The sequence below is a fragment of the Plantibacter sp. RU18 genome (assembly GCF_050613355.1).
Lineage (GTDB): Bacteria > Actinomycetota > Actinomycetes > Actinomycetales > Microbacteriaceae > Plantibacter.
In genome coordinates, this window is record NZ_CP159618.1 from 2,662,717 (window position 1) to 2,719,161 (window position 56,445).

A 56,445-nucleotide genomic window follows, 5' to 3' on the forward strand; every position below is an offset into this window, starting at 1 on the left:
GTGGAGCAGTGCTCCACCGGCCCATCGCGTGCTCGGGACTAGCCCTGGTGAGCGGCCTGCAGCTCGAGCGTGATGGTCACGTCGTTGCCGAGCAGCACACCACCGGTCTCGAGAGCGGCGTTGTAGGTGAGACCGAAGTCTTCACGGTTGACCTTCGCCGTCGCAGTCGCGCCGAACTTGTAGTTGCCGTACGGGTCGGTGGCGAAGCCGCCGAACTCGACCGTGAAGGTGACGGGCTTCGTCACGCCCTTGATCGTCAGTTCACCGTCGACGAGGTAGTCGTCGCCCTTGACGCGAGCGCCGGTCGAACGGAAGTCGATGGTCGGGAAGGACTCGGCGTCGAAGAAGTCACCGGTGCGCAGGTGACCGTCGCGGTCGGCCTGGTTGGTGTTGATCGAAGCGACCTCGGCGGAGGCCGTGACCGTCGCTTCGAGGGGGTTCTCCGGCGTCACGAACGTCGCGTTGAAGCGCTCGAACTTGCCCTTGACCTTCGAGACCATGATGTGGCGGATGCTGAAGGCGACCTCGCTGTGCGTGGGGTCGATCTCCCAGGTGCCAACCTTGTAGCCGGGAATCGTCAGGGTGTCGGTCATGCGGTACTCCTTGCGTCGGGGTGACGCACTCGCGCCACTTCTATGCAAACGCAAGGAGATGGATCCTATTCCCGGGTCGACGAGAAATTCTCGCATCGAGTTCAGCGGGACAACGGAGCCATGGCGGGCAGGGCAGCCCGTACCCGGAGGAGATGCTCCGCCTGCTCCGCGATGAGGCCTTCCGGAATGCGCCCGGAGCGCACTGCCGCCGCGATGTCCGCGACGAGGACTGCCGGATCGACGCCTGTGGACGAAGGGTCTGTTCCGAGGACGTACAGCAGCATGGAGTTGCCGGCCAACACCGCCCGGATCGCGTTCTCGGACGGGTCCTGATACTCCGGCAGACCGGTGTGCTGCAACATCAGCATGTCGTCGGTGATGGTGATACCGGTGAAGCCGAGGTCGTCTCGCAGTCGTTCATGCCATGCCGCGGAGAGCGTGGCCGGCGACTGGTCGACGGCTGAATAGACAAGGTGCCCGAACATGACGACCTCTGCGCCGGCGGCGATCCCGGCGGCGAACGGCAGCGCATCGCTCGCCGCCCATTCCTCGGCGCTGATCGCGGTGGTCGGCACGGTCGAGTGCGAGTCGCCAGGTGCCTGCCCGTGGCCAGGGAAGTGCTTGAGTGTGCTCAGCACCGCGCCCCGTTCACCGGTCACGGCGGCCGCGACGCGCTCGGCAGCATCTGCGGGCGTCGTCCCGAGTGCGCGTTCGTAGATGAACGAGGAGGGGTCGGCGGTCTCGTCGGCGACGATCCCGAAGTTGACGGAGCAGCCGGCTGCGGCCAACATGGCTGCGCGACCCGCGAAGGCCGTTTGGGTCGCTACCGGCGGTTCGTGCTTCAAGGTGTCGGCAGCGGCGAAGACGTCCTCGTCGATACGCTGGACCTCGCCGCCCTCCTGATCGATGCCGATCAGCAGGGGTAGTGATGGATCAGGGCTGAGCGCGCTCGTCACTGCCGGGAGCCCTGCGAGGCCCGGGACGTTGTCGCCCATGAGGATGAATCCGCCCGGTTCATACTGTTCGACGAACGCCCTGAGCGTGCCGGCGTCGGTACCCGGAACATGGAGCATGAGCATCGAGGCGATGCGTTGTTCGAGCGTCATCCCCGCCAGCTCCGCAGCCACCCGCTGCTCGAGCGCGGTGGGTCGAGCTGGCGACGAGGATTGACTGCGTGCTGCCGGAGCAGGCGGACCGGTGCAGGCGGTGAGAACGAGCAGGGATGCCGCCACGACCGACGCCGCGACGGCCAGGATCCCTCGTCTGACGGCCAGCACCGGGCGATTCTATCCGTGCACCCTCCGAGCGAGCTGACTCGGCGGGTACGGTGTGGCAGGAGTGACGAATGTGACATCGGCGGCTACACTGGCCTGCGTGACTGCCGGGATGGACGCATGCGCACGCCGCTGAACCACCTCTCGCTCCGGGCGAGGGGCGTGAGGCGAGCCGCCGCTCTCGGCGCCGCGATCCTCATCGCCGTCTCGCTCGCCAGCCCCGCATCCGCCGCGGTGCCCGCTTCGTTCCGAACGGCGGACTACCCGAGCTGGGACGACGTGCAGGCTGCGAAGGCCAGCGAGGCGAGCACTCAGGCGGAAGCCGACCGGATCGTCGCCCTGCTCGACGGGCTTCGAGACGCCTCTGCCGAGGCGGGCGACGAGGCGGTGCGCCAAGGCGCTGCCGCAGGCGAGGCCAAAGCCGCGTTCGACGCCCAGGCGGCGGTCGCCGACACGATCAGCGCGCAGGCGACGAAGGCCGCGACGGATGCCGCCTCGAGCAAGCGGCAGGCGGGTGCTGTGATCGCGCAGATGACCCGCACCGGTGGCGTCGATCCCACGCTGTCCCTCGTCCTCTCCGGAGCCGATGACGACGACCTCCTCTCCAAGCTCAGCGCGATCAGCAAGCTGAGCGAGACATCGGCCGAGAGCTATGAGTCGGCCACCGCATCGAGCAACACCGCAGCAGCGCTCGCCGAGCAGGCCACGACCGCTGAGGCGGAACGGGAACGGCTTTCTGCTGCAGCCGACGCCAGCTACCAGACGGCGCAGGCGGCCAGCGACGCTGCCGATGCCGCCGTGGCGGAGCAGCAGGTCAACCGCGACCGCCTGTACCAGCAGCTCGCCTCGCTCAAGAACACGACTGCGGCGATCGAGCAGGCCTATAAGCAGAGCCAGGAGGCCATCGCCGCCGAGGAGCAGCGCCGCAATGAGGCGTCGGGCGGGGAAGGCTCCACGAGTGCGCCACCGCCCGACCTCACCGCGGATCCCGCAGGGGCGAAGGCCTACGCGCAGTCCGCGATCGGCGCCTATGGGTGGGGCGGCGGCGAGTTCCAATGCCTCCTGCAACTCTGGACGCGCGAATCCAGCTGGCGTGTGAACGCATACAACGCCTCCAGCGGCGCCTACGGCATCCCCCAGTCGCTGCCCGGCAGCAAGATGGCGAGCTCGGGCGACGATTGGCGCACCAACGCAGCGACCCAGATCAACTGGGGTCTGAACTACATCGACGACCGGTACGGCTCCCCGTGCGGAGCCTGGGCGCACTCTGAAGCGGTCAACTGGTACTGATCGCGATCAGGGTCGTGCCGGCGACCGCGAGTTCGACCGCGAGCAGCACCGCCGCCGCGATGATCACACGGAACAACGCCCGGCCGGGCGGACGGGTCGCGACGAGCACGAGCCCCCAGACGACGAGGCAGAAGACGCCGGCCGCACCGGCTGCCCCGATGATCGGTGGGGTCGTCGGTGCACCGACGAACACCCCACTCTGACCGAGCAGCGCGATGAGGCCCGCCAGCCCGAGGCAGACGAAGGCGAGCCGACCCGCCCGACGGACGCCGAGTCGATGCGGCAGGCCGCGGATCCCCGTCCGCAGATCGTCGTCCAGGTCGGGCAGTGCGTTCGTGAAGTGCACAGCGACGCCGAACAGCGCCCCGACGACCAGCGTCCATGCGGCGGGCGGTACGGGAGGCTCCGCCGCATACGTGACGACGGCCGGCAATGCCCCGAACCCGATCATGAAGGGCACGACCGACACGACCGTCGCCTTGAGCCGGATGTTGTACGCCCATCCGCAGACCACGAACACCAGGTGCGCGGCTGCCGACGCCGGGCCGAGCATCAGCGACAGCGGCACGCTCGCGACCAGCGCGACGAGGGCGGCGGCCCGGACCGTCGCGACAGCGATGGTTCCGTTGGCGAGCGGCTTGTCGTCCCTCGCCGAGAGCCGATCGCGCCTGGCGTCCAGCCAGTCGTTCGACCATCCGATCGACAACTGGCCGACCAGCACCACCGTCGCAAGCAGGACCAGTCTGCCCGGCGAGAGACCCACGGCCGCACCGAGGATGATCGCGAGCACGGTGACGGCGACACTCGGTCCGGGATGGGACGAGGCGAACAGGTGCCGCGTCGAAGAGAACACGGTTTTAGCATAGGGTGGCACCGCTCGAGGCCGCGCATCGCGGCATGTCCACCGCAGGGCGGTCAACCGCGGGCGCTTCGCCGAACGACAGCAGTACACTGCACGACATGACCGTCTCAGTGAGGTCGATCGGCACAGCCGTTCCACCGACCATCCTCCGCCAGGACGAGATCCGGGACGTGTTCCGTGATCAGCCGGATCGCTCCCGGTTGGCGCAGCGGCTCATCGGTGCAGCCTTCGATGGATCGGCGATCGAAACGCGCCACACGGTCATCGATGAGTTCGACGGCGTCGACACGTCCCTCGCAGCGGTCTACTACGACGCCGATCGACGACTCGTGCTCGCGCCACCGACCGGTGCCCGGAACGACACCTACATCGAGCACGCCCCGCCGCTCCTGCTGGAGGCCGCACGTCGGGCACTCGACGCCGCCCCCGGCATCACGGCTGCCGACGTGACCCATGTCGTGACCGCGTCCTGCACCGGGTTCTTCGCCCCGGGGCCGGAGTATGTGCTCGTGCGGGACCTCGGACTCCCGGCCACCACCGAGCGCTACCATCTCGGATTCCAGGGGTGTTTCGCCGCGTTCCCGGCGCTGCGGGCTGCACAGGCGTTCTGCGATGCCAGACCGGACGCGGTCGTCCTGGTGGTGTGCGTTGAGCTCTGCTCGATCCATCTTCGATCCTCCGACGACCCCGACGTCATCCTCGCCTCCTCGGTCTTCGCCGATGGCGCCGCTGCCGCCGTCGTGTCGGCACGACCCGGTGACCCGGCGGCTCCCGTCCTCGAGTTCGACGGGTGGTCCACCGCCCTTGTCCCCGATGGCGAGTCGGACATGGCCTGGACCATCGGCGATCACGGGTTCGAGATGGTCCTGAGTGCGGCCGTACCGAAGCTCATCGGAGAGCACCTCGAGTCGGCTCTCGAGCCGCTGCTCGCCACGGTCGACGGCGACGTGTCGCTCGATGCGATCGATCGATGGGCAGTCCATCCAGGTGGTCGGAGCATCCTGGACAAGGTGCAACAGCGTCTGGGTCTGAGCGACGACCTCCTCGAGCCGTCGCGGGCCGTGCTCCGCGAACAGGGCAACATGTCGAGCGCCACGGTGTTGTTCATCCTCCAGCGACTCCTCGAGGGCGCGTCACCCGGCACCGACGAACGGATCTGTGCCCTCGCCTTCGGGCCAGGGTTGACGATCGAGAGCGCCCTCCTCAGGCTCAGCGGGGGTCGGTGATGGCGGTCCTCCCCGACCTCACCACACGCGCGACTGACCTGTCGGAACTGATGGACGACCCGGACTGCGACCCGGCGCTCCTCGCCGCGACCTATGCACGGTTCGGCGGCGTCAACCGTCTCGTCTCGGGATGGCGGGGCATCTACCGGAGCCGCATCAGACCGATGCTCGATCCGGTGCAGCCGACGACGATCCTCGACATCGGCTTCGGCGGCGGTGACGTCCCGCTCGCCATTGCACGGTGGGCGCAGTCCGACGGGCTGTCCGTCAGGATCACGGCGATCGACCCGGACGAGCGGTCGCTCGCCTTCGTCCGACGGGCGACGTCCGACGGCCAGGTCACGTTCCGACGAGCACACAGCAGCGAACTGGTCGCGGGCGGTGAGCGTTTCGACGTCGTGCTCTCCAACCATGTGCTCCACCACCTCGATGCGCAGACCCTCGCCTCGTTACTGGCTGACAGTACCGCTCTGGCGGGCAGCCAGGTCCTGCACAACGATCTCGAGCGCAGCGCTCTCGCCTATGCGGCCTACGGCGTCGCCACCTGGCCGGGGAGGCGGAGTTCGTTCCTCCACATCGATGGGCTCCGTTCGATCCGACGCAGCTATCGGAGCGACGAACTCCAGGCTCTGACACCCCCAGGGTGGACGGTCGAACGGCGCTTCCCGATGCGACTGCTCCTCTCGCGGGCAGGTGCGCCTCCCGCCGGTGCAAGCGATGCCTGACGTGCTGATCGTCGGGGGTGGTCCGGTCGGGCTCGTCGTGGCCCTGCTGCTCGCCCGGGACGGGATCGATGTCGAGGTCTGGGAGGGGCGGTCGGACCCTCCGTCCGGCACGCGCGCGATCGGCGTGCACCCGCCCTCGCTCGACCTGTTCGACGGGCTCGGCGTCCTCGGCCCGTTCCTCGAGCATGCTGTTCGGATCGGTCGCGGCGAGGCCTGGAACGGCGGACGACGTCTCGGTACGGTCCTGTTCGATGACCGCCCGTTCGACCATCCGTTCATCGCTGCGCTCGAGCAGTGGCGCACCGAGCAGCTCCTGCGCGCCCGGCTCCACGCGGTGCTCCCGGGAGCGCTCCGGACCGGGATCCACTGCACGACGCTCCTCGCCGGACCCGACGGTGTCCAGGCCACTGGCACCGGCGGTCCGGGTGCGGTCAGTACGCGTGCAGCCATGGTCGTCGTCGCATCGGGCGGCCGGACGTCGTTCGACGCACCGCCGGCGATGGGGCGGGTACGCCAGTACCGTGACGGTTATCTCATGGGCGACGTCCTCGACCAGAGCGATGCGGGCGCGGTCGCCCGTGTCTTCCTCCACCGGCACGGTGTCGTCGAGTCGTTCCCGCTACCGGCAGGGAAGCGTCGGTACGTCGTCCACACCGGTCTCTCGAACCTGATATCAGAGCCGACGGCCGACGATCTCGCGGCACTCGTCTCCGAACGCACCGGCGACTCGCTGGATCCCACGACGAACTCGATGCTGAGCGCCTTCGTCGTCAGACGGCGCCAGCGACGCTCTCTCGTCGCGGGAAGGATCGTCCACGTCGGCGACGCCGCGCACGAGATCAGTCCGATCGGCGGACAGGGCATGAACCTCGGTTGGGCGGACGCTCGCGCCTTCGCGCCCGGCATCGTGCGGGCGGTCCGATCCGGCGCGCCGGACGCGGCCCGGTTGACCGCGGTGTCCGATCGGCAGCTGTCGCTGGCGCGGCGCGCGGCGCGTCAGGCGGAGCTGAACATGGCGCTCGGTCGGCCGCACGGCTCCGCCGTCGGGTCGTTGCGTGACCTCGGTCTGCGCACGGTCCTGCGCTCCCCCGTGATGCCCGTCCTCGCGGACGCCTACACCATGCGCTGGGCGCGTTAAGCGTCCGCCCGCTCGTCGAACTCCAGGTCACGCGGCCGGAGATCCTGAGGTCGGGCAAGCTTCACCTGCTCTGGCGCGAGTCCCCTCGTCAGCTGCCGGAGTCGTGCCACTGCGTCCGCGCTCTCAGGTTCCGCGAAGGAGACGACCGCGGGAGTGAGCAGCGTCTGACTCGACGCTCCGGCGAGGAACTCAAGTCGGGTCGGGACGCCGTCGGCGGTCAGTGCCGGAAGCGCGACGATCCCCGCTGCCCCTGCCGAGGCCAGTGCCTGCAGGTATTCGAGGAATGCCGCTCCGAGGACGTCCGCGACGTAATACGTCTCCCCAGCCACCCGCAACCGTCTCATGAGACCATGCTTCGCTCGTCCGCCCGGTCCGACAAGGGGGTTGCGGGGCGCCGATCCCTGCTCAGTGACCGCTGTGGCTTCGTCCGACCGGCTCCGCGGGTCGGCGGATCAGGAAGGACGCCACGATCGCGAGCAGTGACAGGGCTGCACCACAGACGAAAGCGGCCTGCACCCCCGCCGCTGCTGCGTCCAGTGGGCTGCTTCCCGCGGCGACACGAGCCGCAGCCGTCGTCGACATCATCGTGATGAACAGCGCAGTGCCGGCAGCACCCGCGAGCTGTTGCACCGTACCGACGATCGCGCTGCCGTGCGGGTACAGCTCGGTTCGGAGCGACCCGAGCGCGGACGTGAGCAACGGGGTGAACATGAAGGCGAGACCGGCACTCAACAGGACGTGCACGCCGATGATCATGCCGATGGGACTGCCGACGCCGAGCATCGTGAACATCCACAAGGAGGCGCTCACGGCGAACGCTCCGGGGATGACGAGCGGACGAGGACCGAAACGGTCGAAGAGCGACCCGACCAGAGGCGCCAGTGCGGCCATCGTCGCACCACCCGGCAGGAGGAGCAGTCCGGTCGTGAGGGTGTCGAGGCGGAGCACGTTCTGCAGATAGATCGGCAGGACGATCAGCGAGCCGAAGAGGGCCATCATGACGATCGCGACGAGGATGATCGAGACCGTGAAGGTGCGGTTCGCGAAGGTGCGCAGATCCATGAACGCCCGGTCCTCGCGCACCAGGACGAGCTGTCGCAGGACGAATCCGGCCAGTGCGAGGACGCCGACCCCCAACGGGATCCACACCGGCATCAGCGCGTGCCCCTCAGCGGATTCGCCGATGCTGCTCAATCCGAAGATCAGTCCTCCGAAGGCGAACGCTGACAGGACCAGGGAGAAGACGTCGAAGCGCACTCGTCGTGGTTCCGTCACGTTGCGGACGAGCACGGCGCCGAGGACGAGCGCGATCACCGCGATCGGCAGCACGATCCAGAACATCCAGCGCCAATCGAGCACGCTGAGGATGAGGCCGGAGACCGTCGGCCCGACGGCCGGTGCGACCGAGATGACGATCGAGATCGCCCCCATTGTCCGTCCGCGGGCTGCGACCGGGACGACGTTGAGCACCGTCGTCATCAGCAAGGGCATCATGATCGCGGTGCCGCTCGCCTGGACGACTCGGCCGAGCAGCAGCACACCGAAGCCTGGCGACAACGCGGCGATCAGCGTTCCCGCACTGAACAGGACCATCGCGGTGATGAACATCGTGCGGAGTGTGAACCGCTCGAGGAGGAATCCTGTCGCCGGGATGATGACGGCCATCGTCAGCATGAACCCGGTCGTGAGCCACTGGGCCGAACTGGCCGTGATGTCCAGATCCTGCATGAGGCGCGGAAGTGCGACGCTCATGATCGTCTCATTGAGGATGACGACGAATGCGGAGACCAGCAGCAACCCGATGAGGAGCTTCGATCCGGGTGGCAGGCGGTCCTCGTCAGTGGCGCTCGTCGGCACCGAACCAGTCGGGTTCGGCAGAGTCTCGGTCGTCATCGCGGTGTCATCCTCATCGTGGCCTGCGGTTGGTCGCGGGATGCTGTCGCGCCCCTCCTCAGAGGTCAAGCAGTACCGAGGCGGGCGTATTCCCTCGATATGTCGACACGTTACGCGGAGGGCGAAGGCGGTTCCCCTCGGCAGCGCCCCGGTGCCAGCATGGACCCATGACTGTTCCCACCATCACCCTCAACGACGGCCACACGATCCCCCAACTCGGCTTCGGCGTCTTCCTCGTCGACCCGAAGGAAGCAGAACGCATCGTCACGGATGCACTCGAGGTCGGATACCGCCACATCGACACCGCAGCCATCTACAAGAACGAGGAGGGTGTCGGCGCCGCTCTCGCGAAGTCGGGCATTCCTCGTGACGAGCTGTTCATCACCACGAAGCGCTGGAACGATCGCCACCAGAAGGCGTCGGCGCATGCCGCGATCGACGAGAGCCTCGACAAGCTCGGTCTCGACCACGTCGATCTGTACCTCACCCACTGGCCGACGCCGGGCAAGGACGACTACCTGGAGGCCTGGCTCGCACTGGAGGAGATCAAGGCTGCCGGGAAGACCCGTTCGATCGGTGTCTCCAACCACCAGGTCGAGCACCTCGAGAAGCTGCTCGCGAACTCCGCAACCGTGCCGGCCGTCAACCAGATCGAACTGCACCCCGCCTTCGCGCAGCGTGAGCTGCGCGCGTTCGGAGCCGAGCACGGCATCCACATCGAGTCCTGGGGCCCCTCGGACAGGGCAAGTATGACCTCTTCGGCGAGGAAGCTGTGTCCCGAGCGGCAACCGCCCACGGTGTGACACCGGCTCAGGTCGTCATCCGTTGGCACCTGCAGAACGGTCTGATCGTCTTCCCGAAGTCGAACTCCCGTGAACGCATCGCTCAGAACTTCGATGTCTTCGGCTTCGAACTGACTCCGGACGAGATCGCCGCTCTTGACGGCCTCGACACAGGGAAGCGTGTCGGCAGCCACCCGGACGAGGTCAACTGACCTCGCTGCAGAGCTGGAACGAGAGAATCCCCGCGGATCAGACGATCCGCGGGGATTCTCTCGGTTTGGTGGATCTGAGGGGACTCGAACCCCTGACCCCCTGCATGCCATGCAGGTGCGCTACCAGCTGCGCCACAGACCCATATTCATGTTCCTTCCGCCATCTGTTTCAGCGGAAGCAACTTGAATAGGTTACTACATCTCGAGAGCGGTTGTGACCACTTTCCCGGCCCCGGGACCGACGAATCGTCAGTTGGCCGGCTGCGGAGCCGCGGAGACCAGCGGGATGACGGGGCAGTCCTTCCACAGGCGCTCGAGCGAGTAGTACATCCGCTCCTCCTCGTGGAAGACGTGCACGACGACCTCGCCGAAGTCGAGCAGGATCCAACGACCCTCGGATTTTCCCTCGCGGCGCAGCGTCTTCACGCCGCTCTCGTTGAGGCGGCCTTCGATCTCGCCTGCGACGGCGACGACGTTGCGTTCGCTCCGGCCGGTGACGAGCAGGAAGGCATCGACGAACGGCAGCGGGCCGGAGACGTCCAGCGCGACGAGATCCTCGCCGCCCTTGGATTCGCCCGCGGTCGCCGCGAGCTGCACGGCGTCGAGCGTGGTGTCGGACAGGGTCATGTGTGTACTCCTCTGACGACCGCAGCGAGTGCGATCGGATGAAAGACGACGAGGCTAGAACGCTCCGCCGAGGAAACCGATGATGAGCACCGCGATGACACCCGCGGCGAGTACCGCCGCGGCGATCGCGAGGGTCATCAACAGCTTGTTGCTCTGATTGGTGGTGGCCGGGACGACGTCGCGCGTCGATCCGTGGCTGCTCACGGCTTTGCTCGCTGCGACGGGCGACGCCGCCGTGACGGAAGCCGGAAGCTCGTCGCCCTCGATGAGGCGGTCGATACCCGCCCCGTCGAAGTGATTGGGGTCCTGACCGGACGAGCCGAGCCCGCGCGGCAGATCGATGGTGCCGGTGATGAGGATCTCGCCCGTCGAGTTCGACGTCGCGCCGGCCTCGGCCTGAGCCGGGGCGACCGGGATGATGAGTGAACTCGTCGTGATCTGGCCCGTCGTGGCCATGCCGTTGCCCAGCAGATCCTCGAACGCGACACCGGTGTCTGCTTGAGAGGCCTTCTCCGCCTCGAGCGCGGCCACGAGCATCGAATCCCGGCCGAAACCCTTCGACAGCGTCGACGCCGGGTCCTCGGAGATGTCGTCGCGATCCGAGACGTCGAAGAGGGAACCGGTCGGGACGACCGTCTCGGCGACGGGTGCCTGCGGAACCGGCGCAGCGGTCTGCGCTGAGCGCGCCTTCTCGGCCCGCTCGGCTGCGGCGGCCTGCTCGGCCGCCTTCGCTGCGGCCCGATCAGATGCTGCGCGTTCCGCAGCCGCCTGCTGTGCAGCCTTGCGGTCGTCGGTTTCCTTGCGCTCGGCAGCCTGACGGTCCTTCGCCTGCTGACGGTCTGCTGCAGCCTTGGCGTCGGCCTCGGCTGCCGCAGCCTTCGCCGCTTGCTGCTTGGCAGCCTTGCTCTGCTTCTGAGACGGTGCGACGACCTGCTCAGCGGGACGTGGTGGGAGCGCGACCTGTGGAGCGGGGTCTTCGACCGGGGGCGCGACTGCCGCCGCGGGCGCGGGGATCTGTTCGATCGAACCGGTGCGCTCGAGCTCGCGCAACTGTCGACGGGTCAGTCCACCCGTCGACGACGGAGCCGGAGCGCCTGCCGCGGACGGAGGACGTGTGGACGAAGCCGCGGATGCGGGTGCAGCCGCGGACGGCTCGGGCCGCTGTGCAGTCGAGCTGTCCGGCGTGGGCTGCGGGATCTCGCCAGCGGCGACGGGTTCCGAGGTCGACGCGCGCCGTCGGCGCGAGGTCGTCTCGGGCGCTTCGTCCGTCGACGGAATCTGCTGCTGGCTCTCTCGGGCCTGACGCCTCGTCAGGGGCGCGTCCTCTGGCAACGCGGTCATGTGGCTTCACTCCGATACAGGTGGTGCTTGGTGATGTACTGCACGACACCGTCGGGAACCAGATACCAGACCGGAAAGCCTTTGCTCACCCGGCTCCGGCAATCCGTCGACGATATCGCTAGGGCCGGAACTTCCAACAAGCTTACGTCGTGCTGAGGCAATCCGGAAACGTTCAAATCGTGTCCCGGTCGACTCACAGCAACGAAGTGCGCCAGTTCCCACACCTCACGCACGTCTTTCCAGCTGAGGATCTGCGCGATGGCGTCCGCGCCGGTGATGAAGAACAGCTCCGCTTCCGGGCGCTTGCGATGCAGATCTCTGAGCGTGTCGATCGTGTACGTGGGTCCTGCGCGGTCGATGTCCACTCGACTCACGGTGAACCGCGGGTTCGCGGCCGTGGCGATGACCGTCATGAGGTATCGGTGCTCGCTGTCGCTGACGCCGGACTTCCGGTACGGCATTCCGGTCGGCACGAAGACGACCTCGTCGAGGTCGAAATGCTGGGCGACCTCTGAGGCCGCGACCAGGTGACCATGATGGATCGGATCGAACGTCCCACCCATGACCCCGATCCGTGGACGGCGCGTCGCCGGTTCGGCGACGGTCGCGCTCACGCCGGACAGCTTAGTGACCGTGCTCGCCGTGAGCGTCGTGCGCGCCGACCTTGTCACTGTGACGGTTGGCGACGTCTCGGTAGCTGAAGGTGACCGCACCGAGGATCGCGAAGAGGACGAGAGCGACCGCGCCGAACACCCAGGTGGGTGCGGCGAGTTCGACGGCATGCTCCGACTCGGCCAGAACGGTAGCAGCCAGTACGGACGCGGCAATCGACATGATCTCTCCTTCTGTAGGCGTCACCCGACGCCTGGACCAGTCTAGCGACTACCGGCGGGTGTGCCCCGAACCACGCACGAGCCACTTCGTACTCGTCAACTCGGGAAGTCCCATGGGGCCACGAGCATGGAGTTTCTGCGTCGAGATGCCGACCTCGGCACCGAACCCGAACTCCGCACCATCGGTGAAGCGCGTGGACGCGTTCACCATGACCACGGCGGAGTCGACCTCCGCCAGGAAGCGGTCGGCGTTGACGACGCTGTTCGTGATGATGGAGTCGGTGTGCCCGGTGGAGTACTCGTCGATGTGTTCGAGTGCCGCGTCGAGGTCGTCGACCACGCGAACGGACAGCTCGAGCGACATGTGCTCAGTCGCCCAATCGTCCTCGACCGCCGGAACCGAGTCCGGGAAGATCGCTCGCGCCCGCTCGTCCGCGTGGAGCAGGACCCCATGGTCGCGGAGATCCCCGAGCACTGCGGGCAGCAGGCGCTCGGCCGAGTCCGCGTGCACGAGGATCGTCTCAAGTGCGTTGCAGACCGACGGCCGTTGCACCTTGGCGTTGCGGACGATGTCGACAGCCCAATCGACATCGGCGGTCTCGTCGAGGAAGACGTGCACCACGCCGGCGCCCGTCTCGATCACGGGGACGGTCGAATCACGGATCACGGTCTCGATGAGCGCGGCGCTCCCCCGCGGGATCAGGACGTCGATCAGCCCACGCGCATGCATCAGTTGCTTCGCGCCGTCGCGCCCGAACGCGTCGATGGTCTGGATGGCGTCACCCGGGAGCCCGACCGATTCGAGGGCGTCCTGCAACAGCCCGACGAGCACTGCGTTGGACTGCGCGGCCGCGGAACCGCCACGGAGGACCACGGCGTTCCCACTCTTCACGGCCAGGGCGGCGATGTCCACGGTCACGTTGGGACGCGCCTCGTAGATCGCACCGACGACACCGAACGGTACCCGCACCTGCTCGAGTTTGACGCCGTCCGGCGTCGTGCTGCCGCGGACGACCTGCCCGACGGGGTCGACGATCGCGATGACGTCGCGAACCGCCTCGGCGAGGCCGTTGATCCGACCGTGGTCGAGGCGCAGGCGGTCCTGCAGGCCGGCACTCAGTCCGTTCTCGCGACCGTTCGCGAGATCCAGCGCGTTTGCTGCGATGATCGCGTCCGCACCGCTCACCACTGCATCGGCGATGGCCGCCAGCGCTCGATTCTTCTGCGCGGTGTTCGCCTGCGCGAGCACTCGAGAGGCGCGCTTCGCGGCGGCGAGCCGATCTGCGAGCGGGAGCACGGTGGAGAGGGAGTCCGACATGGGTCGATTCTACTGAGCACCGCCGGACCGTTTGCCCGCATGACGGACGCCGGGCTCAGGCCGACTGGAACCAGGTTCCGAGATGGTCGCCGTTCAGCGCTCCGGAGACATTGGCGGTCGAGGTCACGAGGACCGAGGTTCCGGCCTCTGCGGCCAGACGCGCAGCCGACACCTTCGTTCCCGCTCCACCAGTGCCGACGCCGGCGGAACCGATGTCGCCGAAGGTCACGCCGCTGAGGGCGTCACCGAACGGCACCTCCTCGATGCGCTCGGCGCCTGCCTCGTGAGGCGGCCGTGTGTACAGTGCGTCGACATCGCTCAGGAGGATGAGGACGTCGGCAGCCACGAGCACCGAGACGAGCGCGGCAAGTCGATCGTTGTCGCCGAAGCGGATCTCGTGCGTCGCGACCGTGTCGTTCTCGTTCACGATCGGCAGGATCCGCAGCCCGAGCAGCCGTTCCATCGCACGCTGGGCGTTGCTCCGGTGGCTCGGATTCTCGAGATCACCCGCCGTCAGGAGTACTTGGCCGGCGACGATCCCGAAGCGGTCGAGACTGTCCTGGTAGCGGTAGATGAGGACGTTCTGCCCGACTGCCGCTGCGGCCTGCTGCGTCGCCAGATCACTCGGGCGTGCGTCCAGGCGCAGGTAGGGCATACCGGTCGCGATCGCGCCGGAGGAGACCAGGATGACCTCCGTGCCGCGAGCGTGTGCGCTCGCCAGCGCCTCGACCAGCGCAGCGATCTGTCCGGCGTTGTCGCCGCTGATCGAGGAGGAACCGACCTTCACGACGATACGACGCGCCGTCGGGATACCGCTGCGCTGGGGGATGGTCACCGTTCGTCGTCCTCCGACACGCCACCCTCGGTCTGGGCGTCGGCCGGCACGGAGCCGACTTCGAAACCTTCGTCATCGTTCCAGAGACCGGCAGCGCGTTCGCGGAGCAGCTCCTCACGAGCGGCGGCCTTCGCATCCATGCGCTCGAAGTACTCGTCTCGGCGCTGGTTGCGTGTGGGACGGTGACTCGCGTCGAGACGCGGATCAGTTCCACGGGGCTGCGTGAGCAGCTCGGCGGTGCTGGTGAGTGTGGGCTCCCAGTCGAAGACCACTCCTCCCCCGGCCCCGATCATGACGGTCGCGCCAGCCACAGCACCGGCCTTGAACAGCGCCTCTTCGACACCGAGCTTCGCGAGGCGGTCGGCGAGGAAGCCGACGGCCTCCTCGTTGTTGAACTCCGTCTGCTGGACCCACCGCTCCGGCTTCGCGCCGAGGATGCGGTACAGGTTGCCGTAGGTGCCACCCTCGACGGTGACCGTGAACTTCGAGTCGTCGACGGCCTTCGGGCGGAGCACGATACGTGGCTTCGCCGCATCTGCAGCCGCAATGACCCGGCTCTCCTCGACGAGTTCGCCGAGCGCGAAGGACAGCTGACGCAGACCCTCGCGCGACACGGTCGATATCTCGAAGGCACGGTAACCGCGGGCTTCGAGGTCCTCGCGGAGGAACTCCGCGAGCTCGCGGGCCTCCGGGACGTCGATCTTGTTCAGTGCGATGAGCTGCGGTCGTTCGACAAGGGGCGTCTGACCCTCGGGGACAGGGTAGGCAGCGAGCTCAGCGAGGATGATGTCGAGGTCGCTGATCGGGTCACGACCCGGATCGAGCGTCGCGCAGTCGAGGACATGCAGGAGTGCCGAGCAGCGCTCGACGTGGCGGAGGAACTCGAGGCCGAGTCCCTTGCCCTCGCTCGCGCCCTCGATGAGGCCTGGCACGTCGGCGACGGTGTATCGGACGTCGCCGGCTTCGACGACACCGAGGTTCGGGTGAAGCGTCGTGAACGGGTAGTCGGCGATCTTCGGCTTCGCTGCGGACAATGCGGCGATCAGGCTCGACTTGCCGGCCGAGGGGTATCCCACGAGTGCGACGTCTGCCACGGTCTTGAGCTCGAGGAGGACGTCACCCTCCCAACCGAGCGTGCCGAGGAGCGCGAAGCCGGGCGCTTTGCGCTTCGTGGACGACAGAGCCGCGTTGCCGAGGCCGCCGAGGCCTCCAGGAGCGACGACGAACTCCATCCCGGGTTCGTCGAAGTCGATGAGTTCGTTGCCCTCGACGTCCTTGACGACGGTGCCGACGGGCACGGGGAGCACGAGCGTCTCGCCCTGGAACCCGTTGCGGTGGTCGCCCATGCCGAAGCCGCCGGTGTCGGAACTCCGGTGCGGTGAGCGGTGGTACCCGAGCAGCGTTGTGACCTGAGGGTCTGAGACGAGCATGATGTCGCCACCGTGTCCGCCGTTACCCCCATCAGGGCCGGCCAGCGGCTTGAACTTCTCGCGCTTCACGGAGACGCAGCCGTTGCCGCCGTTTCCCGCTCGCAGGTGCAGTGTGACCCGGTCGACGAATGTGACCATGGACGCTCAGCCCCTCTCTTGAATCATGTTGCTTCGGTTGTACGACAGCAGGGGGCGGGCCGAAGCCCGCCCCCTGCTGGAAAGATCGTTGGTGCTACTCTGCAGCAGCGACAATGTTGACGACCTTGCGGCCGCCCTTCTGGCCGAACTGCACGGAGCCGGCTTCGAGAGCGAACAGCGTGTCGTCGCCACCACGGCCGACGTTGGCGCCGGGGTGGAAGTGCGTTCCGCGCTGACGGACGAGGATCTCGCCCGCGAGGACGACCTGGCCGCCGAAGCGCTTCACACCGAGACGCTGTGCGTTGGAGTCACGACCGTTGCGAGTCGAACTCGCACCCTTCTTGTGTGCCATCTCTTCTTCTCCTCGATGCCTTACTTGATGCCGGTGATCTTGACGCGCGTGAGCTCCTGACGGTGCCCCTGACGCTTCTTGTAACCGGTCTTGTTCTTGAACTTCTGGATGACGATCTTCGGACCGCGGAGGTTTTCGAGCACCTCGGCCGTCACCGTGATCTTCGCGAGCGACTTCGCGTCGGAGATGATGTTCTCACCGTCGACGTGGAGCACCGCGGGAAGCTCGATGTTGCCATCCTTGTCGGCCTTGACCCGGTCCATCGTGACGATGGTTCCGATCTCGACCTTCTCCTGCCGTCCTCCGGCGCGCACAACTGCGTAAACCACTACGTACCCGTTCTTTGGGGAGCGAAACGCTCCGACTGACTGTTGCTGGAAGTTACTGCGCGGAAAGGTTCGAACACGTGGGACACCTTGATGGCAGAAAACCGTGGGTGTGGCATATAAAACTCAATGCACACCAACGGTCGAGTTTACTTCATCGTGTTGCCCAGGTCAAACCAGCGGGAACGATCCATCGAGATGGACCAGGTTCTTCGCGGCTCCCACACCGGGCGCACCAGGCAAGTGTACCCCGCGCTCCCCTGAACGATCACCGGGTGGGCGGCGCATCCCGGCGTTCCGGGAATCCGCGAGGACCGCTGATGGTTGGATGGGAGCATGACCGTGCTCATCGATCCCCCGCTGTAGCCGGCACACGGCACACTCTGGTCCCACGTGGTGAGCGACACCTCGCTCGAGGAGCTGCACGCCTTCGCGGGACGGACGGGCCTCCCCGAGCGGTCCTTCGACCTGGACCACTACGACGTGCCCGCCGACCGACACGCCTCGCTCGTGGCCGCCGGGGCCGTCGCGGTCACCGCCGGCGATCTCGTCCGCCGTCTCATCGCCAGCGGCCTGCGCATCACCGAACGCGAACGGCGCGCCTCCAGAGGAGACGCGCCGTCCTGACCGGTGCGTTGCCGGGTATTCGGCTATTCAGCCAGACGCTGCGCGCCGTCCGAACCGACGGCCTGCCCGCCCGCGAGTGACGCGGTCGACACACGACGACTGCGACCGCGCCCCTGACCCGGCTTCTTCGGCTCGGGCAATGCGTCCAGCACGGAGTCGAGCAGACGCTCGGGATCCACGACGGCGGAACGTCGCGGCTTCTCGGCGGCAGGTGCGATCGGCAGGTCGAGCAGCGACAGCGTCGGAGCGGCGGACTCTGCTGCAGGCTCGCGCGAACGGTCCTCTGCTGCACCTCGACGCGACTCGTCGCCGGCACGACGACGGGGCTCGCGCTTCTCGCGTCGGCTTCGTCGACCCTCATGCTGGTGCACAGCCGGCGCTTCGGAACGCTCGTCCTGCTGCCCGCCCTCAGACTCCTGCGAGCTCGGCTCGACAGCCGCTGCCTCGGCGGCGACGGCCTCAGCGGCCGCCTGCTCCTCATGGTGCAGCGTCCGGGCGGCGATCAACGCGAGGGCGTTCTTCGCGTCGTCGGTGATGCCGTGCGTCTGGCCGGGCTGCTTCTGCGGCGAGCTCGATGCACCGGAGGAGGCCTGCTGTGTGCCGGCAGACGCACCGCCCTTGCCCCCACGACGGCGCTGCTGCTCCGGCTGCGGGGTCTGCCGGTGCTTGACGACGGGATCGTGGTGCACGACGACTCCTCGACCCGCGCAGACCTCGCACGGCTCGCTGAACGTCTCGAGCAGGCCGAGGCCGAGCTTCTTGCGCGTCATCTGGACGAGACCCAAGGAGGTGACCTCGGCGACCTGGTGCTTCGTGCGGTCGCGGCTCAAACACTCGACGAGGCGCCGCAACACGAGGTCGCGGTTCGACTCGAGGACCATGTCGATGAAGTCGACGACGATGATGCCGCCGATGTCGCGCAGCCGGAGCTGACGCACGACCTCTTCAGCTGCCTCGAGGTTGTTCTTCGTGACGGTCTCCTCCAGGTTGCCGCCGGAGCCGACGAACTTTCCGGTGTTGACGTCGACCACGGTCATGGCCTCGGTCCGGTCGATGACGAGCGATCCGCCGGACGGCAGCCAGACCTTGCGATCGAGCGCCTTCTCGATCTGCTCGGCGATGCGGTACTCCACGAAGGAGTCGCCCGTGCCGTCATAGGCCTCCACGCGCTCCAAGAGGTCGGGTGCGACGCCGCGGAGGTAGCTCTGGATGTCCTGCAGGGCGTCCGAGCCCTGGATGACGAGCTTGTGGAAGTCTTCGTTGAAGACGTCGCGGATGATCTTGATGAGCAGGTCCGGCTCGCTGTGGAGCAGGGCAGGTGCCTGTACGGAGTCGATCTGACGGGAGATCTCAGCCCACTGCGACTTCAGCCGCGTGACGTCGAGCGTCAACTGCTCCTCGGTCGCGCCCTCGGCAGCGGTGCGGACGATGACACCGACGTTCTCCGGGAGCACCTCCTTGAGGATCTTCTTCAGGCGAGCACGCTCAGTGTCGGGGAGCTTCCGCGAGATACCGTTCATCGAGCCGTTCGGCACATAGACGAGGTACCGGCCCGGGAGCGAGACCTGGCTCGTGAGTCGGGCGCCCTTGTGGCCGACCGGGTCCTTCGTGACCTGCACCAGCACCTTGTCGCCGCCCTTGAGCGCGAGCTCGATGCGACGCGGCTGATTCCCCGTCTCGACGGAGTCCCAGTCGACCTCACCCGAGTAGAGGACTGCGTTGCGCCCGCGACCGATGTCGACGAACGCCGCCTCCATGCTCGGCAGGACGTTCTGCACGCGACCGAGGTACACGTTCCCGATGAGCGACGCCTCCTGGCTGCGCGCGACGTAGTGCTCCACGAGCACGCCGTCCTCGAGCACACCGATCTGGGTCTTGCCGTTCTTCGAGCGGACCACCATCACGCGGTCGACCGACTCACGGCGCGCGAGGAACTCGGCCTCGGTGACGACAGGGCGGCGGCGGCCGGCGTCACGGCCGTCGCGGCGTCGCTGCTTCTTCGCCTCGAGCCTCGTCGAACCGCGGACCTTCTGCGGCTCGGTGATGAGCTCCGGCTCACGGGGCGTCCGCACCTTCACGACGTTCCGGGTGTCGGCTCGCGGCTCGTTGCGCTCACCCTGTTCCGGGCCGTCCTCCCCGGCACGACGACGCGTGCGTCGTCGTGAGGAGCTGAGTTCCGCTTCCAGCGGCTCGTCCTCGCGGAGGACGACGGGTGGCAGATCCGGTGCCTGGAACAGCAGCAGGGTCGTCGGCGGACGCACCGCGGCGGCGGGAGCCGGCTCGGTGCTCGACTCGTCGGGCGCCTCTTCGGCGACGACGGCCGCCGATTCGGCTGCTCCGTCGGCCTCGGGCGTCAGCGCCTCGGTCTGCTGGTCGATCGGTTCGTGGTCGGTACCCGGCGTGGCCGGGTCCTCGGTGTGCTCATTCACCATTCCTGGTGTACTCCCCTATGCCGGGTCGGCGGCCGCGCCACCGTCCGGTTCTTCATCTCGTGCGGACCGCTGCGTGTGCAGCCGTTCGCAAATCCTGTGTGATCGCTGGCTCTCGGAGCTCTCACGATCGTGCCGGCACGTGCCGGCGGTTCCTGGGCTCTCATTGCCCAAACAAGCCTTCGTGTCGTGCGGTCGAGCGCGGCTCGGTGCACAACCCCTCGATTATCGCACGAACGCGGCCCGGTGGACCTGAGCGCGGTCGGCCCGGGCATGTCCGGGTCCACTCGCAGCACGGCGTGCGAGAATCGGGGCGTGTCAATACCGATCATCGATGCGCGCCCCAAGGGCCTCGCGATCTTCCTCATCCTCGCGGGCTCGATCGGGTGGTTCGCGGCGTTCGCGCTCACCCTCGACAAGTTCCAGCTCCTCGAGAACCCTGATGCGCAGCTCGGCTGCAACTTCAGCATCCTGGTGCAGTGCGGCCGCAACCTGGAGTCATGGCAGGGCTCGGTACTCGGCTTCCCGAACCCCATCCTCGGTCTCGCGGGATGGATCGCCCCGATCGCCGTCGGTGTCGCGATCCTCGCCGGCGCCCGTTTCGCGCGGTGGTTCTGGGTCGCCTTCAACATCGGGCTGCTCGGCGCGATCGGGTTCGTCATCTGGCTCATCTCCCAGAGCATCTTCGTGCTCGGAACGCTGTGCCCGTGGTGCATGGTCACCTGGTCCGTCACCATTCCGACATTCATCCTGGTGACGGCGTTCAGCTTGAAGAACGACGTGTTCCCCGCATCCCCCACCGTCCGCCGGATCGCGGGTGTGGTCACGTCCTGGATCGTCGTCGTGACCCTGGCGTGCTACCTCGTCGTCGCGATCATCGCGCAGTTGCGTCTCGACGTGCTGTCCTACCTGTGAAGGCGCTGCGGCCCGGCCTGGCCGGTCGGCCGGCACGACGAAGCCCGTCCCCGCGCAGCGCGGAGGACGGGCTTCGTGTGTTCAGGCGCTGCGACTCACGCGAACCAGAGCGCGAGCTCGCGCGAGGCTGATTCGGTGCTGTCCGAACCGTGCACGAGGTTCTGCTGGACCTTCAGTCCCCAGTCGCGACCGAAGTCGCCACGGATGGTCCCCGGGGCCGCCGTCGTCGGGTCGGTGGTTCCGGCGAGGACTCGGAAACCCTCGATGACGCGGTTGCCGGCGACACGGATCGCGACGACCGGGCCGCTCAGCATGAACTCGACGAGCGGCTCGTAGAACGGCTTGCCCTCGTGCTCCGCATAGTGCGCAGCGAGGAGCTCACGGTCGGGCTCGACCATGCGCAGGTCGACGAGGGAGTAGCCCTTCGCCTCGATCCGGCGGAGGATCTCGCCGGTCAGGTTGCGCGCGACGCCGTCGGGCTTCACGAGTACCAGGGTTTCTTCAACAGCCACGGTCAATCCTTCGTCTCTCGGTAGAACGCCTGCTGGCGCTCGATCTTGTCGCCTTGGACCATCGCATAGGTCCAGACGGCTGCCGCCATGCCACCGACGAGGAACATCATCGGCACGAGCAGACCGGTAGCCACGATAGCGGCTTGCACCGCCCAGCCCAGCCAATATCCCCAGCGGAATCGCAGGAGCGGGATCGTCGCGACGATGATGAGACAGAGGACTGCGCCGCCGATCAGCGCGACCGGGGCAGGCAGCGCTTTGAGTCCGAAGATCACCAGCGAACCGAGGAACATCACGATCAGCTCGAAGCCGAGGATGATCGATCCGAGGGTCTGCTTGATACTCCGCGGTGCGCGGGAACGCGCCATGCCGCTCATGCCGTCGCCTTCCACTCACGATCGTCGGCGATCTCCATCGCCTCACCGACGAGGGTGATGGACCCGGTGATGACGACGAGACGCCGCGGAGCCTCCTCGGCCCAGCGTCTCGCATCCTCCGCGGCCTCGTCCAGCGTCTCCGCGAAGCTCGACGCCGGGAGCTCCAGCGATGCCGCGAGGCGGCTGAGTTCTTCGGCGGGGATCGCACGCTCGGACTCGGACTGTGTGAAGAAGAACCCTGCTGCGGCCGGCGCGAGCGTCGTCAGGATGCCTGCCGCGTCCTTGTCCTGCAGGATGCCCACGACGAAGGCGACCTCGTCGACGTCGAAGTAGCTCCCGAGCGCCGCCACCAGCGACGCCGCCCCGTGTGGGTTGTGGGCCGCATCGACCAGGACGGTCGGATCGGTACCGACGAGCTGCAGGCGCCCCGGGGACGCGACCTCGGTGAGACCTTCCGCGAGGACGTCCTCGGCGAGAGGCTGCGTGCCACCACCCAGGAAGGCTTCGACTGCTGCGATCGCGAGCGTCGCGTTCCGACCCTGGTGGTCGCCGTAGAGCGGCAGGTACAACTCGGGATAGGTCCCGGCCCGGCCACGGACCGTGATGAGCTGACCCCCGACGGCCACCGAGTCCTGTTCGAGCGCGAACTCCGCCCCCTCGAATGCGATCGGGTCGGATACCGCAGCGGCAGCCTCGACGAGGGCGCGCTGAGCGGCGGGGTGCTGAGCGGCCGAGACCACTTGAGCACCCGGCTTGATGATGCCGGCCTTGGTCCGTGCGATCTCCTCGATCGTCGAGCCGAGGCGCTGCATGTGATCGAGGTCGATGGGAGCGAAGACGGCGACCTCGGCATCTGCGGCGTTGGTGGAGTCCCATGCACCGCCCATCCCGACCTCCACGACCGCGACGTCGACCGGTGCGTCACCGAAGCACGCGAAACCGAGGACGGTGAGTGCCTCGAAGAAGGTGAGCGCGGGCTCTCCCGCAGCCTCCAGTTCTGCGTCCACCATGGCCAGATACGGTCGGATGTCCTCCCAGTTACGGGCGACGGCCTCGTCCGACACACGTTCGCCGTCGATCCCGATCCGCTCGGTGAACCGGACCAGGTGCGGGCTGGTGAAGAGTCCCGTGCGGAGTCCGTGGGCTCGCAGGATGCTCTCGATCATGCGCGCTGTGCTGGTCTTGCCGTTGGTTCCGGCGATCTGGATGATCGAGAAGGAGGCCTCTGGGTTGCCCAGCAGTTCCAATGCGCGCTTGGTGGCGCCGAGCCTCGGCTGAGGCTGCGCCTCGCCGAGCCGCTCCAGCAGTTCCCGGTAGACGGCGTCTGCCGCTTCAGCGGTCGTCAGGTCATCGGACATCTGCGGTCTCCTCCGAACGGATGAGGGTGACGGTGAAGTCACCGGTGTTGCCGAACTTGCCGGCGGCGAACGACTGCGCGAAACCGGTCCCGGCGAGTGCCCCCAGTTCCCCGGTCCATCCGAGCGATGCCGCGAGGGTGTCACCGGCGATGTCGACGACACCGAGCGCGCTGCGCACGGCCTGCTCGTCGGCATCCTGGGCGAACGTGAGGTTGAGCGAGATGCGATCGTTGACCTGCAGGGCTGCGGCCTTGCGGGTGTCCTGGACTGCCCGGATGACGTCGCGGGCGAGCCCCTCTGCCTCGAGCTCAGGCGTGAGCGTCGTCTCGAGGAGGACGAACCCGCCCGAGGGCAGGAGCGCGAGCGCGACTCCGCCGTCGGCGTCCGACGATGCCTCCATGACGAGTTCGTACTCGCCGGCCACGAGCTCGATCCCCCCGGCCGTCACGACGCCGTCGACCTCGCTCCAGTCACCCGTGCGGGCACCGGCGATCGCCTGCTGCACGGTCTTGCCCAGACGGGGGCCTGCGGCCCTCGCGTTGACGGACAGTCGGGACGTGACGCCGAACTCCGTGGCGCTCGTGTCGGTGAGCTGCGCGAAGGACACCGCCTTGAGGTTGAGCTCCTCACGCAGGATCGCCTCGAACGGCGCGAGCGCGCTCGGGTCGGGCGTGACGACCGTGAGCTGCGCGAGCGGCAACCGCACGCGGAGACCGGCCTGCTTGCGCAGCGCGAGTGCGACCCCGGAGATCTCGCGGACGCGGTCCATCGCCACGACGAGCGCCGCGTCTTCGGGATACGCCTCGGCGAGGGGCCAGTCGGCGAGGTGCACGCTGCGCTCACCCGTCAGGCCCGTCCAGACCTGCTCGGTGATGAGCGGCAGCAGGGGCGCTGCGACGCGGGAGAACGTCTCGAGCACGGTGTACATGGTGTCGAACGCGTCGCGATCGAGCTCGCCGCCGTCGGTCGCCCAGAATCGGTCGCGCGAACGGCGCACGTACCAGTTGGTCAGCACGTCGGCGAAGTCGCGCAGCGACGCTGCGGCGAGCGTGGCGTCGAAGGCCTCGAGGTGGTCGGTGACCGTGACGATGAGCTCCCGGGTCTTCGCGAGGATGTACCGGTCGAGCACGTCCGTCGAGTCGGTGCGCCACACGGCGTCGTAGCCGCCGGGAACCGCGGTGTTGGCGTACAGCGAGAAGAAGTACCAGCTGTTCCAGAGTGGGAGCATCACCTGCCGGACGCCCTCGCGGATGCCCTCCTCCGTCACGACGAGGTTTCCGCCGCGGAGCACGGAGCTCGACATGAGGAACCAGCGCATGGCGTCGGATCCGTCGCGGTCGAACACCTCGTTGACGTCCGGGTAGTTCCGCAACGACTTCGACATCTTCTGGCCGTCGCTGCCGAGCACGATGCCGTGGCTCACGACGCTCGTGAACGCGGGACGGTCGAACAGTGCGGTCGACAAGACATGGAGCAGGTAGAACCAGCCGCGCGTCTGGCCGATGTACTCCACGATGAAGTCCGCCGGGCTGTGGGAGTCGAACCATTCACGGTTCTCGAACGGATAGTGCACCTGCGCGAACGGCATCGAACCGGAGTCGAACCAGACGTCGAGGACGTCGGTGATGCGGCGCATCGTCGACCGCCCGGTGGGATCGTCGGGGTTCGGGCGCGTCAGCTCGTCGATGTACGGGCGGTGCAGGTCCGTCGGGCGCACGCCGAAGTCGGCCTCGAGCTCGTCGAGCGAGCCGTAGACGTCGATGCGCGGATACGCGGGGTCGTCGCTCTTCCACACCGGGATGGGTGAGCCCCAGTACCGGTTGCGGCTGATCGACCAGTCGCGGGCCCCGGCGAGCCACTTGCCGAACTGACCGTCCTTGACGTTCTCCGGCACCCAGGTGATCTCCTGGTTCAGCTCCTCCATGCGGTCGCGGAACTCCGGTACCCGGACGAACCAGCTGGAGACCGCCTTGTAGATGAGGGGCTGCTTGCAGCGCCAGCAGTGCGGGTAGGAGTGCTCGTAGCTCGCCTGACGGAGCAATCGGCCCTGCGCCTTGAGCAACTGTGTGAGCGGCTTGTTCGCGTCGAAGACCTGCAGGCCGGCGACGTCGGCGACCTCGGGAAGGAACCGTCCGCCGTCGTCGACGGAGACGATCACCGGGATACCCGCGGCCTCGCAGACCTTCTGGTCCTCCTCGCCGTAGGCAGGAGCCTGGTGCACGACACCGGTGCCGTCCTCGGTCGACACGTAGTCGGCCACGAGGATCTGCCAGGCCTGCTGCGTGCCCCACTCCTCGGTGTCCGCGTAGTAGTCCCAGAGGCGGTCGTAGGAGACGCCGTCGAGCTCGCGGCCGAGCACCGTGCGCGAGACGGCGGCCGTCGCGTCGGCCGCCGAGTCGTAGCCGAGGTCCTTGGCGTAGTTGCCGAGCAGGGCCGACGCGATCAGGTACTCGCCGCCGAGGACCTCCGTCGCGGCGTGGGCGTCACCCTCCTCGCGGAGGACGGTCGCGTCCGGCGTGCCGTTCGGTCCGGCCGGGACGACGGCGTACACGATGTCGGGGCCGACGGCGAGAGCGGCGTTCGTCGGGAGGGTCCAGGGCGTCGTGGTCCAGGCGAGGGCTCGCACGGCGGTGAGGCCGAGGCTCTCGGCCTTCGGCCCGACGAGCGGGAAGGTCACGGTCACGGTCTGGTCCTGGCGCATGCGGTAGACGTCGTCGTCCATGCGCAGCTCGTGGTTCGACAGCGGCGTCTGGTCGCGCCAGCAGTACGGGAGCACGCGGTATCCCTCGTACGCGAGACCCTTGTCGTGGAGTTGCTTGAACGCCCAGATGACGGATTCCATGTAGGTGACGTCGAGCGTCTTGTAATCGTGCTCGAAGTCGACCCAGCGGGCCTGCCGCGTGACATAGGCCTGCCATTCCTCCGTGTACCGGAGCACCGAGTCTCGGGCGACCTGGTTGAAGGCGGCGAGTCCCATCTCGTCGATCTGACGCTTGTCGGTGATGCCGAGCTGCCGTTCAGCCTCGAGTTCCGCAGGGAGACCGTGCGTGTCCCAGCCGAACCGACGGTGCACCTGCTTGCCGCGCATGGTCTGGAAGCGCGGGAACAGGTCCTTCGCGTAGCCGGTGAGGAGGTGCCCGTAGTGCGGCAGACCGTTCGCGAACGGGGGGCCGTCGTAGAAGACCCACTCGGGTGCGCCCTCGCGCTGGTCGATCGACGCCTGGAACGTGTCGTCGGCGGCCCATCGCGCCAGAACGCCCTCTTCGATCGATGGGAAGCTCGGCGACGGTGTCACGCCGAACGCGGCGCCGTTCGACGCCGACTCGCCTGCCGTCGGTGCTGCGGTCGGTTCGTGGGACTTCGGGTAGCTCATCGTTCTCCTGGCAGGTCTCGTGGGTCCTGCGAGGACGCCGGCTCGGCCGACGCGGTACCACCCCGCTTGCGCCTCCACCCGGAGTCGCCGCTCTGCACCGGCTGTGACGGGCCTGCCCCGCTCGGTTCTACTTGACGGCCGCAGAGCGGCCGCTGTTCTTCCGAGGACTCCCCGGTGATGGCCGGATCGATGTCGCTCCTGCAATGGTACAGCTTGGAAGCGCGCCGGTGGCGCGAGGGACGACGGGGTTCAGCGCACGCCGTCTGCAGCCGCGAGGGCCCGGCCGTACCCGTCGACGACCGGTTCGATCGCACGGCGCAGATAGTCTCTGAGCTCGCCGCGCGTGACACCTGCGGCCGCCCACGCGCCGGCGCCCGCCACAACGGCTCCCGCAGTCGCTGCAGCCGCAGCCCGGATGGTCAACTCGTCGGCCTCCGCCGTGTGACGTGCGAGGAAGACGCGGAGCACCGCCTGCAATCGGAGGAGCCGTTCAAGGCCGGACGCCTGGAGTTCCCATGCCGTGTCCATCAGCTCGATCTGCGTCAGCGCCCAGGGCACGGCGCCGTTCGAGCGCTCCTCGGCCATGCCGAGGAGCGCCGAACCGAGCGCCGGCATCGCGGTGGCCGCATCCGTGGGCAGTCGTGGGACGCGTGCTGCGAGCGCCCGTTCGAGTCCGGCGAGCGCCGCGTCGACGTCGACCCAGAGGACGTCGCTCTTGGATCCGAAGTAGTTGAAGAAGGTGTTGCGACTGACGCCTGCCCTGCTGGCGATCTGGTCGACGGTGGTGCCCGGATACCCCTGCTCCAGGAAGAGCTCCGCCGCGGCCTCCTCCAGGATGCGCTGGGAGGATCGTCGAGGACGGCCGACGCCGTTGCGCGCTGCTGGACGTTCCACGTGCGTTCCTTCCGTCGTCAGCGAGCCTAGCCGTCGGCCGCCGCCCAGGGGGCGGGTGCCGTTCTCCAGCCTCTATGCTGGTTCTGAGACTGCGTCCAATAATTCGTGGGACGTGGTCGCCGGGCCTTCAGCACCCGGTCGGATCGCTCAATGGAGTCCCCTGTGCCTGCTTCCTCCCCTCTGCATCCTGTGCGCCCGGCGTCGTCCGGGCGACGATCGGCGCGGGTCGTCGCCGTCCTTGCACCCGCAGCACTGCTCCTCGCTGCGTGCTCCCCGGCTGCACCGACCGCGACGAGCACGCCGGTGACCGGCGGCACGCTCGTGTACGCGAGCGGCGACGCTGAGCCGGACTGCCTCGACCCGCACGTCGGCGGGAACTACCCGCAGGCCCTCCTCAGCTCCCAATACCTCGAGCCGCTCGTGTCGCGCGATGCCGACGGCGCGATCATCCCGTGGCTCGCTGAGTCGTGGACGACGTCCGAGGACGGACTGACGTGGGACTTCACCCTCCGCTCCGATGTGACGTTCACCGACGGCACGGCGTTCGACGCGGCGGCTGTCAAGGCGAACGTTGAACACCTGCAGAACCCCGAGACGAAGTCGTCGACGGGGTACCTCGCTGTCGGCAAGGTGGCCGCTGTCGAGGCGGTCGACGCCACGACGGCCCGGTTCACCCTGTCGACGCCGGACAGCGCGTTGCTCGAGTCGCTCTCCCAACCGTGGACGGCCATGGAGTCGCCGACCGGTCTCGCCCGCGGGCTCGACGCGAACTGCGAGGCTCCGGTGGGAACCGGTCCGTTCGTCGTCGATGAGTGGGTCAAGCAGGACCACGTGTCCCTCGTGCGGAACGACGCCTACGACTCCGCCCCAGCGGACTCGGCCCATGAGGGGCCCGCGTACCTCGACAGCATCACATGGCGTTTCATCCCCGACTCCGCGTCCCGGTTCGCCGCGCTCCAGAGCGGCGATGTCGACATCATCGACAACGCCCAGCCCGACACCATCGTTCAAGCGAAGGACTCGAAGACCATCGTCGACCTCGATGCGCCTCGCCCCGGCGCCTCGAACCGCATCGAGTTGAACGCGGGCCAGGCCCCCTTCGACGACGCAGGCGTCCGTGAGGCGTTCGTCCGTTCGACGGATGTCAATGCCGGCATCGAGTCGTTGTTCTTCGGCACTGCGAAGCGCTCGTACTCTCCACTCTCCAGCGCCGAGGCGACGGCGTACTCGGACGACAGTCTCTTCGGCTACGACCTCGACGCGGCCAACGAGCTGCTGGACGCAGCCGGCTGGACGACGAAGGATGCCGATGGTGTGCGGACGAAGGACGGCGTCCGCCTCACGGTGCGGTTCCCCGTGAGCACGAACCAATCGATCCCCGCCGAGCAGTCGCTCTTCGAGCAGATCCAGGCAGGTGCCGGTGAGGCCGGCTTCGACGTGCAGCTCGAACTGCTGGATCTGTCGAGCTGGTACGAGGCGCTCGGCACGAACGCCTATGAGGCTGTGAGCGCTCCCTACACGAAGGTCGGACCGGACGTGCTGCGAGTCCTCTACGACTCCGCAGGGATCGTCCCGGCGCCGAGCGGGTATTTCGCGAACCACGCCCAGCTGGACGACCCGGCGCTGGATGACATCCTCACCCAGGCGAGCGACACGCTCGACCCCGACGAGCGGGCGTTCCTGTACGAGCAGGCGCAGCAGATCATCCTCGACGGCTATTACATCCTTCCCCTGTACGACCAGCAGAACCACTTCCTGCTGAGCACCTCGCTGCAGGGCGTCCGCGCGCTGCCGACGGTGTCGACGCCGGTCTTCGCGGACGCCTGGCTCGTGGAGTGACGGCGGCCCGCCCGAGCACACTGGGCGGGCGCCGACTCCTCGGGAGGATCGGCGCCCGTCTGGCCGGCGCGGTCTTCGTACTCTGGGCGGTCGCGACCGTGACGTTCTTCGCCATCCGGTTGATCCCCGGCGATCCTGCTCAGGCGTACCTCGGCGGCCCGGGCTCGCAGGCTTCGACGGAAGCCCTCGAACGGGTCCGGGTCGAGTACGGACTCGACCAACCACTCCTGGTGCAGTACGCCTCCCAGTTAGGCCGTCTCGCGCAGGGTGATCTCGGGGTCTCAGCTTCGCAGCGCACTCCGGTGACCCAGATCCTCGGCGAGCAGCTCGGAGGGACGCTGCTGCTCGCCGTGCTCGCACTCATCGTGGCGTGGCTGCTCGCCCTCGGACTCACGATCTGGTCGACACGAGGCGGCCGGGTGTCCTCGGCCATCGGCTCGGGAGTCGAGCTCGTCGCCGCGTCGCTGCCGCAGTTCTGGCTGGGCACGGTCCTCATCTCCCTGTTCAGCACCTGGCTGGGCTGGTTGCCGCCGGTCAGCACCGGTGGCGCGGCAGGTCTCGTCCTCCCCGTGCTGACCCTCGCCATCCCCGTCGCCGGCTTCCTCGCCCAGGTCATGCGGGAGCCACTCCTCGATGCGCAGTCGGCGCCGTTCGCGGTCTCGGCCGCTGCCCGCGGCGAGACCAGGACGGGCATGCTCCTGCGACACGGTCTGCGGCATGCGTCGGTACCAGCCGTGAACCTCTCAGGCTGGGCGTTCGGCTATCTCATCAGCGGCGCGGTCGTCGTCGAGACGATCTTCGCCCGTCCTGGCCTCGGTCGGACGCTGCTGCAGGCGGTCACTGTGCGGGACGTCCCCGTCGTGACCGGCGTCGTCCTGGTCTCGGCTCTCGCGTATGTGATCGTGCTCCTCATCGCGGACGCCGCGGCCGAACTCCTCGATCCACGCGACAGTCGACGTCGGGTGACCTCATGAGCGGCCTCGCGATCACGCCGGCTTCCGAACGGAGCGGTGCCCGCATACCCACAGATCGGTGGCGCGTCGCGGGGTTCGGCATCCCGGAGGTCCTCGCCGGGCTCGTCGTGCTGCTCCTGCTCGGCTTCGCAGTCGCACCACAGTTGTTCGCGCCGCTGTCCCCGACCGCTGTGGATCCACGCATCGCGTTCTCCTCGCCGTCGATCCAGCATTGGTTCGGCACCGACGAATCAGGACGCGACATCTGGAGCCGCGTCGTGCACGGCGCGGCGACCTCGCTCCTCATCGGCACGGCCGCCACGGCGATCGGCCTCGCACTCGGAGCGATCCTCGCCACAGCGGCGGCCGTCGGCGGGCGCGTCGTCGACTTCGCCGTCGGTCGGGTGCTCGAAGTGCTCTTCGCGTTCCCCGGGCTGTTGCTCGCCCTCCTGGTGATCGTCATCGCCGGTCCCGGGCCGGTCACAGCGACGATCGCCGTCGGCCTGTCCACCGCGCCCGGCTACGCCCGCCTGATCCGCGGGCAGCTGATCCAGGTCAGATCCGCTGACTACGTGGAATCTGCGAGGGTCCTCGGTCACGGGCCGGCGCGGATCCTCGTCCGTCACATCCTGCCGAACGCGGTCGCGCCACTCTTCGTGCTCGCAACCCTCGGCATCGGGCAGGCCGTCGTCTGGGCGTCCGCACTCAGCTACCTCGGTCTCGGCGCGCAACCGCCAGCGCCCGAATGGGGCGCGATGCTCGCCGCCGCTCGAACCTACCTCGCCACCGCATGGTGGCTGACGGCGTTCCCCGGACTCATGATCGTGGCCACGGCGCTCTCCACGACCATCCTCGGGCGAGGCCTGCAACGACGCCTGCGGGAGGGCACCCGATGAGCGCTCAGCATCCGCTGCTCCGCGTCGACGGCCTGAGTGTCGGCTTCGGAGGCCCCGACCACGCCGTCCGGAACGTCTCGTTCGACGTCGAGCGCGGCACCTGCGTCGCGATCGTCGGTGAGTCCGGATCGGGTAAGAGCGTCACCGCCCGCACGCTGCTGGGTCTTGCGGGACCGACCGCCAACGTGACAGCGGAACGCCTCGAGTTCGACGGGACCGACCTCCGCCCCCTCGACGCCCGCGGCTGGCGCCGTCTGCGCGCGAGACGCATCGGACTCGTGCTGCAGGACGCGCTCGTCTCTCTGGACCCGCTCCGACCGATCGGGCGCGAGATCGACGACGCGCTCCGTCTCGGCACGTCACTCGGCCGTTCGGACCGGGCGGCCCGCGTCCTCCAGCTGCTCGAGGCGGTCGGTATGCCCGAGCCGGCGACCCGCGTGGGCCAGCGCTCCGGCGAACTGTCGGGCGGGTTGCGTCAGCGGGCGCTCATCGCCGCCGCGATCGCCCTCGACCCCGACCTCCTCATCGCCGATGAGCCGACGACCGCTTTGGACGTGACCGTCCAGGCCCGGATCCTCGGCCTGCTCGCCGACATCAAGCGTCGCGGTGCCGGGCTGCTCCTCATCAGTCACGACCTGGCCGTGGTCTCATCGATCGCCGACCACATCGTGGTCATGCAGGCGGGAGGGATCGTCGAACAGGGGACGGCCGCTCAGGTGCTCAGCGCGCCCCAGCATCCCTACACGCGTGCGCTGCTCGCTGCGGTGCCGACCGATAGCCCACGTGGCACACGGCTGAGCGTGCCGGACGCCGCCAGCGCACCGAGGAGCCCGTCGGCCGGCCCCGTGCGCTCCGGGCAGCGCACGGAACCACGGCCGGCACGCACACCGGCACTGGAGTTCCGTGACGTGGTCCGCACCTTCCGCGGCGCATCCGGCTCCGTTCCGGTCCGCGCGGTCGACGAGGTCACCCTCAGCCTGGCGCCCGGGACGACGCTCGGCATCGTCGGAGAATCCGGCTCGGGCAAGACCACGCTCGCGAGGATCGCGCTCGGCCTCACTGCACCGGAATCCGGTTCCGTGCTCCTCGACGGCGAACCGTGGTCCGGTGTCGCCGAACGCGATCGCCGTTCACGTCGGCACCGCTTGGGCTGGGTGTCGCAGGACCCGCTCAGCTCCTTCGACCCGCGGTGGCGCGTCGCGGCGATCATCGCCGACGCATTGCCGAAGCGCTCCGCATCGCGGCTCGCGGTGGCCGAGCTCCTGAGCGACGTCGGCCTCGACCCGTCGCTCGAACATGCGCGCCCCCGCACGCTCTCCGGCGGGCAACGACAACGCGTCGCCATCGCCCGCGCACTCGCCAGCCGTCCCTCCACGCTCATCCTCGACGAACCGGTGTCTGCTCTCGATGTGACGGTGCAGGCACGCATCCTCGACCTGCTCGACGCCCTGCAGGAACGGCACGGACTGAGCTACCTGCTGATCTCCCACGACCTCGGCGTCATCCGACACATGAGCGATGAGGTGGCCGTCATGCAGAACGGCCGCATCGTCGAGTACGGGCCGACCGAGCAGGTCTTCACCTCGCCCCGACACGCGTACACGGCCCGCCTCGCCGACGATGCTCCCCGCCTCGCCGATCGAGGCGCCGGCTCAGCGCCCGTCGGCTGAACCGGCGGCACTCAACTGGTCGATCACGCCCTGGATCGTCGGCGCGAGCGTGGCCGCATACACCCAGCTGAGATGGTTCGAGTCCCGGTACGCGAGCACGTCGCCGATCACCGGTGAACACTTGTCAGCCTCGCACAGGGCGTCGGTGAGGTCGAGCGGGCGCACGCGCGGGTCCTCGCTCGCGATGGCCGCATCGAACTGCGGATCCTCGGTGAGGGCATCCGTCCTGTCGCGTGCGCAGGCCGACGCCGGTTCGGCCTCGTCCCGGATGCAGGTGAGGACGTCCTCTCGCATGGTCGGCGTGTCGCGCAGCACGATGATGTGCTCGATCGACTCCGGGACGTCGGCCCAACGCGCGGCGTACGCATCGGCTGCAGCGTCCTGCCAGCGTCCACCGTCGTCGGCGGTGACAGGGTTGCGGGCTCGTGCTGCGACGACGATCGTGTCGATGCGTGGGTCGTCGGCGAGGAGCGCACGAGCATCTCGGTTCCATTCCACGCAGCCCGCGCGCATCTCGGCGAGCACCTCGGCGCTCAGTCCGGGTTCGGTCCGTTCAGCGTCGCTGAATGGACACGAACTCTTCGCGACCACGAGCAATCGCCAGCCGCCGGATGCAGCGGCGGCGGCGAAGGCCGGCAACCATTGTTCCGCGTGAGAGTCTCCGATGAGCGCGACCGTCCTCGTCGCCACATCCTCGTCGGCTCCATATGCGCAGACCTCGAACCCGCTTGCACGGATGCCTGTGATGCAGCGCTCAGGTGGCGCGTCGGCGAGCGACGGATCCGGGACGATCTCCACTGCCGTCGTGGGGCCCGTCGTCGACTGACCCGTGTGAGGATCGGCGTCCCCACCACCGACCACGTCATCGACTGGCACCTCTCTCGACTGACACGCGTTCGCATCGAGCAGCGCGGCAGCACCGAAACACGCCGGGGGCGCAGCGACCATCCGCTCGATCCGCTGTTGCTCGGCTGCCACCCGAGCCTCCGCGCGTGGCAGCCCGACGACCGACACCGCGAGCAGGAGCGCCATCACCCCAGCCGTCGCGCCCAGTATCGTCGCCGGGCGCATGCCCGCGGGAGCCCCGAAGCGGATCGGCGTCTCGATCCAGCGGGTGGTCGCCTCCGCGAGGGCAATGGTCACCGAGAGCATCACGAGCTGCTCGAACGCGGTCGCGGACCGCGACAGCACGAACCCGCCCAGTACGAGGACCGGCCAATGCCAGAGATAGACCGAATACGAACGGGCGCCGAGCCACTGGATGGGACGCATCGAGAGGGCCACGACGGGCGACGGTCCACGCGACGGAGCTGCGGCCCAGATGACCGCGAGCGTTCCCATCACCGGGACGGCAGCCGTCGCGCTGGGGAACGGTGTCGCCTCCGAGTAGGCGAAGGCGGCGAATCCGATCGCGCCGAGTCCGGTCCAGGCCACGGGAACCCGCACGGCGTCGGCGATCAGTGACCGCCCGGAGGAACCGGCGACCACCACGGCGAGCAGACCTCCTGCGGCGAACTCCCACGCCCTGGTCGTCGTCGCGAAATACGCCGGAGACGGGTCCTGCGCCGTGTGCACCACTGACCAGACCATCGACGCCAGGAACACGAGGGCGAGCGCGACCGCCGTGACGGCACGCAACGCCGTGGGTCTCCTCCCCCACTCGACCGGACGGCGCGCGACGAGCCGGGAGGCCACCCACGCGGCGGCGGCGATGAGCAGCGGCCACACCAGATAGAACTGCTCTTCGACCGAGAGCGACCAGTAGTGCTGCACCGGCGACGGCGACGCCTCCGCGGCGAGATAGTCGACGGAGGAACCCGCGAGAGCCCAGTTCTCGATGTAGAGCGCCGACCAGGCCGTCTCGCGCAGGAACCGCGGCAGGTCGCCGACGGGCGCCAGCACCCAGGAGGCGATCATGGTCGCGAGCAGCACGGTCAGCGCAGCTGGGAGGAGCCGCCGCGCTCGCCGCGCCCAGAACCGCCCGAGCCGGACCGAACCGGACGTCTCGACCTCGCGAAGGACGTGGGCGGTGATCAGGAACCCGGAGATCGCGAAGAACACGTCCACCCCGATGAACCCACCCGGCACGAGCTCCGGGCGCAGATGGAACAGCACCACGAGGGCGACCGCCACAGCGCGGAGGCCCTGGAGGTCGGCGCGGATCGCGCCCGACGTGGCTCGGGTCGGCACGGTCCGATGCTATCGGCGACGAGGCACTCTCGGTGGCTGGTCTGTGCGGGATGACGCCACATGCGCTGCGGTAGCATGGAACGTTCCCACACACTCAGGCACGCAGACACGGTGCCGCACATATCAGCAGGAGATCGCCCCATGACCGCTGCCAGCATCCCGGACAAGCCGGCCCTCGAAGGTCTCGAGCAGAAATGGGGCTCCTCCTGGGAGACCTCGGGGACGTACCGGTTCGATCGTGCGGGCGCGACGCGCGAGTGCATCTACTCGATCGACACCCCGCCGCCCACCGCCTCCGGATCGCTGCACATCGGTCACGTCTTCAGCTACACGCACACCGACGTCATTGCTCGTTACCAGCGCATGACCGGCAAGCGCGTCTTCTACCCCATGGGCTGGGACGACAACGGCCTGCCCACCGAGCGCCGCGTCCAGAACTACTACGGCGTGCGCTGCGACCCCACCCTCCCCTACGAGGCCGGCTTCACGCCGCCGTTCGAGGGCGGCGACAACAAGAGCACCAAGGCCGCCGACCAGATCCCGATCTCGCGTCGCAACTTCATCGAGCTGTGCGAGCGCCTCACCGTCGAGGACGAGCAGCAGTTCGAAGCCGTCTGGCGCGCGCTCGGCCTGTCGGTGGACTGGACCCAGACCTACCGCACGATCGGCGACGAGTCCATCACGGCGAGCCAGCTCGCCTTCCTCCGCAACCTCGATCGTGGCGAGGCGTACCAGGCCATGGCACCGACCCTGTGGGACGTCACGTTCCGCACCGCCGTCGCGCAGGCCGAACTCGAGGACAAGGACCAGCCGGGAACGTACCGCCGGCTCTCCTTCCACCGCCCGGACGGCGGGACGATCGAGATCGAGACCACCCGCCCCGAGTTGCTCCCCGCCTGCGTCGCCCTGGTCGCGCACCCGGACGACGAACGCTTCAAACCACTCTTCGGCACGACCGTCACGACCCCCGTCTTCGGCGTCGAGGTCCCCGTGCTTGCACACCACCTCGCTCAGCCGGACAAGGGTGCGGGCATCGCAATGGTCTGCACCTTCGGCGACATCACCGACATCGTCTGGTGGCGCGAGCTCGACCTCCCGAACCGGGCGATCCTCGGCTTCGACGGCCGTGTCATCTCCGAGGCCCCAGAGGCCATCACGACCGACGCCGGCCTCGAGGCGTACGCACAGCTCGCCGGCAAGACCGTGTTCAGCGCCAAGCAGACCGTCGTCGACCTCCTCGCGGCGTCCGGCGACCTCATCGGCGAGCCGAAGCAGATCACGCACCCGGTCAAGTTCTTCGAGAAGGGCGACAAGCCGCTCGAGATCGTCTCGACGCGCCAGTGGTACATCCGGAACGGCGCCCGCGACGAGCAGCTGAAGGGCCGACTCCTGGAGCTCGGTTCCGAGCTCCAGTGGCACCCCGAGTTCATGCGCGTCCGCTACGAGAACTGGGTGGGCGGTCTCTCCGGCGACTGGCTCATCTCACGTCAGCGCTTCTTCGGTGTGCCCATCCCCCTGTGGTACCCGCTCGACGGCGACGGCAACCCCGTCTACGACCAGCCGATCGCGCCGGACCACGCCGCCCTGCCCGTCGACCCGTCGAGTGATGCCGCCCCTGGCTACGAGGAAGCGCAGCGTGGTGTCGCCGGCGGCTTCATGGGTGAAGTCGACGTCATGGACACGTGGGCCACCTCGAGCCTCACGCCCCAGCTCGCCGGCGGCTGGGAGCGCGACCCCGAGCTCTGGGACCTGGTGTTCCCCTACTCCTTGCGCCCGCAGGGCCAGGACATCATCAGGACCTGGCTCTTCTCGACCATGCTCCGCAGCGTCCTCGAGTACGACGAGAAGCCCTGGGAGCACGCGGCGCTGTCCGGATTCATCGTCGACCCCGACCGCAAGAAGATGTCGAAGTCGAAGGGCAACGTCGTCACCCCGGCCGCCATGCTCGAGCAGCACGGGTCCGACGCCGTCCGCTACTGGGCGGCATCCAGCCGCCTCGGGACCGACGCAGCCTTCGACCCGCAGAACCCGACGCAGATCAAGATCGGCCGCCGACTGGCCATCAAGGTCCTCAACGCCTCGAAGTTCATCCTGGGCTTCGCCGGCAGTGCGGACGCACCCGTCACGGAGGCGGTGGACCTCGCAATGCTCAGCGTCCTTCGCAAGACGGTGACCGACGCGACGACCGCCCTTGCGGGCTACGACCACGCCCGCGCGCTGGAGGTCACCGAGGCGTTCTTCTGGACGTTCTGCGACGACTACCTCGAGCTCGTCAAGGAGCGCGCGTACGGTGAGGAGAGCCCGGCTCAGGCGTCGGCTGTCGCCGCGCTGCGGATCGCACTGTCGACGCTGCTGCGCCTGTTCGCACCGTTCATCCCGTTCGCCGCTGAAGAAGCCTGGTCCTGGACGCACAGCGGATCGGTTCACCAGTCGAGCTGGCCCACCGACGATGAGTTCGCGGGTGTCCCGACCGGCGAGCCGCAGGTCCTGCAGCTCGCAAGCGAGGCGCTCACCGGCATTCGTCGCGCGAAGACCGACGCGAAGGCCTCACAGAAGACGCAGGTCCAGTCCGCAGTGATCGCGGCCCCGGCCGAGTCTGTCGAGCTTCTCAGCCGAGTGGCCGCCGACCTCCGGGCAGTCGGCCGCATCGAGACGCTCGAATTCCAGACCGCCGAGCAACTCGTCGTCGGCTCCATCGCCTTCGCTCCGGCCGAGACCAACGAGGAGGCACGCGCATGAGCATCACCATCCGTCCCGCCGTCGAGGGCGACCTGTTCGCCTGGCACGCCCTGTACTCGGGCTACGGCGAGTTCTACGGCAACCCGCTGAGCGATCAGAAGGCGGTCCTCGTCTGGGGTTGGCTGAGCGATCCTGCCCACCCGTTGAACGCCCTCGTAGCCGAGGACGAGCAGGGCGGCCTCACAGGCATCGCCCACTACCGCATCTTCCCCCGAGCTCTCGCAGGCGGCACCGGCCTCTATCTCGACGATCTGTACGTCAGCGAGGACTCCCGAGCGGAGGGCGTCGGGACGGCTCTCATCGAGCGGTTGCGCGAACTCGCGGTCGAAGGCGGTCACGGCGTCGTCCGGTGGATCACCGCTGCTGACAATGAGCGCGCGCAGGCCGTCTACGACAAGCTCGCCACCCGCACGAGCTGGGTGACCTACGACCTGGAGCCGTAATGCAGCTCGGAACTCGCTGGACCGTCGGTGCCGAGGCTCCAACCGCAGTACCAGACAGTGTCCGGGCCGCGATCGCGGCGGAAGAGCGCGAGCTCACGGAGCAGGGTGTCGATGCCTCGACCTGGCGCTGGACCCTCACCTGGTTGGAGCGTCGTGCCGTCGTGGAGCTGGATGACGGCACGATCATCAGACAGACGCCCGACGACTCAGCCGAGCTGATCCGCCCCGAGACCGACGCCGACTGACCTGTCGCGCGGCGGTGATGTGGAGTGCGTGCAGCCATCCTCGTTAGGGTGAGGTATGGCAGCCACCACGAATCCATTCCTCACGCCGAGCACGCTCCCCTATCAGCTCCCGCCGTTCGGCGAGATCCGCGAGGAGCATTACCGGCCGGCCTTCGACGCTGGATTCGCCGAGCACCTGGCCGAGATCGCGGCGATCACCACCCAGTCGGAGGAGCCCACCTTCGAGAACACGCTGCTCCCGCTGGAGCGCAGCGGCGCGATCCTCTCCCGCGTCGCCGCGGTGTTCTTCAACCAGAGTTCGGCCGACAGCTCGGCCTTCACGAACCAGCTCGAAGAGGAGCTCGCCCCGCAGCTCGCAGCCCACGAGGACGCCATCCGGTTGGACCCGGCCCTGTACGAGCGTCTCTCCGCGGTGCACGGCCAGCTGGACGAGCTCCAGCTCTCAGCTGAAGACCGCTACCTTGTCGAGCGGGTGCACACCGAACACACGCTCGCCGGCGCGGCCCTCGACGCCGACCAGAAGCAAGCACTGTCCGATCTGAACCTCCGGCTGTCCACACTGACGACGCGCTTCGAGAAGCAGCTCCTCGCGGATACGAACGAACTCGCGCTCCATCTCACCGATCGCGCGGAGCTCGACGGACTGAGCGCCGGAGAGATCTCCGCGGCTGCGCAGGCCGCGTCCGAACGGGGGCTGGAGGGGTGGCTCATCACCCTCGTCCTCCCGACCGGACATCCTGCGCTCGCAGCGCTCACGGACCCCTCCGTCCGTGAGCGGATCATGACAGCGTCCCGAAGCCGTGGTGCACACGGCGGTCCCAACGACAACCGGGCCCTGGTCCTGGAGATCACCCGGCTGCGAGCAGAGCGCGCCGCACTGCTCGGCTTCCCTTCGCACGCTGCCGCCGTCACGGCCGATCAGACCGCTGGTACCCCGGAGGCGGTCGCCGAGCTCCTCACACGGCTCGCGGCCCCTGCCGCACGGAATGCCGAGCGCGAACAGCGCGAACTCGAACTCGTCACCGGCTCGGACCACATCGAGGCGTGGGACTGGGCGTACGCCACTGAGCAGGTGCGGGTCGAGCGCTTCGACGTCGACACCGCGGCCATGCGCCCCTACTTCGAGGCCGAGCGAGTCCTCCGGGACGGTGTCTTCAATGCCGCGACGAAGCTGTACGGCATCACGTTCATCGAGCGTGCCGATCTCCAGGGGTACCACCCGGACGTCCGGGTGTTCGAAGTGTTCAACGAGGATGGATCCGGTGTGGGGCTGTACCTGCTCGACCTGTACACCCGCGATACCAAGCGCGGAGGCGCGTGGATGAACGCGCTCATCTCCCAGAGCCGTCTCCTCGGCACTCCCACTGTGGTGGTCAACAACCTCAACGTGCCGAAACCGGCACCGGGCGAGGCGACGCTCCTGAGCTTCGACGAGGTCAACACCTTCTTCCACGAGTTCGGGCACGCACTGCACGGGCTGTTCGCGCAGGTCGAATACCCGCGTTTCTCCGGCACGAGCGTGTTCCGTGACTTCGTCGAGTTCCCGAGCCAGGTCAACGAGATGTGGATGCTGTGGCCGGACGTGCTCGCGGACTACGCGAGGCACTACGAGACGGACGAAGCGATGCCGGACGAGCTGGTTGCGAAGATCCAAGCCTCCGAGGGGTTCAATGAGGGGTTCTCGACGAGCGAGTACCTGGCTGCGGCGCTCCTCGACCAGGCATGGCACACGATCAGCGCCACCGACCGCGTTCACGACGTGGACGCGTTCGAAGCAGCGGCTCTTCGCGCGGTCGGTCTCGACAACCCGGCCGTGCCGCCCCGGTACGCGAGCACCTACTTCGCGCACACCTTCTCCGGCGGCTACGACGCGGGCTACTACTCCTATATCTGGAGCGAGGTGCTGGACGCGGACACTGTTGACTGGTTCACCGAGAACGGCGGCCTCACACGGGAGAACGGCGACCGTTTCCGCACGCGTCTGCTCGGTGTCGGTGGATCGAAGGATCCGCTCGAGGCCTACCGCGACTTCCGTGGCCGCGATGCGGTCATCGAGCCGTTGCTGCGCCGTCGGGGTCTGGAGGGCTGAGCGGCCGCCGCCGCTCGTCGAGGTGGCGGCGGACGGCGAAGGCGACGACGACTTCCGGCGTCGTCCGTGCGGCTGTCGCCACTCGGGCGACATCAGCAGCCAGCTCAGGAGACAGCTGCACCCATCCCGACTCCAGCGACGGCGTCGCGGCGACCGGGATCGATCCGGGGACGGCGGGCACCGCATCTCCGTCGTCGTCCCGCAGGAACAGTGCCAGCACCGGGACGACGATGGTCCCGAGAGCGTCCAGGATCACGACCACGCCGAACGCACGCCAGTAGTCGGGCGCCGCCTCGCCTGGGATCTCACCGTTTGTCAGGATGGGAAGGCTCACCAGCGTGGCGGTGAGCAGGATGAACAGGCAGGTCGCGCCGAGTCCCATTCGGACGGGGAAGCGACGGCGATGCGCCAGCAACAGCAGCAGGTTGCCTTGGGCAAGACTCAACGACCAGATGCCGGCGATCGCGAAGGCCCGCAGGATCTCGCCGAACCCACCGCCGGACCAGTCTCGCCAGATGACGACGAGCCCCAGCAGGAGCGCCAGGATGGCGACGCCGACGCCGACGAGTCCGGCGACCCGTAACGCTCGCCCGGCCAGGGCGAGGTCGCAGAGAGCGACGATGCTGAAGCCTGCTACGAGCAGCGCAGTCAGCAGGATGCGCCCCTGCACCTCACCGAAGTCGCCGGTGAACAGCACGACGATTCCGAGGAGTGCGGTCAGGGACAGCGAGACGATGATCGTGATGACCGCAGCGCGACGAACCCCCGGACGAGCACCGAGCGGGGCTCAGTACTCGTGGGCACGGTGCTCGTCGGCGTACCGTTCGTCGAAGGTTCCGTCGTCATCGTCGGCCCTCAGATGGACGCGGACGAGCTACGCGGACTTCTCGTGCCGCCGTGCCGCGCGCGGCACGATGGTCGGTGCAGCGTTCTCAACCACGGATTCACGCGTGATGACCACACGCGCCACTTCGTCGGTGGAAGGCACCTCGAACATGATCGGCCCGAGCACCTCCTCCATGATCGCTCGGAGACCGCGAGCACCCGTCTTCCGGAGGACCGCGAGGTCGGCGATCGCTTCGAGAGCGGCCTGATCGAACTCCAGCTCGACGCCGTCGATCTCGAACATGCGCTGGTACTGGCGGACGAGCGCGTTCTTCGGGACCGTCAGGATCTCCATGAGTGCGTGCTGATCGAGCGGCGTGACCGTCGTGACGACGGGGAGACGACCGATGAACTCCGGGATCAGACCGAACTTGTGCAGGTCCTCAGGGAGGACCTCACCGAACAGGTTGACGTCGTCGCCCTTGCTGTGGAGCGGAGCGCCGAAGCCGATGCCCTTCTTGCCAGCGCGCGACGAGATGATCTCCTCGAGCCCCGCGAACGCACCGGCGACGATGAACAGGACGTTCGTCGTGTCGATCTGGATGAACTCCTGGTGAGGATGCTTGCGGCCACCCTGCGGCGGTACCGAGGCGACTGTGCCCTCGAGGATCTTCAGCAGCGCCTGCTGCACTCCCTCACCGGAGACGTCGCGCGTGATCGACGGGTTCTCCGCCTTGCGGGCGATCTTGTCGACCTCGTCGATGTAGATGATGCCCGTCTCCGCCCGTTTGACGTCGTAGTCGGCGGCCTGGATGAGCTTGAGGAGGATGTTCTCGACGTCCTCACCGACATAGCCAGCCTCGGTGAGGGCGGTCGCGTCGGCGACGGCGAACGGCACGTTCAGTCGTTTCGCCAGCGTCTGGGCGAGATAGGTCTTGCCGCAACCCGTCGGGCCGATCAGCAGGATGTTGCTCTTGGCGATCTCGATGTCGTCGTGGACCGTCTCGGCCGGAGCCAGGGTCGCACGCGAGCGCACACGCTTGTAATGGTTGTACACCGCGACCGACAGCGCCTTCTTGGCGCCCTCCTGGCCGATGACGTACTCCTCGAGGAAGGCGAAGATCTCCTTCGGCTTCGGCAGGTCGAACTCGCTGACCGTCTCCTCGCTGGCCTCTGCGAGGCGCTCTGCGATGATCTCGTTGCACAACTCGACGCACTCGTCGCAGATGTACACGCCGGGGCCGGCGATCAGCTGCTGCACCTGCTTCTGGCTTTTGCCGCAGAAGGAACATTTGAGCAGATCGGCGCTCTCGCCTATCCGTGCCATGTCTTCTCTCCCTCTCGCTGGAGATTCGGTGCTCTGAGCCTAGCTTGTCCCTGCGACAACGCGGCGCGCCACCCCGCTGGGATGACGCGCCGCGTCGAGCTCACGTGCTGAGACCGATCAGGCCGTGATGGCCGCGACCGGGTTCTTCCGCGACGTGAGCACCTGGTCGATGAGACCGTACTCGAGGGCTTCCGCCGCCGAGAGGATCTTGTCGCGGTCGATGTCCTTGTTGACCTGCTCGACCGAACGGTTCGAGTGGTGAGACAGGGTCGACTCGAGCCACCCGCGCATGCGGAGGATCTCGGCCGCCTGGATCTCGATGTCCGATGCCTGACCGTGACCGGCTTCGCCGACGGCGGGCTGGTGGATCAGGATGCGGGCGTTCGGCAGCGCAAGGCGCTTACCGGGCGTTCCGGCAGCCGTCAGGACCGCGGCGGCGGAAGCCGCCTGGCCGAGGACGACCGTCATGACGTGCGGACGGATGTACTGCATCGTGTCGTAGATCGCCGTCATCGCGGTGAACGAACCACCGGGCGAGTTGATGTACATGACGATGTCGCGGTCGGGGTCCATGCTCTCCAGCACGAGGAGCTGGGCCATGATGTCGTCGGCGGACGCATCGTCGACCTGCACCCCGAGGAAGATGATGCGGTCCTCGAAGAGCTTCGCATACGGGTCCTGACGCTTGTAGCCGTAGGCCGTGCGCTCTTCGAAGCTCGGGAGGATGTAGCGGGCACCCGGCATCTGCAGCGAGCGGCCGGCCGCACTGAACGTTGGAGTCTCCATGTGTTGCATTCCTGTCTGTCGGAGCCGGGTTACTTGTCGGTGTCGACGGTTCCGCCGCCGCCGGCCACGTCGAGCGCGGACTCACGGAGGTGGTCGACGAAGCCGTATTCGAGCGCTTCCTCGGCGTTGAACCAGCGGTCGCGGTCGCCGTCGGCGTTGATCTGCTCGACAGACTTGCCGGTCTGGGCGGCGGTGATCTCCGCCAGACGCTTCTTCATGTCGAGGATGAGCTGCGCCTGCGTCTGGATGTCGCTGGAGGTGCCACCGAATCCACCGTGCGGCTGGTGCAGCAGCACGCGGGCGTTGGGCGTGATGTAGCGCTTGCCCTTGGTGCCGGCGGTGAGGAGCAGCTGGCCCATCGATGCAGCCATGCCGATGCCGACGGTGACGATGTCGTTCGGAACGAACTGCATGGTGTCGTAGATGGCCATGCCGGCCGTGATCGAGCCACCGGGAGAGTTGATGTAGAGGTAGATGTCGCGCTTCGGGTCGTCCGCGGCGAGGAGCAGCAGCTTGGCCGCGATCTCGTTCGCGTTCTCGTCGCGGACCTCGGCGCCCAGCCAGATGATCCGGTCCTTCAGCAGGCGGTCAAAGACGCTGGGCGAGAACTGTGGTTCGGCCATTATCGCTCCGTTTCGGTTGTGCAGTGGTTCGAATCTATCGGAGCCGACGTACCGCGGACGCCCTGTTCGCCCTCGGCAGACTCTCGGGCCCGTCGGTTCGCCCGAGGCGGACGGACAAGCGGCGGCGGGGCGTCAACGCGATGGATCGACGTCCAGCTCATCGGCATACGCACGGACCGAGCGATGGTAACGGGGCAGGTGCGGCTCGAGCGCCCGCAGGGCGACGGCGGTGGCTCGGCGCGGGTGTCCGGCACTGACGAGGGCCAAGGCGAGGAACGCCGCCGTCGCGTCTGCATAGGGGCCGTCGGGATCGTCGCTCAGCTGCCGGTCGAGCATCTCGACGCTCTCAGCGTGGCGCCCGAGGTTCCTGAGCGTGCTCGCCAGCTGGATGACCGCTTGCGGGTGATGCTCCTCGTCGAGTCCTGCATCGAGCGCGCGACGGTACAGGGACTCCGCCTCGACCTCGAGGCCTGCGGAGTCGCGTGCTCCGGCTGCCTCGAACGCACCTCGCGCATCGCCGTCCGGGCGTTCGGCGACGAGGGCGTCGATGGCGGCGATCACCTGCGCATCGTCGAGAGAGGAGTCCGCCCACACGGCCTCGACCCGCGAGCTCCAGTGTTCCGTCACAGCTTCGCTCATGTCCATGTCCACCTTTCGTCGTCTTGCGGAGACGACAACAGGGGCGGAATCGCTTCCGCCCCTGTTGTCATCGTTGCGAGCTACTCCGCTGCAGGAGCCTCGTCAGCTGCGGCCTTCTTCGCGGAGGCCTTCTTCGCCGGAGCCTTCTTGGCCGGAGCCTCGTCGGTGGCTGCCTTCTTCGCGGGAGCCTTTTTCGCCGGAGCCTTCTTCGCGGGAGCCGCTTCGACGACGTCCTCGGCAGGAGCCTCAGCGGCCTCCTCCGATGCGGAGTCATCCGCAGCGTCCTCGTCGACGACGGCGACGAAGTCGCTCAGGTCGACCGGCTTACCGTTGGAGTCGACGACCTCGGCCTTGCCGAGAGCGATCGCGATGGCCTTGTTGCGCGCGACCTCGCCGACCATGGCGGGGATCTGGCCCTGCTGACCGAGAGCCTCGATGAACTCGCCCGGCTCCATGCCGTACTGCGAAGCGCTCTGGATCAGGTACTCGGTGAGCTCGTTCTGGTTCACCTGCACGTTGAGCGACTCGGCGAGCGCGTCCAGCAGGAGCTGCGTGCGCAGCGACTTCTCGCTGGACTCGGTGACCTCGGCGCGGTGCTCCGCATCTTCGAGGCGGTTCTCGCCCTCGAGGTGCCGGTGCACCTCATCCTCGATGACGCTTTCGGGCACGGGGATCTGCGCCTGCTCGAGCATGGTGTCGACGAGAGCGGTACGTGCGTCGCGGCCCTGGGTGATGACCTGCTGGCGCTCGACGACCTCTCGCAGCTGCGCCTTGAACTCGTCGATCGTGTCGAACTCGCTGGCGATCTGAGCGAAGTCGTCGTCTGCTTCAGGAAGCTCTCGCTCCTTGACGGCGGTCAGCGTGACCGTGACCTCGGCCTCTTCGCCCTCGTGCTCGCCACCGAGCAGGGGCGAGGTGAAGGTGGTCGTCTCGCCAGCAGTGAGGGAGTCGAGTGCCTCGTCGATGCCGGTGAGCAGCTCGCCCGAACCGATCTCGTAGGAGATGCCGCTCGCGCGGTCGACCTCTGCGTCGGCGATGGTCGCGACGAGGTCGAGCTGGGCGAAGTCACCCGTCTTGGCCGGGCGGTCGACCGTCACGAGCGTGCCGAAGCGCGCACGGATCCGGTCGAGTTCGTCCTGGATGTCGGCGTCGCCGGCTTCCTGTGCGTCGACGGTGAGCTTCAGGCCCTCGTACGCGGGCAGCGTGATCTCGGGACGGACGTCGACCTCGATGTTGACGAGGAGGTCGCCGGAGAAGTCCTTCTCGTTCGGCCACTCGACGATGTCGGCCTGCGGGCGACCGAGCGGACGGAGCTCGTTCTCCTCGAGTGCCTTGCGGAAGAACCCGTCGAGACCCTCGTTGACGGCGTGCTCGATGACGGCGCCCTTGCCGACGCGCTGGTCGATGATCGCCGGCGGCACCTTGCCCTTGCGGAATCCAGGGACGTTGATGTCTTCGGCGATGTGTCCGTACGCGTGGGTGATGCTGGGCTTGAGCTCCTCAGGCGTCACCGCGATGGCGAGCTTGACGCGAGTGGGGCTCAGCTTCTCGACCGTGGTTTTCACGTGCTTACTTCTCCTGTGTTGGGGATTCTGCCTCAGTTGAGGACGCAAAACGGAGTCGGGGCGACAGGATTCGAACCTGCGACCTCCCGGTCCCAAACCGGGCGCTCTACCAAGCTGAGCTACGCCCCGGATCAGTGATGATCCGGCCGGCCCGACCGACCGACGAGCGGCGGGCGAAATGGCCTCGGTCAGTCTAGCCCAGAATCTGCGTCCGACCTGTGCGGTTCGCCCGCCGGCACGCGCCACCCTGGGCCACGTGCACGGATGGCGCTCCGTCATGCAGTAGCATTGCCAGGTGAGTTCGCCGCACTGCGGCGACTCGGGGATGTAGCTCAATGGTAGAGCCTCAGTCTTCCAAACTGATTACGCGGGTTCGATTCCCGTCATCCCCTCTCTACTTGTCAGAACCAGGCAGCGCCGCGAGTTGTCAGAACCAGGCAGCACCGCGAGAGCGGGACTTGTCAGAACCAGGCAGCGCCGCGAGAGCGGGACTTGTCAGAACCAGGCAGCACCGCGAGAGCGGGACTTGTCAGAACTAGGCAGCACCGCGAGAGCGGGTGCGCAGGTTCCACTTGCCACTCACGGAACTCCTTCCGCTCACGGAACTCCTTCCGCTCACGGAACTCCTTCCGCTCACCGAGCTTGTCGAGGTGCACCACGCTGACATCTCCCTCAGGGAGCACCTAGGCTGGGCGCATGCGACTCGACGCGATCTGGCCCCACATCTGGACCGTGGCGGGCGCGATCGTGTTCTTCGTGGGTGTCTTCGCCTTCACGACCGGACGGCTCGGCGTCGGTCTCATCTGCATGATCGGCTGTGTCGTCTGCCTGTCCGGGTCGCTCGCGGCCCAGCGTCGCCTTCGGAAGCGCACTGCCCGCCGCTAGTCGGCGTCACTCGCAGACGCGTGCACGATCGCGAGCTCGACGTAGTTCACGGCGTTTCGCCGGATGGCTTCCTGCTCCTCGGCGTTCAGCGCACGCCGCACCTTCGCCGGAACCCCTGCGACAAGCGACCCCGGCGGGACGATCGTGCCCTCGAGCACCACCGCTCCCCCGGCGACGAGTGAACCAGCACCGATGACCGCGCCACTCAAGACCGTGGAGCCCATACCGATCAGGCAGTCGTCCTCCACGGTGCAACCGTGCACGACAGCGTTGTGCCCGACCGACACGTTGCGGCCGATCACCGTCGGGTGACCACGATCGGTGTGCACGGCCACACCGTCCTGGATGTTGCTTCCCGCTCCGAGAGTGATCGAATCGGAATCCGCGCGCAGCACCGCGTTGTACCAGACGCTGGAACCCGGTCCGAGCGTCACGGCCCCGACGAGGACCGAGCCCGGCGCGGTGAACGCAGTGGCGTCGAGCTGCGGCGCTGGCCTACCTGGGAGCTTCCTGACAATGCCGTCGTGGGTCATGCCCGCAACGCTACCGCAGCCCCACCTCTGCCTGATCGATCCGCGTGATTCCGCGGAGAAAGCAGGCCACGGCGAGGCTTTCCTCAGTAAGTGGGGCCTTCGTAAGCCGAGCCTCCTCTTGCTTGCGGAATGCCCGCGGCTGAGTACCGTTACATCCAAGCAGACAGGCGGGACAACCCGGCCAGGGTCCAGACCGCCGAACGAAGGGCACACCATGACCGAAATCAGCACCTCCATCCCGCAGGCCGTCGCCAACCCGGACGTCGCAGCAGGCACCGCACAGTTCCTGAGCCCCGTCGTCCTCGATCTGACCGCCATCGTCGTGAACGGCAAGCAGGCGCACTGGCACGTCCGCGGAGCCAACTTCATCGGCGTCCACGAACTCCTGGACGACATCGTCGACCACGCTCAGGAGTGGGCCGACCTCGCCGCAGAGCGCATCGTCGCCCTCGGCCTGCCGGTCGACGCCCGCCTCAGCACCGTCGCGGCCAAGACCACGACGCCTGAGCTGAGCGAAGGATTCCAGCAGTCCGACCGCACCATCGCCGAGGTCATCGCGCTCATCGACGCTGCGTCGGCATCGGTCAACACGGCGGTCGACGAGCTCGACGAGCTCGATCAGACCAGCCAGGACATCGCGATCGAGATCGCCCGCGGCCTCGACAAGGACCGTTGGTTCCTGTTCGCCCACCTGAGCAAGTAGTCGCCCGCCGGTGCGTCCGGCGCGCAGCATCGTCCGAAGGGGCCGCCACCGGCGGCCCCTTCGTCGTGCGAGCCGCTCCTCAGTGGCTCCGTCGGAGGAGCGCGAGCACTGCGAGGACGCGCCGATGGTCGCTGCCCGAGTCCTCCAGACCGAGCTTGTGGAAGATCGCCGAGATGTGCTTCTCCACGGCCCCGACGCCGACGTGCAGCCGGCCCGCGATCGCCGCGTTCGTGCGTCCCTCCGCCATGGCGGACAGGACGGCGGTCTCCCGCGGGGTGAGCGCCGAGAGCGGATCCCGTTGTGCCGCGAAGAGCGCCGAGACGACCACCGGGTCGAGCACGGTTCCTCCATCGATCAACCGATGGATGGCTTCCTCGACCTCGTCGAGCGACGAGACGCGGTCCTTGAGCAGATACCCGACACCTTCGCCGCCGTCGGCGAGCAGCTCCCGCGCATACACCGTCTCGACATATTGGCTGAGCAGGAGCACCGGCAGCCCGGGGCGCGCAGCGCGGAACGCGATCGCAGCACGCACCCCCTCATCGCGATGGGTCGGCGGCATCCTGACGTCCATGACGACGACGTCCGGCCGATCCGCATCGAGCGCCGAGCCCAGTTCGACCGCGTCCGGGTAGGCCCCGACGGTCTGGAAGCCCGCCTCGGCGAACAGCCGGATCAGTCCCTCACGCAGCAACGTCGAGTCTTCGGCGATCGCCACGCGGACCGGAGCGTCACGACCGGTGCTGGACGGTTCGGCAGTACCCATCCGCTCAGCGTACGGGGACGGTGACGGCGACCGAACTTCCGCGGGCGGCGCCGTTCCAGATCGGGGTCGGTTCGACGACCAACAGGCCACCGAGTCCCTGTGCACGGTCCGCGAGCCCGGCGAGCCCATGCCCGGGTTCCATTCGGGCCCCTCCGTGTCCGTCGTCGACCACGCGGATCGTCAGGACCCGGCCGATCTCCGGTGTCGCGCGCAGTTGAGCGACGATGGCTGCCCGGTCCGCCCGGGCGTGTTTCGCGACGTTCGTCAGCAGCTCGGCGACGACGAAGTAGATGCCGCGTTCGTCCTCGACGCCGAGCTCCACCGTCTCGAGCACCGCGAGCTCGGTCGTGGTCCTGACCGGGGAACCTGTCGCCAGCGCGTCGAGCGCCGGCACGAGCCCTCGGTCCTGCAGCAGCGGCGGCATGAGTCCCTTGGACAGGGCCCTGAGTTCTTCGAGTGCGTCGGCCGCCTGGGTTCGGGCCTCGCTGATCAGACCTCGCGCCGTCTCCGGATCGGCGTCGAGTCGTCGCTCTGCGGCCGCCAGGTCCATCTGCAGACGGATGAGCCGCTGTTGCGGACCGTCGTGGATGTCGCGTTCGAGTCGCTTGACCGCGCCGGCTTCCGCCGCGACGGCGGCACCGCGCGCCCGGGTCGCCGCATCGAGCTCCACCCGAAGGGCTTCCTGCGGCCACGCGCCGAGCATGCCGACGGCGATCCGGTGGTGCAGGATGACGAGCCCACGGAGCACCAACGGCGACGTCGCGAGGAACACGATCCCGAAGGCGAAGGAGAGCACGTTCTCGGCGGCGTTCGCGTCGGCGGGCAACGGAGCGTTCGGGAGCACGGCGCCCCAGATCACCTCGTGCAGCCGGACGGATGACCCTCGGTCCGGGAGGAACCCGTTCCAGAACCACTGGCTGAGCCCGCCGAGAGCGCCGGCGACCCAGGTGATCGTGACCGACCAGGTGAGTGTGCCGACCACCGGGTTCACGAACACGGTGTGCAACAGAGCGAGCCACCAGCGGCCGCCCGTCAAGGGCGACAGCACGGTTCCGAACCGGGTCGTGGCTGCACGCGTGCTGTGCCACACTGGAGGGTCGATCGGTGGCAGCCCGGTGGTGCGCAGTCTGAGCCGTTCGAGGTCGGCGAAGCCACGACAGATCCACAGGACACCGACGAGGACGAGGAGTCCGATCCCCAGGATCGCGAGACCTGCGCCGAGGGTGGTCATCGAGACCGCGAGACTGAGCCCGACGATCACGATCGGCAGCGTGGGCAGCAGGAAGAGCAGCGAACCGGGCAGCGCGCGCCACAGTGCGCCGTAGCGCACGAGCAGGTTCGGGACGCGATCTGTCGTCGCGGCAGCCTCCGTGGTCACGGGTCCTCGTCGTGTGGGGTCTTCGGTCATGGCGGTCATGGGATCGCGCGTTCCTCTCGGCGAGCGATCCGCGTGTCGGATCGTTCGTGCTTCCAGCGTGACGAACGCCGGTCGTTCATGACATCCGGTCGGCGCCCGGATGCCGTCGGGGGTTATCCCCCGGCAGGGAGGACGTACGCGCGGTCACGCGCCCCGCGAGGATGGTCGCGAGCACGGGCATCGTTCGCAGGAGTGACGGGTCGCAGGTGAACGGGTCGAGCGGCACGATGACGAGGTCGGCAGTACGCCCCACCTCCACCCGGTCGTCGTCACCACGGGTCGACGCGCAGAGTGCCTCCTCGACCGTGATCATCTGCTCCGCATGCCAGGCGTCGCGCGCGTCACGGCGGCGGGTGACGGCCGCGGCGATCGAGACCCAGGGGTCGAGTGGTGCGACCGGCGCATCGGAACCGAGGCGCAGCGAAGCGCCCGCGTCCAGCAGGCTGCGGAGGGCGAACGCACGGTCGGTGCGACCGGCCCAGTGCACCTCGGCGATGTCGCGGTCGTCCATTGCGTGTTCGGGCTGCACACTCGCGGCTGTACCCGTCCGGGCAAACCGTTCGAGGTCGGTCGAGCTGAGCAACTGTGCGTGCTCGATGGTGCCCGACGCCCCAGTCGACTCGATCGCGTCGAGTGCCAGTGTGTTGGCACGGTCGCCGATGGCGTGGACAGCGCAGCGGAGGCCGTTCGCGGTCGCCATCGTCAACAGAGCGGTGAGGCGTTCCGGCTGCACGTTGAGCAGGCCGTGCCCACCAGCGCCGGGCGCCCCGGGATACGGATCGTCGCAGCAGGCCGTCCGGGTGTTGAGCGAACCGTCGGTGATGACCTTGAACGGGCCGACCTCCACGAGCCCGTCCGTCCCGGCGAGTGCCGCACCGCTCACGAGACCGGCGTCGATGGCGCGCTCGAGGTGTTCCGTGTAGATCCCGAACGACACCCGGAGCGACCGCGTCCCGTTCCCGACCCGCCGCAGCCAGTCGCTGGCGTTCCACCGCATCTCGAGGTCGACGACGCCGACGACACCCCGTGCTGCCGCCTCCTCCGCGGCGACGTCCACCCACTGATCGGACAGATCGTCGGAGACCGAGTCGAGCTGTTTGAGGACGTCGAAGGAGTCGTCCTCGCGCAAGAGACCCGTCGGATGCCCACTGAAGCCCATCGCCAGCAGAGCCGCGCTGTTCAGCCAGCAGGAGTGGAGGTCTGCGCTGACGAGCACGACCTCGCGGTCCGGCGCGATCCCGTCGAGCAAGTCGGATGACGGAGCGTCCGGCCAGAGTGCGTCCCGGAACAGGGCGCCTTCGAGCCGGCCTGCCTCCCGCGGATCGGCTGCGATCCGCTCCGCGACGATGCGCACGGCCTCGGCGGCGGACTCGGCCGACGACAGGTCCACGCGACGTGCGGTCCGTGCCCACTGCGTGAAATGGACGTGGTGGTCCCACAGTCCGGGCAAGAGGTATCCGCCCTCAGCGTTCAGGACCAGGCCATCGATGGCGATCGGGTGATCGTCGTCGACGGCACGGATCTCGACGATCCTCCCGTCCTCCAACAGGACGTCGACCGGTTCGGTGTCGGAGCGCCCGCCCCGCCTGGGACCGGACAGTCGGACGTTCGTGATCGCAGTCAGGACGTCGCCGAAATCGTTCGCACAGTCGCTCATGGCTTCGCTCCTCAAGGCTCGGTCGGATCGTTCAGCGTTGGCAGTTCGGGCACCAGTAGAGCTTGCGGGCACCCATCTCCTCCAACACGACGTTCGTGCCGCAGATCCTGCACGGAAGACCCTCACGCTTGTAGACCCAGTGACGGTCGGCGCGATTCGCCATCGCGAGCCGGTACGCAGCAGGATCGAGATCGTCCATCGTCATCATCTGACCGGTTTCGACACCGATGGCGAGGAGCCTCGTCCAGTCGGCCCAGATCGCCCGGAGCGTCTCGACCGGCACGTTCTTGCCCGTCCGATGCGGATCGAGGCGCGCCCGGAACAACAGTTCGGCGCGGTAGACGTTGCCGATGCCGCTCACGATCTGCTGATCCATGAGCAGCAGCCCGATGGCAGACCCCTTCTTGTGGGCGCGGGTGACGAACCGCTCCCCCGCTTCGGCGCTCGGATCCAGGAGCGGGTCCGGGCCCAGTCGGTCGATCACCGCTTGGACGGCTGCGCTGTCGATCACCTCGCATGCCGTCGGCCCGCGGAGGTCGGCGACGGTGGTCTCCGTCAGCAACCTCACTCGGACCTGGCCGACGGGCTCGGGCGGGAAGCGCTCGTCCAGCTCCGCGAGCGGGCTCGACTGTTCGGACATCCGCACCCGCGCCCGCCGCGGGGCGCCGATGCTGTGCAGGGAGTTCTCCCCGTCCACATCGAGGATGGGTGCCTCCGTCTCTTCGGCCTCGAGAGCCGTGCCACGCTGATTGGTCTGACCCATGCGTCCGTTGGCCGCAGCGATCGTCGGATCCGAGTGGATCTCCCCGGCGAAATCCCAGGCGCCGTACAGGCCGAGATGCACGCGCAACCACAGCCCGTCGTCGAACTCGAGGAACATCTGCTTGCCGACGGCCTTCGCGTCCGTGACGGTCCGGCCGTCGAGCACTGACGCGCCCTCCGCGAACCGACCCTGAGGCGACGAGACGCTGACACGGTGACCGACGAAGTTCTGTCGGAACTGCCGCGCGATGCGATGGACGGAGTGCCCCTCGGGCATCTTGACTCCTCACTCGGGCGACGATGCGGTCGCATCGCCGCAGCTGCGGACCGGGACGCGTCAGGCGTCGACGTGCTTTCCGGCGATCGTGCCGGTCGCCTCGTATTCGGCGAGCTGGGCGATGCGTCGCGCGTGCCGCTCTTCGAGGCTGAACGGCTCGGCGATGAACGCGTCGATGAACGAGACGGCCTCCTCGATACTGTGCTGACGTGCGCCGATCGAGATGAGGTTCGCATCGTTGTGCTGACGCGCGAGCTCGGCCGTGCTGATGTTCCAGACGAGTGCCGCGCGTGCACCGGTCACCTTGTTCGCGGCGATCTGCTCGCCGTTCCCGGAACCGCCGAAGACGACACCCAGCGCCTCGACGCCGGCCTGCTGATCACGCACGACGGCTTTCGCCGCATTGATGCAGAAGGACGGGTAGTCGTCGAGTGCGTCGTACTCGGCAGGACCGTGGTCCACGACATCGTGGCCGGCGGTGCGGAGATGGTCCTGGAGGAACTGGCTGAGCTCGAGCCCGGCGTGGTCGGTGGCGATGTGGATACGCATGTCGAAAGTCTAGGGTTCCGAGCGCGCCTCCTGCGTCAGTCGAAGATCGGGTCAGCGGTCCTGCTGCGCTTCAGTTCGAAGAACCCCGGGTACGAGGCGGCTGCGACGACGCCGTCCCAGAGCGCGAGCGCCTGATCACCCTTCGGCGCGGGAGAGATCACCGGGCCGAAGAACGCGACACCGCCGATCGCGATGACGGGCGTACCCACATCCTGTCCGACCCTGCCGATGCCGTCGAAGTGGCTCTCGCGCATCGGGACGTCGTAGGCGTCGGTCTTCGATGCCTCGGCGAGGGACATCGGCAATCCGACCTCGTCGAGGGATTCGGCGATGACCGAGTCGACGTCCTCAGCCCGTCCACCCGGGTGGATCCGGGTTCCGAGCGCGTCGTACAACGGCTTGACGACGCCGTCTCCATGCTCGGCGGCGGCCGCCGCAACCAGACGGGTGTACCGGAGCGCCCGAGGGAAGAATGCGCGGTATGCCTCGCTGACATCCTGCTCCTCGTTGAGCACCGCAAGGCTCATGATGTGCCAGTGCACGTCGAGGGTGCGGGCCTCGGCCACCTCGTCGACCCATCTGGACGTCATCCATGCCCACGGGCAGGACGGGTCGAACCAGAAGTCGACGCGGGTGGACTGTTCTCCTGAAGTCGTCATCCGGCAACCCTACGCGCCCCAGGACTAGGCTTGATCCTCGTGCCGAGGTCGTCACGAGCGACCACGTGCAATCCACACGTCACGTGTCCATCACCACACCAGGGAGCAGCTGTGCCAGGAGAGAACCTCACCCGAGTCGAAGCCCAGGAGCGCAGGGCGCTCGTCGACACATCGAGCTACGACGTCGTCCTCGATCTGACGACCGGGGCGGAGACGTTCCGCAGCACCACCACGGTGCACTTCACCGGGACCCCCGGCGCCTCGACCTTCATCGACGCCATCACGCGGACCGTGCACTCGGTCACGCTGAACGGGACCTCGCTCGACCCCTCCGTCGTCTCGGACGGCGTCCGCATCCAGCTCGACGGTCTCGCAGCGGAGAACATCCTCGTCGTCGACGCCGACGCCGAGTACACGAACACCGGCGAAGGTCTCCACCGTTTCGTCGACCCCGTCGACGGCGAGGTCTACCTCTACAGCCAGTTCGAGGTGCCGGACTCCCGCCGGGTGTTCGCCGTGTTCGAGCAGCCCGACCTGAAGGCCGCCTTCTCATTCACCATCACCGCTCCCGCCGCCTGGCAGGTCGTCAGCAACTCCCCGACGCCCGAGCCGGTCCCCGCGCACGACGGCGCCGCGACCTGGACGTTCGCGCCGACGCAGCGCATCTCCTCGTACATCACGGCGATCGTCGCTGGCCCGTACGACGTCGTCCGCAGCGAACTCACCTCCAGCGACGGCCGGACGATCCCGCTCGGGGTCTTCGCGCGCAAGAGCCTCGCCGAGTACCTCGACGCCGACTACATCTTCGAGAAGACCCGTCAGGGCTTCGCGTACTACGAGGAGAAGTTCTCCTACGCCTACCCGTTCGAGAAGTACGACCAGCTGTTCGTTCCCGAGTTCAACGCCGGCGCGATGGAGAACGCAGGAGCGGTCACCTTCACCGAGACCTACGTGTTCCGGTCGAAGGTCACCGACGCGATCAAGGAGCGTCGCGTCGTGACGATCCTGCACGAGCTCGCCCACATGTGGTTCGGCGACCTCGTCACCATGAAGTGGTGGAACGACCTCTGGCTGAACGAGTCGTTCGCCGAGTGGGCGTCGACCATCGCGACCGCTGAGGCCACCGAGTGGACCGAGGCATGGACGACGTTCAACGCCATGGAGAAGACCTGGGCGTACCGCCAGGACCAGCTGCCATCGACGCACCCTGTCGTCGCGACCATCAACGACCTCGAGGACGTCCAGGTCAACTTCGACGGGATCACCTACGCGAAGGGCGGTTCCGTCCTGAAACAGCTCGCCGCCTGGGTGGGGATCGAGGCGTTCTTCGCGGGCGTCGGCAACTACTTCCGCAAGCATGAATTCGGCAACACCGTCCTCGACGATCTGCTCGTCGAACTCGAGGCGACGAGCGGCCGCGAGCTGCGCGAGTGGTCGAAGCTGTGGCTCGAGACCTCGGGTGTCGGCACGCTCAGTCCTGAGTTCACCGTCGACGCCGAGGGCGCCTTCACCACGTTCGCCGTGCGTCAGACGGTCGCAGCGGACTACCCGACCCTCCGCCCTCACCGTCTGGCCATCGGCCTCTACCAGCTCCAGTCCGGCAAGCTCGTCCGCACCGAGCGGGTCGAACTCGACGTCGACGGTGCCCTGACCGACGTCCCGGAGCTCATCGGACGGGCACAGCCAGACCTCGTCCTCCTGAACGACGACGACCTCGCCTACGCGAAG

At 67.9% G+C, this 56,445-nt stretch carries 50 protein-coding genes, 3 tRNA genes and 2 pseudogenes (1 of these 55 only partly in view); 19 read left to right on the forward strand and 36 right to left on the reverse strand.

What is annotated here, in order from left to right; translation table 11 throughout:
- Positions 1-38 precede the first annotated feature (38 nt).
- Positions 39-593, reverse strand: coding sequence for a YceI family protein (locus ABMA10_RS12775; protein WP_347869100.1), 555 nt, complete (start codon positions 591-593; stop codon positions 39-41).
- A 101-nt stretch (positions 594-694) separates the two neighbouring features.
- Positions 695-1,870, reverse strand: a complete 1,176-nt coding sequence (locus tag ABMA10_RS12780; RefSeq protein WP_347869099.1) for a glycoside hydrolase family 3 N-terminal domain-containing protein — start codon at positions 1,868-1,870, stop codon at positions 695-697.
- Between the two features lie 117 nt (positions 1,871-1,987).
- Between ABMA10_RS12780 and ABMA10_RS12785 the strand changes: the two genes are divergently transcribed.
- Positions 1,988-3,157: a coiled-coil domain-containing protein gene (locus tag ABMA10_RS12785; protein WP_347869098.1), complete on the forward strand. Its 1,170-nt coding sequence runs from the start codon at positions 1,988-1,990 to the stop codon at positions 3,155-3,157.
- On the opposite strand, the gene ABMA10_RS12790 is transcribed toward ABMA10_RS12785, so the two are convergent.
- The gene (locus ABMA10_RS12790; RefSeq protein WP_431030603.1) at positions 3,144-4,010 is read right to left on the reverse strand and encodes a UbiA family prenyltransferase; all 867 of its coding nucleotides are present in this window, start codon (positions 4,008-4,010) and stop codon (positions 3,144-3,146) included. The genes ABMA10_RS12785 and ABMA10_RS12790 overlap by 14 nt on opposite strands.
- A gap of 107 nt (positions 4,011-4,117) precedes the next feature.
- On the opposite strand from ABMA10_RS12790, the gene ABMA10_RS12795 reads away from it, so the two are divergent.
- Genes ABMA10_RS12795 through ABMA10_RS12805 form a run of 3 tightly spaced genes read left to right on the forward strand, consistent with a single transcriptional unit; the run spans position 4,118 to position 7,108 of the window.
- A complete protein-coding gene (locus tag ABMA10_RS12795) occupies positions 4,118-5,245 on the forward strand; it encodes a type III polyketide synthase (protein WP_347869096.1) in 1,128 nt (375 codons plus the stop codon).
- Complete coding sequence (locus ABMA10_RS12800) at positions 5,245-5,970, forward strand: class I SAM-dependent methyltransferase (protein ID WP_347869095.1); 726 nt, start codon at positions 5,245-5,247, stop codon at positions 5,968-5,970. The genes ABMA10_RS12795 and ABMA10_RS12800 overlap by 1 nt, the downstream gene beginning before the upstream one ends.
- Positions 5,963-7,108, forward strand: coding sequence for an FAD-dependent oxidoreductase (locus tag ABMA10_RS12805; protein WP_347869094.1), 1,146 nt, complete (start codon positions 5,963-5,965; stop codon positions 7,106-7,108). The genes ABMA10_RS12800 and ABMA10_RS12805 overlap by 8 nt, the downstream gene beginning before the upstream one ends.
- On the opposite strand, the gene ABMA10_RS12810 is transcribed toward ABMA10_RS12805, so the two are convergent.
- A complete protein-coding gene (locus ABMA10_RS12810; protein ID WP_347869093.1) occupies positions 7,105-7,452 on the reverse strand; it encodes a hypothetical protein in 348 nt (115 codons plus the stop codon). The two genes, ABMA10_RS12805 and ABMA10_RS12810, sit on opposite strands and share 4 nt — an antisense overlap.
- A 61-nt stretch (positions 7,453-7,513) precedes the next feature.
- Positions 7,514-9,001 carry a DHA2 family efflux MFS transporter permease subunit gene (locus ABMA10_RS12815; protein WP_347869092.1) on the reverse strand — a complete coding sequence of 496 codons (1,488 nt, stop codon included), beginning with the start codon at positions 8,999-9,001 and terminating at the stop codon, positions 7,514-7,516.
- Between the two features lie 167 nt (positions 9,002-9,168).
- Here ABMA10_RS12815 and ABMA10_RS12820 point away from each other — a divergent pair.
- A pseudogene (locus ABMA10_RS12820) lies at positions 9,169-9,995 on the forward strand (aldo/keto reductase).
- A gap of 66 nt (positions 9,996-10,061) precedes the next feature.
- Here the strand turns inward: ABMA10_RS12820 and ABMA10_RS12825 are convergent.
- The 10 genes from ABMA10_RS12825 to rplU form a co-directional block, all read right to left on the reverse strand.
- Positions 10,062-10,137: transfer RNA gene (locus tag ABMA10_RS12825), tRNA-Ala, on the reverse strand.
- 107 nt (positions 10,138-10,244) lie between these two features.
- Entirely contained in the window at positions 10,245-10,622 is a 378-nt protein-coding gene (gene rsfS, locus ABMA10_RS12830) for a ribosome silencing factor (RefSeq protein WP_431030604.1), read from the reverse strand.
- A 54-nt stretch (positions 10,623-10,676) separates the two neighbouring features.
- Positions 10,677-11,963, reverse strand: coding sequence for a hypothetical protein (locus ABMA10_RS12835; RefSeq protein ID WP_431030605.1), 1,287 nt, complete (start codon positions 11,961-11,963; stop codon positions 10,677-10,679).
- Positions 11,960-12,577: a nicotinate-nucleotide adenylyltransferase gene (gene nadD / locus ABMA10_RS12840; RefSeq protein ID WP_347869088.1), complete on the reverse strand. Its 618-nt coding sequence runs from the start codon at positions 12,575-12,577 to the stop codon at positions 11,960-11,962. Before nadD ends, ABMA10_RS12835 begins: the two co-directional genes overlap by 4 nt.
- 10 nt (positions 12,578-12,587) lie before the next feature.
- Positions 12,588-12,797, reverse strand: a complete 210-nt coding sequence (locus ABMA10_RS12845) for a hypothetical protein (RefSeq protein ID WP_347869087.1) — start codon at positions 12,795-12,797, stop codon at positions 12,588-12,590.
- Between the two features lie 48 nt (positions 12,798-12,845).
- Complete coding sequence (locus ABMA10_RS12850; protein ID WP_347869086.1) at positions 12,846-14,114, reverse strand: glutamate-5-semialdehyde dehydrogenase; 1,269 nt, start codon at positions 14,112-14,114, stop codon at positions 12,846-12,848.
- Between the two features lie 55 nt (positions 14,115-14,169).
- Positions 14,170-14,949, reverse strand: a complete 780-nt coding sequence (gene proB / locus ABMA10_RS12855; protein ID WP_347869085.1) for a glutamate 5-kinase — start codon at positions 14,947-14,949, stop codon at positions 14,170-14,172.
- A complete protein-coding gene (gene obgE / locus ABMA10_RS12860; RefSeq protein ID WP_347869084.1) occupies positions 14,946-16,517 on the reverse strand; it encodes a GTPase ObgE in 1,572 nt (523 codons plus the stop codon). Before obgE ends, proB begins: the two co-directional genes overlap by 4 nt.
- A gap of 94 nt (positions 16,518-16,611) precedes the next feature.
- On the reverse strand, positions 16,612-16,869 hold the full coding sequence (gene rpmA / locus ABMA10_RS12865; protein WP_347869083.1) for a 50S ribosomal protein L27: 258 nt from the start codon (positions 16,867-16,869) through the stop codon (positions 16,612-16,614).
- A gap of 20 nt (positions 16,870-16,889) precedes the next feature.
- Positions 16,890-17,198 carry a 50S ribosomal protein L21 gene (rplU, locus tag ABMA10_RS12870; RefSeq protein ID WP_347869082.1) on the reverse strand — a complete coding sequence of 103 codons (309 nt, stop codon included), beginning with the start codon at positions 17,196-17,198 and terminating at the stop codon, positions 16,890-16,892.
- A gap of 375 nt (positions 17,199-17,573) precedes the next feature.
- On the opposite strand from rplU, the pseudogene ABMA10_RS12875 reads away from it, so the two are divergent.
- A pseudogene (locus ABMA10_RS12875) lies at positions 17,574-17,822 on the forward strand (DUF4031 domain-containing protein); the annotation flags it as partial.
- Between the two features lie 23 nt (positions 17,823-17,845).
- Here the strand turns inward: ABMA10_RS12875 and ABMA10_RS12880 are convergent.
- Complete coding sequence (locus ABMA10_RS12880; RefSeq protein ID WP_414693678.1) at positions 17,846-20,254, reverse strand: Rne/Rng family ribonuclease; 2,409 nt, start codon at positions 20,252-20,254, stop codon at positions 17,846-17,848.
- 312 nt (positions 20,255-20,566) lie between these two features.
- On the opposite strand from ABMA10_RS12880, the gene ABMA10_RS12885 reads away from it, so the two are divergent.
- Complete coding sequence (locus ABMA10_RS12885; RefSeq protein WP_347869080.1) at positions 20,567-21,166, forward strand: vitamin K epoxide reductase family protein; 600 nt, start codon at positions 20,567-20,569, stop codon at positions 21,164-21,166.
- A 95-nt stretch (positions 21,167-21,261) separates the two neighbouring features.
- On the opposite strand, the gene ndk is transcribed toward ABMA10_RS12885, so the two are convergent.
- From ndk to ABMA10_RS12910, 5 genes are all read right to left on the reverse strand, one after another.
- Positions 21,262-21,678, reverse strand: coding sequence for a nucleoside-diphosphate kinase (ndk, locus tag ABMA10_RS12890; RefSeq protein WP_347869079.1), 417 nt, complete (start codon positions 21,676-21,678; stop codon positions 21,262-21,264).
- Between the two features lie 2 nt (positions 21,679-21,680).
- Positions 21,681-22,055, reverse strand: coding sequence for a DUF4233 domain-containing protein (locus ABMA10_RS12895; protein WP_431030606.1), 375 nt, complete (start codon positions 22,053-22,055; stop codon positions 21,681-21,683).
- The gene (locus ABMA10_RS12900; protein WP_347869077.1) at positions 22,052-23,413 is read right to left on the reverse strand and encodes a bifunctional folylpolyglutamate synthase/dihydrofolate synthase; all 1,362 of its coding nucleotides are present in this window, start codon (positions 23,411-23,413) and stop codon (positions 22,052-22,054) included. Before ABMA10_RS12900 ends, ABMA10_RS12895 begins: the two co-directional genes overlap by 4 nt.
- Positions 23,403-26,786: an isoleucine--tRNA ligase gene (gene ileS, locus ABMA10_RS12905; RefSeq protein WP_347869076.1), complete on the reverse strand. Its 3,384-nt coding sequence runs from the start codon at positions 26,784-26,786 to the stop codon at positions 23,403-23,405. Before ileS ends, ABMA10_RS12900 begins: the two co-directional genes overlap by 11 nt.
- Before the next feature lie 249 nt (positions 26,787-27,035).
- Positions 27,036-27,680, reverse strand: a complete 645-nt coding sequence (locus ABMA10_RS12910) for a TetR/AcrR family transcriptional regulator (RefSeq protein ID WP_347869075.1) — start codon at positions 27,678-27,680, stop codon at positions 27,036-27,038.
- A 150-nt stretch (positions 27,681-27,830) separates the two neighbouring features.
- Between ABMA10_RS12910 and ABMA10_RS12915 the strand changes: the two genes are divergently transcribed.
- Genes ABMA10_RS12915 through ABMA10_RS12930 form a run of 4 tightly spaced genes read left to right on the forward strand, consistent with a single transcriptional unit; the run spans position 27,831 to position 33,038 of the window.
- Positions 27,831-29,519 (forward strand): ABC transporter substrate-binding protein, encoded by a 1,689-nt coding sequence (locus ABMA10_RS12915; RefSeq protein WP_414693677.1) that lies wholly within the window; start codon positions 27,831-27,833, stop codon positions 29,517-29,519.
- On the forward strand, positions 29,516-30,493 hold the full coding sequence (locus tag ABMA10_RS12920) for an ABC transporter permease (protein WP_431030607.1): 978 nt from the start codon (positions 29,516-29,518) through the stop codon (positions 30,491-30,493). Before ABMA10_RS12915 ends, ABMA10_RS12920 begins: the two co-directional genes overlap by 4 nt.
- Positions 30,490-31,368, forward strand: a complete 879-nt coding sequence (locus ABMA10_RS12925) for an ABC transporter permease (protein WP_347869073.1) — start codon at positions 30,490-30,492, stop codon at positions 31,366-31,368. The genes ABMA10_RS12920 and ABMA10_RS12925 overlap by 4 nt, the downstream gene beginning before the upstream one ends.
- On the forward strand, positions 31,365-33,038 hold the full coding sequence (locus ABMA10_RS12930) for an ABC transporter ATP-binding protein (protein ID WP_347869072.1): 1,674 nt from the start codon (positions 31,365-31,367) through the stop codon (positions 33,036-33,038). The genes ABMA10_RS12925 and ABMA10_RS12930 overlap by 4 nt, the downstream gene beginning before the upstream one ends.
- Here ABMA10_RS12930 and ABMA10_RS12935 read toward each other — a convergent pair.
- On the reverse strand, positions 33,021-35,228 hold the full coding sequence (locus tag ABMA10_RS12935) for an acyltransferase family protein (protein ID WP_347869071.1): 2,208 nt from the start codon (positions 35,226-35,228) through the stop codon (positions 33,021-33,023). The two genes, ABMA10_RS12930 and ABMA10_RS12935, sit on opposite strands and share 18 nt — an antisense overlap.
- A gap of 141 nt (positions 35,229-35,369) precedes the next feature.
- Here ABMA10_RS12935 and valS point away from each other — a divergent pair, with 141 nt between their 5' ends.
- Genes valS through ABMA10_RS12955 form a run of 4 tightly spaced genes read left to right on the forward strand, consistent with a single transcriptional unit; the run spans position 35,370 to position 40,744 of the window.
- Positions 35,370-37,967, forward strand: a complete 2,598-nt coding sequence (gene valS / locus ABMA10_RS12940) for a valine--tRNA ligase (protein WP_347869070.1) — start codon at positions 35,370-35,372, stop codon at positions 37,965-37,967.
- Positions 37,964-38,410: a GNAT family N-acetyltransferase gene (locus ABMA10_RS12945; RefSeq protein ID WP_347869069.1), complete on the forward strand. Its 447-nt coding sequence runs from the start codon at positions 37,964-37,966 to the stop codon at positions 38,408-38,410. The genes valS and ABMA10_RS12945 overlap by 4 nt, the downstream gene beginning before the upstream one ends.
- Complete coding sequence (locus tag ABMA10_RS12950) at positions 38,410-38,655, forward strand: hypothetical protein (RefSeq protein WP_347869068.1); 246 nt, start codon at positions 38,410-38,412, stop codon at positions 38,653-38,655. Before ABMA10_RS12945 ends, ABMA10_RS12950 begins: the two co-directional genes overlap by 1 nt.
- A 55-nt stretch (positions 38,656-38,710) precedes the next feature.
- A complete protein-coding gene (locus tag ABMA10_RS12955) occupies positions 38,711-40,744 on the forward strand; it encodes a M3 family metallopeptidase (protein WP_347869067.1) in 2,034 nt (677 codons plus the stop codon).
- Here the strand turns inward: ABMA10_RS12955 and ABMA10_RS12960 are convergent.
- The 7 genes from ABMA10_RS12960 to ABMA10_RS12990 form a co-directional block, all read right to left on the reverse strand.
- Entirely contained in the window at positions 40,704-41,441 is a 738-nt protein-coding gene (locus ABMA10_RS12960) for a hypothetical protein (protein WP_431030608.1), read from the reverse strand. The two genes, ABMA10_RS12955 and ABMA10_RS12960, sit on opposite strands and share 41 nt — an antisense overlap.
- Positions 41,442-41,618: 177 nt before the next feature.
- On the reverse strand, positions 41,619-42,896 hold the full coding sequence (gene clpX, locus ABMA10_RS12965; protein WP_347869065.1) for an ATP-dependent Clp protease ATP-binding subunit ClpX: 1,278 nt from the start codon (positions 42,894-42,896) through the stop codon (positions 41,619-41,621).
- A 117-nt stretch (positions 42,897-43,013) separates the two neighbouring features.
- Complete coding sequence (locus tag ABMA10_RS12970) at positions 43,014-43,682, reverse strand: ATP-dependent Clp protease proteolytic subunit (protein ID WP_285040406.1); 669 nt, start codon at positions 43,680-43,682, stop codon at positions 43,014-43,016.
- A gap of 29 nt (positions 43,683-43,711) precedes the next feature.
- Positions 43,712-44,305 carry an ATP-dependent Clp protease proteolytic subunit gene (locus ABMA10_RS12975; RefSeq protein ID WP_347869063.1) on the reverse strand — a complete coding sequence of 198 codons (594 nt, stop codon included), beginning with the start codon at positions 44,303-44,305 and terminating at the stop codon, positions 43,712-43,714.
- Between the two features lie 132 nt (positions 44,306-44,437).
- Positions 44,438-44,944, reverse strand: coding sequence for a tetratricopeptide repeat protein (locus ABMA10_RS12980; protein ID WP_347869062.1), 507 nt, complete (start codon positions 44,942-44,944; stop codon positions 44,438-44,440).
- 80 nt (positions 44,945-45,024) lie between these two features.
- Entirely contained in the window at positions 45,025-46,509 is a 1,485-nt protein-coding gene (gene tig, locus ABMA10_RS12985; RefSeq protein ID WP_347869061.1) for a trigger factor, read from the reverse strand.
- Positions 46,510-46,564: 55 nt separating this feature from the next.
- A tRNA-Pro gene (locus tag ABMA10_RS12990) sits at positions 46,565-46,638 on the reverse strand.
- A 192-nt stretch (positions 46,639-46,830) separates the two neighbouring features.
- Between ABMA10_RS12990 and ABMA10_RS12995 the strand changes: the two genes are divergently transcribed.
- Together ABMA10_RS12995 and ABMA10_RS13000 are read left to right on the forward strand one after the other, a co-directional pair.
- A tRNA-Gly gene (locus ABMA10_RS12995) sits at positions 46,831-46,901 on the forward strand.
- Positions 46,902-47,205: 304 nt separating this feature from the next.
- Entirely contained in the window at positions 47,206-47,394 is a 189-nt protein-coding gene (locus tag ABMA10_RS13000; protein WP_347869060.1) for a hypothetical protein, read from the forward strand.
- On the opposite strand, the gene ABMA10_RS13005 is transcribed toward ABMA10_RS13000, so the two are convergent.
- Entirely contained in the window at positions 47,391-47,927 is a 537-nt protein-coding gene (locus tag ABMA10_RS13005; RefSeq protein ID WP_347869059.1) for a gamma carbonic anhydrase family protein, read from the reverse strand. The two genes, ABMA10_RS13000 and ABMA10_RS13005, sit on opposite strands and share 4 nt — an antisense overlap.
- A 214-nt stretch (positions 47,928-48,141) precedes the next feature.
- Here ABMA10_RS13005 and ABMA10_RS13010 point away from each other — a divergent pair, with 214 nt between their 5' ends.
- The gene (locus tag ABMA10_RS13010) at positions 48,142-48,630 is read left to right on the forward strand and encodes a Dps family protein (RefSeq protein WP_347869058.1); all 489 of its coding nucleotides are present in this window, start codon (positions 48,142-48,144) and stop codon (positions 48,628-48,630) included.
- A 79-nt stretch (positions 48,631-48,709) separates the two neighbouring features.
- Here ABMA10_RS13010 and ABMA10_RS13015 read toward each other — a convergent pair whose 3' ends face one another.
- The 6 genes from ABMA10_RS13015 to ABMA10_RS13040 form a co-directional block, all read right to left on the reverse strand.
- Positions 48,710-49,396, reverse strand: coding sequence for a response regulator transcription factor (locus tag ABMA10_RS13015; RefSeq protein ID WP_347869057.1), 687 nt, complete (start codon positions 49,394-49,396; stop codon positions 48,710-48,712).
- Positions 49,397-49,400: 4 nt separating this feature from the next.
- Positions 49,401-50,804 (reverse strand): sensor histidine kinase, encoded by a 1,404-nt coding sequence (locus ABMA10_RS13020; protein ID WP_431030609.1) that lies wholly within the window; start codon positions 50,802-50,804, stop codon positions 49,401-49,403.
- 85 nt (positions 50,805-50,889) lie between these two features.
- Positions 50,890-52,470: an amidohydrolase gene (locus ABMA10_RS13025; RefSeq protein ID WP_347869055.1), complete on the reverse strand. Its 1,581-nt coding sequence runs from the start codon at positions 52,468-52,470 to the stop codon at positions 50,890-50,892.
- 31 nt (positions 52,471-52,501) lie between these two features.
- On the reverse strand, positions 52,502-53,509 hold the full coding sequence (locus tag ABMA10_RS13030; protein ID WP_347869054.1) for an Fpg/Nei family DNA glycosylase: 1,008 nt from the start codon (positions 53,507-53,509) through the stop codon (positions 52,502-52,504).
- Between the two features lie 60 nt (positions 53,510-53,569).
- Positions 53,570-54,058 (reverse strand): ribose-5-phosphate isomerase, encoded by a 489-nt coding sequence (locus ABMA10_RS13035; protein ID WP_347869053.1) that lies wholly within the window; start codon positions 54,056-54,058, stop codon positions 53,570-53,572.
- A gap of 35 nt (positions 54,059-54,093) precedes the next feature.
- A complete protein-coding gene (locus ABMA10_RS13040) occupies positions 54,094-54,717 on the reverse strand; it encodes a DsbA family protein (protein ID WP_347869052.1) in 624 nt (207 codons plus the stop codon).
- Between the two features lie 111 nt (positions 54,718-54,828).
- Between ABMA10_RS13040 and pepN the strand changes: the two genes are divergently transcribed.
- Positions 54,829-56,445: the 5' portion of an aminopeptidase N gene (pepN, locus tag ABMA10_RS13045; protein ID WP_347869051.1), read on the forward strand. The gene runs 927 nt beyond the window's last position; the window shows 1,617 of its 2,544 coding nt (coding positions 1-1,617); the start codon lies at positions 54,829-54,831; the stop codon falls past the right edge of the window.

What these genes read in the sequence shown, in the direction of transcription:
- ABMA10_RS13010 (WP_347869058.1), top strand. Translation starts at nt 48,142, where the DNA reads ATGACCGAAATCAGCACCTCCATCCCGCAGGCCGTCGCCAACCCGGAC.
- ABMA10_RS12810 (WP_347869093.1), bottom strand. Translation starts at nt 7,452, where the DNA reads ATGAGACGGTTGCGGGTGGCTGGGGAGACGTATTACGTCGCGGACGTC.
- ABMA10_RS12795 (WP_347869096.1), top strand. Translation starts at nt 4,118, where the DNA reads ATGACCGTCTCAGTGAGGTCGATCGGCACAGCCGTTCCACCGACCATC.
- ABMA10_RS12915 (WP_414693677.1), top strand. Translation starts at nt 27,831, where the DNA reads ATGGAGTCCCCTGTGCCTGCTTCCTCCCCTCTGCATCCTGTGCGCCCG.
- ABMA10_RS12895 (WP_431030606.1), bottom strand. Translation starts at nt 22,055, where the DNA reads ATGAGCGGCATGGCGCGTTCCCGCGCACCGCGGAGTATCAAGCAGACC.
- ABMA10_RS12775 (WP_347869100.1), bottom strand. Translation starts at nt 593, where the DNA reads ATGACCGACACCCTGACGATTCCCGGCTACAAGGTTGGCACCTGGGAG.
- ABMA10_RS13020 (WP_431030609.1), bottom strand. Translation starts at nt 50,804, where the DNA reads ATGACCGAAGACCCCACACGACGAGGACCCGTGACCACGGAGGCTGCC.
- clpX (WP_347869065.1), bottom strand. Translation starts at nt 42,896, where the DNA reads ATGGCACGGATAGGCGAGAGCGCCGATCTGCTCAAATGTTCCTTCTGC.
- ABMA10_RS12900 (WP_347869077.1), bottom strand. Translation starts at nt 23,413, where the DNA reads ATGTCCGATGACCTGACGACCGCTGAAGCGGCAGACGCCGTCTACCGG.
- ABMA10_RS13040 (WP_347869052.1), bottom strand. Translation starts at nt 54,717, where the DNA reads ATGACGACTTCAGGAGAACAGTCCACCCGCGTCGACTTCTGGTTCGAC.
- ABMA10_RS12850 (WP_347869086.1), bottom strand. Translation starts at nt 14,114, where the DNA reads ATGTCGGACTCCCTCTCCACCGTGCTCCCGCTCGCAGATCGGCTCGCC.
- ABMA10_RS12845 (WP_347869087.1), bottom strand. Translation starts at nt 12,797, where the DNA reads ATGTCGATTGCCGCGTCCGTACTGGCTGCTACCGTTCTGGCCGAGTCG.
- obgE (WP_347869084.1), bottom strand. Translation starts at nt 16,517, where the DNA reads ATGGTCACATTCGTCGACCGGGTCACACTGCACCTGCGAGCGGGAAAC.
- ABMA10_RS12955 (WP_347869067.1), top strand. Translation starts at nt 38,711, where the DNA reads ATGGCAGCCACCACGAATCCATTCCTCACGCCGAGCACGCTCCCCTAT.
- ABMA10_RS13025 (WP_347869055.1), bottom strand. Translation starts at nt 52,470, where the DNA reads ATGAGCGACTGTGCGAACGATTTCGGCGACGTCCTGACTGCGATCACG.
- ABMA10_RS12945 (WP_347869069.1), top strand. Translation starts at nt 37,964, where the DNA reads ATGAGCATCACCATCCGTCCCGCCGTCGAGGGCGACCTGTTCGCCTGG.
- ABMA10_RS12930 (WP_347869072.1), top strand. Translation starts at nt 31,365, where the DNA reads ATGAGCGCTCAGCATCCGCTGCTCCGCGTCGACGGCCTGAGTGTCGGC.
- ABMA10_RS12950 (WP_347869068.1), top strand. Translation starts at nt 38,410, where the DNA reads ATGCAGCTCGGAACTCGCTGGACCGTCGGTGCCGAGGCTCCAACCGCA.
- ileS (WP_347869076.1), bottom strand. Translation starts at nt 26,786, where the DNA reads ATGAGCTACCCGAAGTCCCACGAACCGACCGCAGCACCGACGGCAGGC.
- ABMA10_RS12805 (WP_347869094.1), top strand. Translation starts at nt 5,963, where the DNA reads ATGCCTGACGTGCTGATCGTCGGGGGTGGTCCGGTCGGGCTCGTCGTG.
- ABMA10_RS13015 (WP_347869057.1), bottom strand. Translation starts at nt 49,396, where the DNA reads ATGGGTACTGCCGAACCGTCCAGCACCGGTCGTGACGCTCCGGTCCGC.
- ABMA10_RS12785 (WP_347869098.1), top strand. Translation starts at nt 1,988, where the DNA reads ATGCGCACGCCGCTGAACCACCTCTCGCTCCGGGCGAGGGGCGTGAGG.
- ABMA10_RS12880 (WP_414693678.1), bottom strand. Translation starts at nt 20,254, where the DNA reads ATGGTGAATGAGCACACCGAGGACCCGGCCACGCCGGGTACCGACCAC.
- ABMA10_RS12815 (WP_347869092.1), bottom strand. Translation starts at nt 9,001, where the DNA reads ATGACGACCGAGACTCTGCCGAACCCGACTGGTTCGGTGCCGACGAGC.
- ABMA10_RS12970 (WP_285040406.1), bottom strand. Translation starts at nt 43,682, where the DNA reads ATGGAGACTCCAACGTTCAGTGCGGCCGGCCGCTCGCTGCAGATGCCG.
- ABMA10_RS12975 (WP_347869063.1), bottom strand. Translation starts at nt 44,305, where the DNA reads ATGGCCGAACCACAGTTCTCGCCCAGCGTCTTTGACCGCCTGCTGAAG.
- rpmA (WP_347869083.1), bottom strand. Translation starts at nt 16,869, where the DNA reads ATGGCACACAAGAAGGGTGCGAGTTCGACTCGCAACGGTCGTGACTCC.
- valS (WP_347869070.1), top strand. Translation starts at nt 35,370, where the DNA reads ATGACCGCTGCCAGCATCCCGGACAAGCCGGCCCTCGAAGGTCTCGAG.
- ABMA10_RS13035 (WP_347869053.1), bottom strand. Translation starts at nt 54,058, where the DNA reads ATGCGTATCCACATCGCCACCGACCACGCCGGGCTCGAGCTCAGCCAG.
- ABMA10_RS12800 (WP_347869095.1), top strand. Translation starts at nt 5,245, where the DNA reads ATGGCGGTCCTCCCCGACCTCACCACACGCGCGACTGACCTGTCGGAA.
- ABMA10_RS12835 (WP_431030605.1), bottom strand. Translation starts at nt 11,963, where the DNA reads ATGACCGCGTTGCCAGAGGACGCGCCCCTGACGAGGCGTCAGGCCCGA.
- ABMA10_RS12980 (WP_347869062.1), bottom strand. Translation starts at nt 44,944, where the DNA reads ATGAGCGAAGCTGTGACGGAACACTGGAGCTCGCGGGTCGAGGCCGTG.
- ABMA10_RS12925 (WP_347869073.1), top strand. Translation starts at nt 30,490, where the DNA reads ATGAGCGGCCTCGCGATCACGCCGGCTTCCGAACGGAGCGGTGCCCGC.
- ABMA10_RS13030 (WP_347869054.1), bottom strand. Translation starts at nt 53,509, where the DNA reads ATGCCCGAGGGGCACTCCGTCCATCGCATCGCGCGGCAGTTCCGACAG.
- ABMA10_RS13000 (WP_347869060.1), top strand. Translation starts at nt 47,206, where the DNA reads ATGCGACTCGACGCGATCTGGCCCCACATCTGGACCGTGGCGGGCGCG.
- rsfS (WP_431030604.1), bottom strand. Translation starts at nt 10,622, where the DNA reads ATGACCCTGTCCGACACCACGCTCGACGCCGTGCAGCTCGCGGCGACC.
- ABMA10_RS13005 (WP_347869059.1), bottom strand. Translation starts at nt 47,927, where the DNA reads ATGACCCACGACGGCATTGTCAGGAAGCTCCCAGGTAGGCCAGCGCCG.